The organism is Micromonospora sp. NPDC005194 (assembly GCF_040608335.1).
Classification (GTDB): domain Bacteria; phylum Actinomycetota; class Actinomycetes; order Mycobacteriales; family Micromonosporaceae; genus Micromonospora.
In genome coordinates this window covers 1-56,021 of the sequence record NZ_JBEXIA010000001.1, presented here as the reverse complement: position 1 = coordinate 56,021, position 56,021 = coordinate 1, and the positions used below count along the sequence as shown (strand labels likewise).

Here is a 56,021-nt window from a genome sequence, read left to right as displayed (position 1 = left end):
TCATGGGATTCCTTGTTGCCCGCGGCGGGCGATGTTCACACCTAGCGCTGCGGCTGTACGGCATCCAGGCGGGCGCGCAGCGCGTCCAACTCGGCCCAGAGCACGCCGGGCAGCTTGTCACCGAACTTCTCGAACCACTCGGTGATCAGGGGCAGCTCGTTGCGCCACTCCTCCGGGTCGACCTTCAGCGCGATCCGGACGTCCTCCGGGGTCATGTCCAGGCCCTCGACGTCGAGCGCGTCGGCGGTCGGCACCATGCCCACCGGGGTCTCCACCGCGTCGGCCGTGCCCTCGATCCGCTCGACGACCCACTTGAGCACCCGGGAGTTCTCCCCGAAGCCCGGCCAGAGGAACGAGCCGTCCGGGTCCTTGCGGAACCAGTTGACGTAGTAGATCTTCGGCAGCTTCGCCTCGTCCCCGTCGGCGCCCTTGCCCATCTCGATCCAGTGCCGGAAGTAGTCACCGGCGTGGTAGCCGATGAACGGCAGCATCGCCATCGGATCCCGCCGAACCACGCCGACGGCGCCGGACGCGGCGGCGGTCGTCTCCGAGGAGAGCGTGGCGCCCATGTAGACGCCGTGCACCCAGTCGCGGGCCTCGGTCACCAGCGGGACGGTGTCCTTGCGGCGTCCGCCGAAGAGGATCGCGTCGATCGGCACGCCGTTCGGGTCGAAGTACTCGTCGGCGAGGATCGGGCACTGGGTGATCGGGGTGCAGAACCGGCTGTTCGCGTGCGAGGACAGGCCGTCGCTCTCCGGCGTCCAGTCGTTGCCCTTCCAGTCGATCAGGTGCGCGGGCGGCTCACCCATGCCCTCCCACCAGACGTCACCGTCGTCGGTGAGGCCGACGTTGGTGAAGACGGAGTTGCCCCGGTCCAGGGTGCGCATGGCGTTGGCGTTGGTCTTCCAGTCGGTGCCGGGCGCGACGCCGAAGAGGCCGTACTCCGGGTTGACCGCGTAGAGCCGGCCATCCGGGCCGAACCGCATCCAGGCGATGTCGTCGCCGATCGTCTCGACCTTCCAACCCGGGATGGTCGGCTCCACCATGGCCAGGTTGGTCTTGCCGCACGCGGACGGGAAGGCGCCGGCGATGTGGTGGACCCTGCCCTCGGGGGAGGTGATCTTGAGGATGAGCATGTGCTCGGCGAGCCAGCCCTCGTCCCGGCCCATCACGCTGGCGATCCGCAGCGAGTAGCACTTCTTGCCGAGCAGCGAGTTGCCGCCGTAGCCGGAGCCGAAGGACCAGATCTCCCGGGTCTCCGGGAAATGCGAGATGTACTTGGTCTCGTTGCACGGCCACGCCACGTCCTGCTGACCGGGGGCGAGCGGCGCGCCGATCGAGTGCAACGCGTGCACGAAGTCCGCGTCGTCCCCCATCGCGTCGAGGACCTTCGCGCCCATCCGGGTCATGATGCGCATGGACGCGACCACGTACGGGCTGTCGGTGATCTCGACGCCGAACATCGGGCTCTCGGCCTCGACCGGGCCCATCACGAAGGGGATGACGTACATGGTGCGCCCGCGCATCGAGCCGCGGTACAACTCGTTCATCGTCCGCTTCATCTCGGCCGGCGCCATCCAGTTGTTGGTGGGGCCGGCGTCCGCCTCGTCGACAGAGCAGATGTAGGTGCGCTCCTCGACCCGGGCGACGTCCGTCGGGTCGGTGCGCGCGTAGAACGAGTTCGGCTTCTTCTCCGGGTTCAGCCGGATGAGGGTGCCGGCCTCGACCAGCTCATCGGTGAGGCGCCGCCACTCCTCGTCCGACCCGTCCACCCACACGACCCGGTCGGGGGTGGTCAGTTCCGCGACCTCACGGACCCAGGCAAGCAGTTTCGGATGGGACGTCGGGGCCTGATCGATACCCCGCACTACAGCCGGAGCAACCATGACACATCTCCTTGTGGTCGACGCTGACCGATCTATGGGATGCACGAGTGTCAGCGACGCCATGCGCCGCCTTCGTGGAAACCTGGGATTGGCCTCAGCGTAAACCGGGCAGCCTTCCGAGTCAGTGGGACTGGTTGTGAAGAACTGCACAAGGTACGGCCACGCTGCGGCATCACGATCTGATACCCGCTTTCCTGCGCAGTTTCACGCAAATCTTGTCGTGCACCCCCGGTCGACGCGCTTGGCGGTCGGGCCGCCAACCCGCCCGGCCGACCGGTGCGGGGATTCCCGTTCCGGGGCGCGTCAGTCCTCCCCTCTGGTCACGCTGCGTTCAACTGCGGCGTACCGGGCGAAAGGGCCGGCACGAGCGACGATGTCCGGTCGCCGTTGCTACCCCGCCGACTGGCCGACAGCCGGTAGGCTCGCCCCGTGGCCGCCACGATGACCGGGGAGCAACCGGGTCCCCGGCAGACCCGACCGGGTCTGGTCCGCGGACTGCTCGACCGTTTCGGTCACCTCGTGCGCGAGCTGAGCAAGTTCGCCACCGTGGGCGGGATCGCCTTCCTCATCGACTTCGCGCTCTTCAACTACCTGACCACCGCGCGCGGCATGGAGCAGCTGACGGCGAAGACGATCTCGACCGTGCTCGCGGCGACCTTCGCCTTCCTCGGCAACCGGTTCTGGACCTGGCGGCACCGCCAGCGCAGCAACCCCGCGCGGGAGTACGCGCTGTTTTTCTTCTTCAACGCCGTCGGCCTCGGCATCGCGGTGGCCTGCCTCGCGATCAGCCGGTACGGGCTCGGCAGCATCTGGCCGGGCGTGTTCCAGACGCAACTGGCCGACAACATCGCCAGCTTCGTCGTCGGCACGGGCCTCGGGACACTGTTCCGATTCTGGTCCTACCGGCGGTTCGTCTTCGTCGAAGCGGGAACTCCGACCGTTCCGCAGGCGGAGCACGACCGAGACCACGGTGCGTGACCTGCCGCCCACCTCGTCCGGCCGGTGATCGCCGGCTTCACCGACTGCCCTAAGGTGTTTCGCATGCGTCTTGTCCGTCTGCTGCCTGAGCGTTGGCAGAAGTTCATCCACGAGGCGCTCAAATTCGGCATCGTCGGCGGCATCAACACCGTCATCAATTACGCGGTGTTCAATGTCCTTGCACTTACCGTTTTCGTCAACGGTCAGTTGAAGGCGACCGTGATCGCGACCGTCGTCGCAACGATCACGTCGTATCTGATGAATCGCCACTGGACGTACCGGGATCGCCCGAAATCGGCGCTTCGTCGGGAGTACGTCCTGTTCTTCCTGCTCAACGGGGCCGGCCTGCTCATCGAACTGGGTGCCGTGGCCGCAGCCAAGTACGGGCTCGGCGTGCACGGTCTGCTGGCGCTGAACGTGGCGAAGACCGCCGGTGTTCTGCTGGCCACGCTCTTCCGGTTCTGGTCGTACCGGACCTTCGTCTTCCAGCCTGTCTCGCCGACCGAGGACGAGACGAAGGCCGAGCCCACCTGGCACGACATCCCCCGCGACGAGTGGGACACCATGGCCGAGATGGACCCGGTCGCCGAGCTGGCCGAATCCGTCTCCGAGCTGGAAGAGGCGGAGTCCAGCGATCGCCCCGACGCGACGCCCGGCCCGACCGGCGCGGCTCCCGCCCAGCAACGGCCCACACCGATGACCGCCGGCCTCCCCGCTGACCTGGACGCGGAACTCGCCGCGGAGCTGCACGCCGGCACCCGTCGCGCGCCCCGCCGGTGACGCCTCCCGCCATCCGCTCCGGCACCGGGGCGCCCGCCGAGCTGTTCTTCGAGGATCTCGTCCCGGGGCTCACCGTCGATCTCGGGACGGTCACCGTGGACGGCGACGAGATGCTGGCCTTCGCTCGTCGCTTCGACCCGCAGTGGTACCACGTCGACCCACAGCTGGCCGAGGCCAGTCGGCACGGCGGTGTGATCGCCAGCGGCTTCTACACGGTCAGCCTGTTCATGCGGGCGTACGTCGATCACCTGCTGTCCCGCGCGGCGGCGGACGCCTCCCCCGGTCTGGAGGAGCTGCGGTGGCTCGCCCCGGTACGCGCCGGGGACCGTCTCGCCGTCCGGGTCGACGTGATGGGCGCCCGCCCGTCGGACGCCCGCCCCGGGCTCGGCACCGTCATCCTCACCGGCACCATGCTCCGCCTCGGCCCGGACAACCGGCCCGATCAGGAGGTGCTGCGGACCCGCTTCCGTGGCTGGTTCGCGCTACGCCCGGTCGAGACGAACCCCGAGGCCACACCAGGCGAGAGCGGCCCGCCGGAAAACGGACCAGCCGAGGCCGGAGCGGCGGAGGCCGGACCGTCGGAGAACGGGCCAGCCGAGGCCGCGTCGTCGAAGGGCGGGCCGTCCGAGGCCGGACGGCCGTCGGCGGCCGCAGGGCCCGTGGTCGAACAACGCGCCTGACCGCCCCGGCGCTCGGGCCGGGACGGTCAGCGCTGAGCGGGATCAGGTCGTGGTGTCGCGCAGCGGCTTGCCCTCACGCATGTCGGCGAGGATGTCGCGCATCTCCCCGTCGCCCAGCGAGTGCTTGTCGTGCTGTGCCTCGACCAGCTCGTAGAGGGTGGTCTGCACCCGGCTGACACCCGGCACGTCGGCGAGCACCGACTGGCCGCGTTCACCAGCTGACTCGATCGTGAGGGTGCCGCAGCCGAGCAGCCGCTCGAAGAAGTGCTGGTTCATCGAGTGGTCGTTGATCCGGGTGAGCGGAAGGTCCCGCCGGTCCCGGGAGAAGACACCCTGCTGCAACAGCACGCGCTCGTTGGTGAACAGGTAGTGGGTGGTACGCCAGACCAGGAACGGCCACAGACCGAGCCAGAGGACCGCGACCAGGGCGATCACCCCGATCACGGCCAGCGCGATCGAACCACCGCTGCTCTCGGGCAGCAGGAGCACGCCGACCACCACCGCGGCGATGGCCAGCACCAGCACCGCGATCGGCCGGATCAGCGCCTTCCAGTGCGGGTGCAGGTGCAGCACGACGTGCTCGTCCTTCGTGAGCACGTCTTCGGGAAACGCCACGACAACCTCCAACGCCTTTTACTCGACGCGCCGACCGTAAACCCCCCAAGCCCCGCCACAACATCCGCCACGCGGCCCCACTCCGCCTTCCGCGATCTTGCACTTTCGGTCGCCGTCACGCGGCCTGAGACCGTCACGCCACGACAGAGACCGCACGATCGCGGGGGCGGAGGGCGCGGGGCGGGTTAGCGCAGGTGGAGCACGTCTCCTGCGGCGACGACGCGGGTTCCGGTGGGGGTGGTGAGCTGGAGCTGGCCGTCGTTGTCCACACCGGTGGCGGTGCCGGTCAGGTCGTCGCCGCCGGGAAGCAGGACGCGTACCTCGCGGCCGATCGTCGCGCAGGCCGCCAGGTAGGCGTCGCGCAGGCCGCTGGCCACGGCGTCCCCACCGGCGGCACGCCAGCGGTCGTACCAGTCGGCCAGTGCCCGCAGCAGAGCCCGCAGCAGCGGATCCCGGTCGGTGGCCGCCGCACCGGCCAGTTGCAGCGAGGTGGCCGGCAGCCCGGTCGGGTTCACCGGCAACTCGTCGGCGCGCAGGGTCACGTTGAGGCCGACGCCGAGGACGATGGCCGGCGGTTGGGCCGAGGAGCGCCCCGGCACCGCCTCGGCCAGCACGCCGGCGCACTTGGCGTCGCCGATGAGCAGGTCGTTGGGCCACTTGAGGGCGGCCTCCAACTCGGCCAACCGGGCCACCGCCTCGACCAGCGCGACGCCGGCGAGCAGCGGAAGCCACCCGTACCCGGTGGACGGCACCGCGGCCCAGCCGCGGTCCGGCACGGCCTCGCCGGGCCGCAGCAGCACGCTGGTGGCGATTCCGGCGCGCGGCGGTGACTGCCAGACCCGGCCGCGCCGGCCGCGCCCGGCGGTCTGCCGCTCCGCGACCACCACCAGGCCCTCCGGCTCGCCCGCCGCGGCGGCCTCGGCCACGTCCGCGTTGGTGGAGCCGGTCTCGGCGTACAGCTCCAGGCGGGCCCACGGCCCGTTCGGCGCGACCAGCGCGCGCCGCAGCCGGGCCGCCGACAGCGGCGGTCGGTCCAGATCGGTGTACGGGGAGCCCGGCATCCCGTCAGCCTACGGCGGTGGCCACGGGAGGTATTGAGGCGTACTGCACAGCAGCACCGACCTGAACCATCGTTATATTCCCTGGGTGACTACCGAGACCGGGACCAACATCCACAGCACCGCGGGCAAGCTGGCGGACCTGGAGCGCCGGGTCGACGAGGCGGTGCACGCCGGGTCGGCGCGTGCGGTCGAGAAGCAGCACGCCCGGGGCAAGAAGACCGCCCGCGAGCGGATCGAGATGCTGCTCGACGAGGGCTCCTTCGTCGAGCTGGACGAACTGGCCCGGCACCGGTCCACGGCCTTCGGGCTGGAGCGCAACCGCCCGTACGGCGATGGCGTGGTGACCGGCTACGGCACGGTGGACGGCCGGCAGGTGTGCGTCTTCGCCCAGGACTTCACGGTCTTCGGCGGCTCCCTCGGCGAGGTCTTCGGCGAGAAGATCGTCAAGGTGATGGACCTCGCCATGAAGATCGGCTGCCCGGTCGTCGGCATCAACGACTCCGGCGGCGCCCGCATCCAGGAGGGCGTGGTGTCGCTCGGCCTGTACGGGGAGATCTTCTTCCGCAACGTCCGCGCGTCCGGGGTCATCCCGCAGATCTCGCTGGTGATGGGGCCCTGCGCCGGCGGTGCGGTCTACTCCCCGGCCGTCACCGACTTCACCGTGATGGTCGACCAGACCTCGCACATGTTCATCACCGGCCCCGACGTGATCAAGACGGTGACCGGCGAGGACGTCGGCATGGAGGAGCTGGGCGGAGCCCGCACGCACAACACCCGCAGCGGCAACGCGCACTACCTCGCCACCGACGAGGACGACGCGGTCGACTACGTCAAGGCCCTGCTGTCGTACCTGCCGTCGAACAACCTCGACGAGCCGGTCGTCTTCGAGGCCCCCGCCGACCTGACGATCACCGACGAGGACCGCGAGCTGGACACGCTCGTCCCGGACTCGGCGAACCAGCCGTACGACATCCACACCGTCATCGAGCACGTCCTGGACGACGGGGAGTTCCTGGAGGTCCAGCCGCTCTACGCGCAGAACATCGTGGTCGGCTACGGGCGGGTGGAGGGACGCCCGGTCGGGGTGGTGGCCAACCAGCCCATGCACTTCGCCGGCACCCTGGACATCGCCGCCAGCGAGAAGGCCGCCCGGTTCGTGCGCACCTGCGACGCGTTCAACATCCCGGTGCTGACCTTCGTGGACGTTCCCGGCTTCCTGCCCGGCACCGGCCAGGAGTGGGACGGCATCATCCGCCGGGGCGCCAAGCTCATCTACGCGTACGCCGAGGCGACCGTCCCGAAGGTCACCGTGATCACCCGCAAGGCGTACGGCGGGGCGTACGACGTAATGGGTTCCAAGCACCTCGGCGCGGACCTGAACTTCGCCTGGCCGACCGCGCAGATCGCCGTGATGGGCGCGCAGGGCGCGGTCAACATCCTCTACCGCTCGGAGCTGGCTGGCGCCGAGGACCCGGCGGCGGTCCGGGCCGAGAAGATCGCCGAGTACGAGGACACCCTGGCCAACCCGTACGTGGCCGCCGAGCGCGGGTACGTCGACTCGGTGATCCCGCCGCACGAGACGCGCACCCAGATCGTCCGGGCGCTACGGGTCCTGCGCACGAAGCGCGAGACCCTGCCGCCGAAGAAGCACGGCAACATCCCGCTCTGAGGCGCGACGCCCTGCTCGCTTGGTCCGCGCAACTTCGGGGAAAGTGCCTCCCGGCCCCGGGAGGCAGCGACATCCCTGATGTTGTGCGGGTCAAGAAGGGTCAGCAGGCCGGGTTCGCGGCGGCACACATTCGCCGGGCGGCCGTGCGGCCCAGCGCCTCAAGATCCGCGTCGCGTAGGCCCAGGTCCGGATTGGGCTCCAGTACCGTGATCAGGTCGCCTACCCGGACCACGACGGTCATCCCGAACGGCCTGGAGCGCTGCAGCGTCCTTCCGGAGGCCGGGCCACGGGGAGCGAACGGCACGTGGCGCACCAGAATCGACTCGTCACCTGCGAAGTTGCTCGCCGCCGTCTCCCAGGCGTGCTTGCTCTCGTTCGGCGTCGTCTCGCCCGCCACCACGATGGACTCGGCGAGATGCCACTCGGGGCAGGCGTCGAGCAGCGCCCTCAGATGAGTGAAGACTCGCGCGCCCACCAGCGGATCGAGGCGGTAGACGTCTTGGCTGAGTTCGACCCGCACCGGCGCGGCGCCGTCCTTCGTCGGCGACAACAGGGTCTGCGACCGCGAGTAACGGGAGTACGCGGGAACCCCAGGCACGCCCCGGTCGTCGCCGCACCTCTGCAGCGTCGGGTCCAACCGGACGGCCTCACCGAGGCCGGCTTCGCCGAGCTGCACGGCGCTCTTCACCGGCACCTCGGTGACAGTCAGCAGGGAGTCAAGTGGGATCTCCGCCCGGGCGGGGCTCTGCGTCGCCGCAGGCAAGGCAGCAGTCGGCGGAGCCGACGTGCGTTCCGTCATGGCGTACGCCGGGCCGGTCACCGCCGCGAGCACCGCGACCGCCGCCAACGCGACAGTGCGACGCCTACGCCTGCGGGCGGTCGCCCGGATCTCCTCGGGCTCCGGCCACCTGACGTCACGTAGGTCCCGGTGGACCCGTTCGACGAATGCCAGGTCGTCGTCACGCATCGGTTGCCTCCTCCAGATCAGAGACGGCGAGCAGACCGGCGAGCGCGGTACGCCCCCGGGAGAGTCGGGCCTTGACCGTGCCCACCGGGGCGGCGGTCTCCCGCGCCACCTCGGCGACCGGCATGCCCATCAGGTAGTACAGGGCGATGGCGGTGCGCTGCTCCTCGGGCAGTCGACGCAGCGCGGCGACCACCTCGACCGTGTCGGTGCCCGGCCCGGGCACGGTCTCGGTCGCCCCGTGGCGCAGGTACGCGCGGGCGCGACTGCGCAGGCTGCGCCAGCGGCTGACCGCGATACGGCTGGCCACCACCCGCACCCACGCCTCCGGGTCGTCGTACCCGCTGATCGTCGACCAGCGCTGCCACGCCCGGATGTACGCCTCCTGCACCGCGTCCTGGGCCTCGACCCGGTCGCCGGTGAGGGCGTAGACGAAACCGAGCAGCCGTTGTCGACTCCCCCGGTAGAACTCGTCGAACCCGTCGACGTCCGGCACCCGCTACCTCCCCGTGTCGGTCGCAGGGAACACGCGCCGGGCACGGCCGTCGGTTGCCCGGGTCAGGCGATCATCTTCTCCAGCTCGGCGAGCGGGAACGCGCCGGCCGCGATCCGCTCCCGGGCGGCACGCCGTACCGCCCGCTGCACGGCCACGTTGGCCGGCGTCGGTACGCCGTGCAGCCGGCCGAGCAGCGCGATCTCTCCGTTGAGGTGGTCGACCTCGGTCGAGCCGGCGCCCCGGGCGAGGCTCTGCCAGGTGGATCCACCGGAGCGGCCCGCGCCGTCGACCGGGCGCTGCTGGACCAGGTCGCCGCGTTCGGCCTTCTCCTCGTCCGGGGAGGTGTGCGGGATGCGCGCGGCGGCGAGCGCGGCGACGCCCTCGGCGCGTACCCGCTCGGCCAACGCGTCCGGGATGTCCTGCCCGAGCAACGCCTGGAGGCCGTTGCCGAGGTTGCTGAGCAGCTTGCCGTACTTCCAGCGCAGCACGTCCTCGCGCACCGGCGCGACGAAGCCGGCGGCGGTCAGGTCGGCGGCGATCGCCCGGTCGGCGTCGTCGGCGCCGCCCGGGTACCGGCCGATGTGGAGCATCCCGGGGTGCGGGTGCCCGTTGGCCACCACCACGCCCGGGTCGAGGTGGGTGGCCGGCAGCCAGACGCAGATCGGGTGCACGTCGGCGAAGAGCCGCAGGGCGGCCCGCTCGTTCGCCACCCCGTTCTGCGCGGTGACCAGTGGCAGCCGCTCGCCGGCCGTGCCGCCACCGGCGACCGGCGCGTCCACCCACGTCGCCAGCGCGGCCTCGGTGTCCTGCGACTTGACGGTGAGCACCAGCACCGTGTCGGCCGGCAACGGTCGGTCGCCCGGGCCGTCGACGGCAGCCAGCCGGGCGGTCACGTCGCCGTCGGGCTGCCGCAGCGTCAGACCGCGCTCCCGGATCGCGTCCAGGTGCGCGCCGCGCGCCACCACTGTCACGTCCCGGTCGGCCTGTGCCAGCCGTACGCCGATGGTCCCGCCGACCGCGCCCGCCCCGATGATCACGTATCGCATGGCCTCATTCTGCCCCGGCAGGGTCAGAGCGTCAGGCCGGCGTCGGTGAGGATGGAGCCGGTGAGCAGAAGCGCGCCGGCGACCAGGGCGGCCAGGTTGACCAGGGCGAAGAGGACCACCCAGAAGAACGCCGGGAACGGGGTCAGCCCGGCGAGCTGGTCGGCGTCGGAGGCGGGCATCCGGCCGCGGGAGCGCAGCCGTTGCAGCTCCACCACCGGCCGCACCCCGCCCAGCAGCAGGAACCACACCCCGGTGTACGCGAACGCGGCCTGCACCTGCGGCGTGGCGTACCACGAGACGGCGAGCACCAGCGCCCCGGTGACCAGCAGCGACACCACGCCGAAGGCGTTGCGGATCATGACCAGCATGGCGAGCAGCAGCGCCACCGCCACCCAGAGCAGCAGCGTGATCCGGTTGCCGCCGAGCAGCCAGGCGCCAGCCAACCCGACCAGCGGCGGGGCGACATAGCCGGCGAGCAGCGTGAGGATCATGCCCGGCCCGGTGGGCCGACCGGCGGAGAGCGTCAGGCCGGAGGTGTCCGAGTGCAGCCGGATGCCGCGCAGCTTGCGGCCGGTGAGCAGGGCGACCAGCGCGTGCCCGCCCTCGTGCGCGATGGTGATGGCGTTGCGGGCGATCCGCCAGGGCAGCCGGGTGGACACCACCACCAGCGCGACTGCGGCGGTTATCAGCACCAGCAGCGGGGGCGGGTCCGGCTGAGCGCCGAACAGCGTGTCCCACTTCTCGCCCAGCCCGTCGATCGACATCATGGGGCGCGAGCCTACCGGCGGCGTTCCGTGTCGTTCCCGAGGCACCGGCCCGTATCCTGGGAGACTGATCGGGTGGCGAGTCGAGCGGGAGGTGAAAGCGGGTGAGCGCAGCGCCCCTGGAGCCGCACATCGGCCTGTGGACCGAGGCCGACTACTTCGCCTTGGGCGAGACGCCTGACCGCATCGAGCTGCTCGACGGGAGCCTGATCGTGAGCCCTGCCCCGAGCAAGCGGCATCAGTTGGTGTCGTGGGAACTCGTCTACAGCCTGCGCCGAGCGGTGCGGGCACAGGACCTCCTCGTCTTCGAGGCGGTCAACGTGCGGCTCGGGGTCGATCGGATCGCCATACCGGACGCCATCGTCGCCAATACCGACGACGAGGGCACGGTGGTGGAGGCGGCCGAGGTGGTGCTGGTCTGCGAGATCGTCTCGCCCGGCAACGCCGCCGCCGACCGGCTGGTCAAGATGCAGCTCTACGCCATCGCGCGAATCCCCTGGTATCTGCTGGTCGAGCAGGACGGCGACGGTCACTCGCTTCGGCTCTACCGGCTGGACGGCGAGCACTACGTCGAGGACCAGGTGGCCAAGGCCGGCGAGACCTTGAGCGTCGTCGAGCCGTTCCGCTGGCAGCTCGACCCGGCCACCCTGCGCTGAGCGTCTCCGCACCGCAATCCTCGGGAGCCACCGACAGCCGTCGATGAAAGTTTTCTCGACAACTCTTGTGATCTAGGGCAGTAAGCTCCAAAGATGGTCGTCAATAGACCGGCGTTCCTGGAGGCACTCATGGCCCGTACCCGATCATCGCTGCGCCGCGCGCTCGCGGCCGGCCTCACCGTCCTCGCCGCCGCGGCGGCGACCCTGGTCGCGACCTCCGGCCCGGCGGCGGCAGCCACCACCGCCGGCGTCGACGTGTCCAACTACCAGGGCAGCATCAACTGGACCAGCGTCCGCAACGCGGGCATCGAGTTCGCCTTCATCAAAGCAACCGAGGGCACCAGCTACAAGGACCCGAGCTTCAACGCGAACTACGTCAACGCGTACAACGCCGGCGTGATCCGCGGGGCGTACCACTTCGCCCGGCCCAACATCTCCGCCGGCTCGACCCAGGCCAACTACCTGGCGTCCAACGGGGGCGCCTGGTCGGCCGACAGCCGCACCCTCCCGGCCGCGCTCGACATCGAGGCCAACCCGTACAGCGGGGGCTACTGCTACGGGTTGAGCACCACCGGGATGCGCAACTGGGTGCAGGACTTCCTGAACACCTACCGGTCCCGCACCGGCCGGTACGCGGTCATCTACACCACCACCAGCTGGTGGAACCAGTGCACGGGCAGCTGGACCGGCCCGTGGGCCAACCACCCGCTCTGGCTGGCCCGCTGGTCGAGCACGCCGGGCGCCCTGCCGGCCGGTGCGCCGGTGTGGAGCTTCTGGCAGTACACCAGCAGCGGCGCCGTCTCCGGGATCAGCGGCAACGTGGACCGCAACTACTGGAACGGTGACCGGAGCCGACTGATCGCGCTGGCCAACAACACCTGATCGGGCGGTTGGCGGCAGCGGGATCGACGGTCACCTCACGGTCGACAATCGGTCCGGCTGCCGCCACGCCACCGCGTACGGGTCAGGCCCGCCGACGGCTCATCGCCGGCACCATCACCGGAGCGTCCTCGCGGACGACCGCGTCCCGCCGGCTGAGCCGCCGGACGCCCACCGCACCAACGGCGATGGCGACGACGCCGAACAGCGCGACGAGTACCGGAAGCCCAACGCTGATCAGCAGCAGTGCCACATCGCCGAGTGCGACGAGCATCCACAGTGCCAGCCGGGGCTGGGCGTTCCTGTATCGGTAACCCATGTCGCACCTCCCTCCGTCGTTGGAGATCAGATACCCCGAACGACGCAAGAACATGCGAGAGAGGTTCGTGCAGGTGCGGAACGCGGGTCAGTTGACCCGGTCGGGCTTGAAGCCCTTGACGATCTGGTCGAAGTTGGCGAGGTTGGCCTGCCAGTCCTTTTCCGCGATCTCCCACCGGATGGCGTAGCCCCGGTTGCTGGCGGTCACGAAGCCCCGGTTGCGCACGTGGATGCGGGTGTTGTTCCGGGTCTCCAACCACTCCCAGTCGGCGCAGGTCCGATACCAGTCGCAGGCCTTGATGCTGCCCACCAACTGGTAGTTGCTGACCAGACCCCGACGGTACGGTTCCTGGCCCTTCCAGTCGACGACCGCGTCCTTCTTCGGGCTGGGGGTCCACTGGACCAGCATCTTGCCAGGCCCGCCGGACTGGTTGAAAACGACCGTATCCGAGTTGGTCTGACGGCCGCTCCAGCCGGGTGGAAGCGGGATGGACAAGGTCGGCCCCTTGTACAGCTTCCAGCCGGCCGGCAGCGCGTTCGGGTCGGCCGACGGCGTGGCCGAGGGCGTCGCACTCGGTGCGCCCGGGGTGGGTGGAGGCGCTGCCGGAGCGGAGGATTGCGCCGGGGCCGACGACGCGGCCGCCCCGGTCGTCGCGTCGGCCTGCGGGCTCTCGGTGTCGTCGCCCTTGGTCAGCATCGGCACGATCACCACGAGGCCGACCAGCAGCAGGGCCACCAGCGCACCGATCAGGACGTTCCGGCGGGTGTTGTTCGGCTTCGTACCGTCGAACACCGGCACCGCCGCGCGCCCGGCCGGACTCACCGGCGGCATGACCGACGTCGGGGCCGACGGTTTGCGCTGCTCCGGCGCCACCGGCGGCCCGTCGACGGCCGTCGGCTCGTCGTCGGCGTCCGCCGTACCGTCGTCGGGATTGTCGTCGGCGGCCGCCACCGTCGCGGTCGGGTCGGCGGCCGGCGTGGCCGGGCGGTCGATCGTCGCGGTCGGCTCGGCCGGCACCGCCGCCGTCGGGTCGGCGTCGGCCGGTACGACCTCCGTCGGCGAGGCGTCGACCGCTGCTGGCCCGGCCGCGGCCGCGGCGACCGGCGGCGGGGTACGCGGCGCAGGCGGCGACACCGGGCGGGCGGCGCTCTCCTCGGCGGGGCGCGGCGCCGGCACGAGCGGCGGGCGCGGCTCGCGTGGACCGTTCGGCCCCGGCCGGCGTACGCCATCGAGCAGTGAGATCCCCCGCGCCCGCTTGCCTCCGGCGCGGCGCAGCAGCCGCTCGGCCACCTCGGCGGTGATCCGCTCGTTCGGGTCCTTCTGGAGCAGCCCGTTGAGCACCGCCTTGAGCGGCCCGGCGTTCTTCGGCGGCGGCATCGGCTCGGTGGCCAGCGCGGCAAGCGTGGCGATCGCGGACGGCCGCGCGTACGGCGACTTGCCCTCGACCGCCGCGTAGAGCGTCGCGCCCAACGACCACAGGTCGGCCTCCGGCCCCGCGGTGCCCTCCCGGGCCCGCTCCGGCGAGATGTACGCGGGCGAACCGAGCACCATGCCGGTGCGGGTGACGTTCGGGTCGCCGGGGATCGTGGCGAGACCGAAATCGGTCAACACGACCCGGCCGTCGTCGCCCAGCAGCACGTTGCCCGGCTTGACGTCGCGGTGCATGACGCCCGCCTTGTGGGCCGCGTTGAGGGCACCCAGCACGCCGAGACCGATCTCGATGGTCCGGGCCACCGACACCGGCCCGTCCTCGGCGAGGGTGTCCTGCAGAGACCTCGACGCCACGTACTCCATGACGATCCACGGGTCGCCATCGGTGCGCAGGACGTCGAAGATGCGTACCACGTTGACGTTGTTGAGCCGGGCGATGGCCCGCGCCTCGCGCAGCGAACGCTCCCGCATCTCGCGGCGTTCTTCGTCGGTGAGGCCGGGGGGCGGCACCAACTCCTTGATGGCGACGTCGCGGTGCAACACCTCGTCGCGCGCCTTCCACACCCGACCCATGCCGCCCTGGCCGAGCGGCGACAGAAGCCGGTATCGGTCAGCGACGAGTTGGGGGAGCGCGTTCGACATCGCTGAGACGGTACCCGGACCCGCCGACGCTCACACCGCCGGCACGCCACTGTTCGCTTCGGATGACTTCGGGCCGCGTACCCTGGCGGCATGTCTGCCGAAGAGCCGCTGTTCCGGGTCGTTCGCGGCGTGCCCACCGCCGAGGAGTTGGCCGCTCTGGTCGGTGCGGTCATCGTGCGGTCCCGCCCGGCCGCCGCCCCCGCGCCACAGACCGCGTCCGCGTGGGCCCGCAGCGGCCGGCCGGCCCGCCCCGACACCTGGCGTGCCTCCGGCCTTCCCCGCCTTCCCCGCCTTCCTCGCTGACCCGGGCCGTCCCGATGGGGGCTGCCAGGATGGCGTCCAGCCGTTAATCTCACTCAGGGAAACGGTGCCGTGACGGATAGGGAGGATCGATGATCCCCGAAGAGGACCAGCCGGCGCCCTGGCTGCACAGCTACGGCGGCATCGAGGCCGACATCCGCCAGCTCCGCGAGTTCGCCGACCGGCTCGCCGCCGAGGTCGAACGCAACTACGCGCCCCACCTGTCGTACATCGCCGACGACATGTCCGCGAAGGTGCCCAACCCCTGCGACGCGTTCATCGAGCTGGTCACCTTCCTGCACGCCCACCACGAGACGCAGCAGGCCACCGCCGACATGGTGTACGCCGTTCGGGGCGCAACCGGCCACCTCGCCGCCGTCGCCGACCGGGTCGCCACCCAGTACGCCGACAGCGACGCCTTCTCCGCCGCCCGCGCCGTGGACGTTCAGCGGGCCCTCGCCGACCCCGGCACCGTCCTGCCCGGCGGCCGGACGCCGACGCTGACCGACCCCACCGGTCCCGAGAGCCAGAGGCCGGTGGTCCTGCCATGATCGAACGAGGTGGCGGCCGCACCTCCGGCCAGACCGACTGGCACCTGATGGACGTCAACAGCATGTGGGCGTGCCTCCAGGACCACGACACCACCAACCACTGGAAACAGGTCGCTGGGTGGCGCAAGGTCTGCGACCTGGCCCAGATCCACCTCGGCCGGCTCCAGGAGTACCGGCGCGGGCTCGCCGAAGCGTGGCCCCCGGAAACCAGCGCCGCCTCCGGCACGTACCTCGCCCAACTCGACGACCTGATCGCCAAGGTGCGGCACACACACGACGCGGCCGCCGCGAACTACACCGCGCTGTCCGCCGCCACCCAGGCCATCGGCACCACCCGCGCCGAGCTTCGCAAAATCCACGAGGAGTACGCGACCAAGCTCCAGCAGAAGCAGGCGTACGACGCCACAGCCGCCGACCCCAAAGCGATCATGGGTAGTCGGGTTGTCGAGTCACCGGTGACGGACAGCGACTTGGAACGGCTGAACGTGCAGGCGCGGGCCATGATGTTCAACCTCAGCGGCGAACTCCAACAAGCCCAAGCCACCCTCCAAAAACCCCCGCCGCCGCCTCGCCGAGCAGGCCACCAGCCAAACGACGCAGATGCTTACGGCACCAGCACCCAAGGCCCGGCCATCCCTCCCATCGTCGCCGTACCGATGACGCCAACGAACCCTCCGAGGTTGCAGGTGGGGAACGGGCCTTCCTCCGGGCATACGCCTGTTCAGACTCCGTCAGGAGTGGGGCCGGTACTAGGTGGAACGAGTTCGGCTCTGACCCCGGCCACAGCGAGCCCGAACTCGCCCGTAGCCGGCACTCCTCCATTAGCGCCACCCGCAACGTCTCCGGGCCTGGCATCCGGCTTCCCAGTCGGGCCTGTCAGTGACCCGACGTCACGTCGCTTTGGAGCCACGAAACCGCAGATCGGAACTGGGAACCTTCCGAAGGGCCCGACACCACCGACTGCCAGCCGACCCATGTCACCGGGCCTCATTGGGGGCATGTCAGGGATGGGCGTCAACCAGCCTGGCCCCACCCAAAATTCGCCTCGCCGAGTAAACCCAATCGGCGGTGTCATCGGTGGCGGAGGAGCGGGCACAGCGCCGAGCGGGGGTGCGGGTTCTCGACCTGGAGCCGGGCGCGGGCCGTCGGCAACGCTGGGCATTTCCCCGGTGGGCGGCGCGCCTGGACTGACAACTCCCCCGGGCATTCAGTCGACCGCTCTTCGGCCGAATTCTCGAAGGGGGGCAGACAACGACAATGCGCCTCCTTGGGATCCCGATCATCCATGGGAGACCGATAAGGGCGTAGCGCCGGTGGTCCGTCCACCGAGCGATGAAGGACCTATTGACCCAGGGCCAGCAATCGGCTTTAGTCGATAATGTCAAGTTTTGCCAAGTCCATGGCAGCCGCGTTGATCCTGCAACTGTCACTCGCGGGATTCACCCTAGCGTTATCTCCACGTTCCACGCACGCCGACCCGATGCCCGCTGACGTCGAACGAATCCGGAACGATCAATGGCATCTCGCATTCTTAAAGGTCACCGAAGCGCAGTTAATTAGCAAGGGCGAAGGGGTCGTTGTCGCCGTGCCCGACACCGGCGTCGACCCCCATCCCGACCTCAGCGGAAACTTGCTGACGGGAGCCGACATTGTCGCTGGCGGCTCAGGAGATGGTCACAAAGATTCGAACAGCCACGGCACGAGCATGGCAGGACTGATCGCAGCGCATGGCAGGACTGCAGGAAAAGGCGCCCTGGGCATTGCCCCCCGATCTAAAATCCTCCCTATCATGGCCTCCGCGTCGGACAATTTCGGAGAAGCCGATGACCTTGCTGCGGCTATCGAATTTGCGACATCCAAGAGAGCTCAAGTCATCAATATATCCAGCGGAGGGGCATCAACGCCGCGACTCATCAGGGCAGTAGAAGCCGCCCTCGCCGCGAACATAATTGTGGTGGCAGCAGTGGGAAATACGCCTTACCAGCCTGGTTCATACCCAGCGACCGAAGAAGGCGTAATTGCTGTTGGTGGCGTGGACCGCGACGGACAGCATGCTGCCGTTTCGGTGACCGGCCCAGAGATCGACGTGGTCGCACCCGCGGTCGATATCTACAGCACCAGCTACGGCGGAAAGTACTCGAAGGGCACGGGTACTTCGAGCGCGACGGCGATTGTGGCTGGGGCGGCGGCGTTGATCAGGTCGAAGTATCCCTACCTGCCGGCCCAGGAGGTAGCCCATCGGCTTACGGCCACGGCCATCGACAAGGGTCCGCCAGGCCGGGACGACGAGTACGGGTACGGCGTGATCGATCTTGTGGCAGCGCTGACGGCAGACGTACCCCCGTTGGGGTTTGAGTCGGTGAGCGCTCCGGCCGCGACTGGCTCGACCGCGGCGGCCGGCGATCGGCCTGGTGAGGGCGGTGATGGCGCGACAGCTCGCGGCCTGGCCACTCTCGCCGTGATCGTGGCCGTCGGGGTCGGATGGGCGCTGGTGGCGCGGCGTCGGCGGCGCGGTGATGATCCGCCGCCCAGAATCAGTCGCTGATCGAGCCGGGGCGCGTTGATCGACTCGGGATCCTTGATATCGGGGTGTCCGGGCGAGCGGGATACCCCGATATCCATGAAGTCGAGTCGATCACGGTGGTGCCGACAGGCTGATCGACTTCATATCGGCGATGTGGGGCTTTTGTTGCTGGTTGATAGGCCGATATCGGTGATGTGGAGTGGATCAAGAGCGCGGGCCGTGTGGGCATGAAGAGCACGGCGTCGAGCGCGGCGCGGCCGGGTGGACCGGTGTGGTGGGTGGTGAGCCGGTAACGTCGGGCTGGTGTCTGATTCTCTGCCACTCCGCCTCGTGCTCGCCTCGGCCAGCCCTGCCCGTCGTAAGTCTCTCCAGGCCGCCGGCATTGAGCCGGACGTGCTGGTCAGCGGGGTGGACGAATCCCTGGTGGTGACCGATCGGGCCGAGGACCTGTGTCTGGAGTTGGCTCGGCTCAAGGCAGAGGCAGTGCTGAGCCGGCTGAGTCCGGCCGCCACGGCAACCGCGCCAGCCGGCACCAGCACGGAAGCAGGCACCAGTCAGCGGACCCTGATCATCGGCTGTGACTCGGTGCTCGCGTTCGACGGGGAGATCCTCGGCAAGCCGGCGGATCCGGCGGACGCCACCGCGCGTTGGCTGCGGATGCGGGGGCGCAGCGGTGTCCTGCACAGCGGGCACTGTCTGATCGACGGTGTCAGCGGGCGGCGCGCGGAGGCGGTTGCCTCGACGACCGTCCATTTTGCGGACATCAGCGACGACGAGATCGCCGCCTACGTCGCCACCGGTGAGCCGCTGGCGGTGGCCGGCGCGTTCACGATCGACGGGTTGGGCGGGCCATTCGTGGAACGGATCGAGGGCGACCCGGGGACCGTGGTCGGATTGTCGATGCCGCTGCTGCGTCGGCTCCTCGCCGAACTGGGGCTGCAGATCACGGACCTGTGGACAAAGGTCGCGCCGGGCGGCCAATCGGTCGAGCCGCTGGGTAACGTCCGCTCATGACCACGAAGTCGATCCCGCTCACCGACGAGTTGCACGCCTACCTGGTCGCGCACGGCGCCCCACCGGACGAGATCATCCAGGATCTGGCCGAGGAGACCCGGTCGGTGCTGCCCGAGCACGCCTCCATGCAGGTGGCGCCGGAGCAGGCCGCGTTCCTGACGTTCCTGACCCGGCTGCTGGACGTACGGCAGGCCGTCGAGGTTGGCACGTTCACCGGCCTGTCGGCGCTGGCCATCGCCCGGGGGTTGCCCGAGGGCGGGAGGCTGACCTGCTTCGACATCTCCGAGGAGTTCACCGGCATCGCCCGGCGTTACTGGGCCCGCGCCGGCGTGCAGGACCGCATCGACCTGCGGATCGGCCCGGCCGGCGAGACGCTGCGGGAGTTGCCGCACGAGCGTCACCTGGACTTCGCGTTCATCGACGCGGACAAGACCGGGTACCCGGTCTACTGGGCCGAGCTGGTGCCCCGGATGCGGCCGGGCGGGGTGATCGCCGTCGACAACGTGCTGCGCGGCGGGCGGGTGATCGCCCCACGGGACGCCAACGACCGGGCGATCGCCGCCTTCAACGACGAGGTGCTCGCCGACGTACGGGTCGACCCGGTGATGCTGCCGATCGCGGATGGCCTCACCCTCGCCCGGGTGCGCTGACCGCCCCCACCGCTGACCGCCGCCACCGCTCAGCGCCGCCACCGCAGAACGCCCCCACCGCTCAGCGCCGCCACCGCAGAACGCCGCCACCGCTGAACGCCGCCACTGCTGAACGCCGACGAAACGCCGGCAGCCCACCGAACGCGCAGCGCCGACAGCACGAATTCGGGGTGCCCCCTCAGGAGGGGGCACCCCGAAGCCAGCGTCAGCGGACGCTGCGGGCGAACTGGCGGGCGGCCCAGAAGACCCCCAGCGCGGCGAGGACCGCCGTGATGGTGAGGCCCTGCCAGACCTTGTCGCTGGCCAGGTCGCCGGCGAACAGCGCGCGCGTGCCGTCGACCGCCCAGGAGAACGGGTTCCAGTCGGCGATGCCCTGCAACCAGCCCGGTGCGAAGGTCAGCGGCAGCAGGATGCCGGAGAGCAGCAGCACCGGCTGCGCCACGGTGTTCATCAGTGGGGCCAGCGCGTCCTCGCTCTTGACCTTGAGTGCGACGCCGTACGAGACGGCCGAGGTCATGAGCGCGATGAGGGCGAGCATGAGGTACGCCAGCAGCAGGTCACCGATGAACACCCGCAGGTCGAACAGGAGCGCCAGCAGGGTGATGATGACCGCCTGCACGATGAGCGAGACCACGTCGCGCAGCGAGCGGCCGAGCAGCAGGGCGAGCCGGCTGATCGGGGTGACCCGGGACCGTTCGATGACGCCGGCGCGCAGCTCGGCGATCAGGCCGAAGCCCTGGAACAGGCCGCCGAAGATGGCCAGCAGCACCAGCAGACCCGGCACGAAGATCTTGTAGGCGGCGGCCTGGGTGGGCGCGTTCAGGGCCGGCTTGAGCAGCGGGGCGAAGAGCAGCAGGTACATCACCGGCTGGAACACGCCGACGAAGACCCAGACCGGGTTGCGCAGCAGGAGCTGGATCTGCCGTTGGAAGATCAGCCACGTGTCGCGGGCGAATTTCATCGGTCGTCTCTCCGGTGGTCAGGACTCGCGCAGCGAGCGGCCGGTCTTGGTCAGGAAGACGTCGTCCAGGCTGGGCCGGTGCAGCTCGATCGAGCGCAGTTCCAGCCCGGCGTGGTCGAGTCGGCGCAGCACCTGGGGAATGGCGGTGGCGCCCTCGTCGACGTAGAGCCGCAGGCCGCCCTCGTCGGCGGTCTCCAGCTTGTTGACGTACGGCTCGCCGTCGAGCGCCTGGGCGGCCTGCGGGGTGGCGGCCAGGTCGAGACCGACGAGCACGACGTCGCCGGAGATCTCCCGCTTGAGTTCGGCCGGGGTGCCCTCGGCGACGACTTCGCCGTTGTCCATGATCGCGATGCGGTCGCAGAGCGCGTCGGCCTCGTCCAGGTAGTGCGTGGTGATGAAGACCGTCATTCCGTCGCTGCGCAGTCGCCGGATCTCGTCCCACATGTGGGCGCGGCTCTGCGGGTCGAGGCCGGTGGTCGGCTCGTCCAGGAAGACGATCTTCGGCTCGTGGATGATGCCGAGCGCGATCTCGACCCGCCGGCGCTGGCCGCCGGAGTAGGTCTTGCACTTGCGGTCGGCGTACTCGGTGAGCTGGAAGGCGTCCAGCGCGCGGGCGGCGCGCTGCTGCGCGTCGGCCTTGCCGATGCCGTACATCCGGGCGTGCAGGACCAGTTCCTCACGGGCGGTGGACTCGTCCCACGTGCTGCCGCCCTGCGGGACGTACCCGATCCGGCGGCGGACCTCGGCCGGATCCTTGCGCAGGTCGGCCCCGGCGATGGTGGCCTCGCCGCCGTCGGGCTCGATCAGCGTGGCGAGCATCCGCAGCGTGGTGGTCTTGCCGGCGCCGTTGGGGCCGAGGAAGCCGAAGATCTCGCCCTCGGCGACCTGGAGGTTGACGCCCCGCACGGCGTCCACCGTCTTCGTCTCTCGACCCGCGCGGGAGCGGAACGACTTCCGCAGCCCCCTGGTCTCGATCATTTCTGCTCCTGGTCGGTCGGGCCGGCCGTGCCGGCCGTCGAGTGGGACGACGCCGGACGGCGCACTCCCCCGCTGTGCCGCCAGCAGGCTAACGCGATATAACTCTTTTAGTCAACGTTGATTATTCCGCCTCGGTCGGCGGCCTCGACTCCTGGCGCTCTTTCCACCCCGACCAGCCCTCGACGTTCTCCAGCTCAGCAGGCAGGTACGACACTCCAGAGTCGATCCGCTCCGCGATCCGGTCGCACCACCCCATCTCCGCCTCCGCCCGCACCGCCCACAGCTCGAACATCCACCCCACGTGCACCGGCTTGCGGTTTCGCACCCAGTCCGACTCCAGGGAGGCACGCATCGACTCGACACCGGCGCGCAGCAGATTGGCCCGGTTGCGCAGGGCCGCGGCGGCCTCCGCGCGCGGCATGGCGGGCAGGAAGGAGAAGGCCACCGCGAAGGGGTCGGACGGCTCGCTGAGGTTCCACCAGAAGTTGCGCAGCAGCGTCTCGAACTCGTCCTCGCCCTTGGGGGTCACCTCGTAGGTGGTCCGGGCCGGACGGGCGCCGACCTGCTCGGTGGCGACGGCACGGAGCAGCCCTTCCTCGGTGAGCTTGCGCAGCGCGTGGTAGATCGAGCCGGGCTGCACGTTCGCCCACTTGTCGGCGCTCCAGCTCAGCAGCTCGCGGCGCACGTCGTAGCCGTGCACGGGCTGCATCCACCGCACCAGGCCGAGAATCATCATCCGAGTCGCAGACACCACACAAGCGTAATAGCCAAGTTTGACTAAGGTCAGTGCCACATCCCACACTGAGCGATCGTTAGGGCCATCACGGGTGGCCGATACACTCCCGGTCAGTAACTTCCCGGGAGGAGCCACGAGGTGCGCAAGGTACTCATCGCCAACCGCGGCGAGATCGCCGTCCGGGTCATCCGCGCCTGCCGCGACGCCGGCCTCGGCAGCGTCGCCGTGTACGCGGACTCCGACCGGGACGCCCTGCACGCCACGCTCGCGGACGAGGCGTACGCGCTCGGCGGGGACAGCGCGACCGACACGTACCTGCGCATCGACAAGCTGCTCGACGTCGCCGCCCGGGCCGGCGCCGACGCCGTACACCCGGGTTACGGCTTCCTCAGTGAGAACGCCGACTTCGCCCAGGCGGTCATCGACGCGGGGTTGACCTGGATCGGCCCCACCCCGCAGGCGATTCGCGACCTGGGCGACAAGGTGACCGCCCGGCACATCGCCCAGCGCGCCGGCGCTCCGCTGGTCCCCGGCACGCCGGACCCGGTGGGCAGCCCGGACGAGGTGATGGCGTTCGCCGTCGACCACGGGCTGCCGGTCGCCATCAAGGCCGCGTTCGGCGGTGGTGGACGCGGCCTCAAGGTCGCCCGGACCATGGAGGAGATCCCCCAGCTCTTCGAGTCGGCCACCCGCGAGGCGGTCGCGGCGTTCGGCCGGGGCGAGTGCTTCGTCGAGCGCTACCTGGACCAGCCCCGGCACGTCGAGGCGCAGGTCCTCGCCGACCAGCACGGCAACGTGATCGTGGTGGGCACCCGGGACTGCTCGTTGCAGCGGCGGCACCAGAAGCTCGTGGAGGAGGCCCCCGCGCCGTTCCTCACCGACGCCCAGCGTGCCCAGATCCACGACAGCGCCAAGGCGATCTGCCGGGAGGCCGGCTACCACGGCGCCGGCACTGTGGAGTACCTGGTCGGCAAGGACGGCACGATCTCCTTCCTGGAGGTCAACACCCGACTTCAGGTCGAGCACCCGGTCACCGAGGAGACCGCCGGCATCGACCTGGTCCGGGAGCAGTTCCGGATCGCCGACGGCGAGAAGCTGCGGATCACCGAGGACCCGACGCCGCGCGGGCACGCCATCGAGTTCCGGATCAACGGCGAGGACCCGGGCCGCAACTTCCTGCCCGCGCCGGGCACCGTCACCACGCTGCGCCTGCCCAGCGGCCCGGGCGTCCGGGTGGACGCCGGCATCTCAGCCGGCGACGTGATCGGCGGCAACTTCGACTCGCTGCTCGCCAAGGTCATCATCGTCGGTGAGACGCGGACCGAAGCGTTGGAACGCGCCCGCCGCGCGCTGGACGAGATGGTCCTCGACGGGATGGCCACCGCGCTGCCGTTCCACCGCCTGGTCGTGCGGGACGAGGCGTTCACCGCCGAACCGTTCACCGTGCACACCCGGTGGATCGAGACCGAGTTCCACAACACCGTGCCGCCGTTCGCCGCCGCCGCCAGCGCCGCCGAGGCGCCGGCCGAACGCGACACCGTCGTGGTCGAGGTCGGCGGCAAGCGCCTCGAGGTCAGCCTCCCCGCCGGCTTCGGCGGGAGTACGACCACCGCGGCACCCGCCTCCCGTAAGCCGACCCGGCGCGGAGGCGGGGCCAAGGCGGGCGCCCCGGTCGGTGGCGACGCGCTCACCTCTCCCATGCAGGGCACCATCGTCAAGATCGCGGTCGCCGAGGGCGACACGGTGGCCGAAGGCGACCTGGTGGTGGTGCTCGAGGCGATGAAGATGGAGCAGCCGTTGCACGCCCACAAGGCGGGTACGGTCAGCGGGCTCACCGCCGAGGTCGGTGCCGTGATCACCGCCGGCGCCGCCATCTGCACCATCGCCTGAGGGGCGAGCGCGAGACCCCTGTTGCTGGCGAGGCAGCCGCGGGGCTGGCTCGGCGCGGAGTCGGTTACGCGGTCTGCGGCAGCGGCGTGCGCACGTTCCGGACGGCGTATCGATGGAGAGTGACGCCCTCGTCGAAGCGCGCCTGCTCCAGCAGGTCCAGCTCCAGCGGCTCGTCGTGGCTGTCGAACAGTGGGCGGCCGGTACCGAGGATGACGGGGTGCGTGAAGAGCAGCAGCTCGTCGAGCAGCCCTGCCCGGAGCAGCGCCGTAGCCAGTGTGGCGCCACCGACGCCGATGTCACCGTCGGTGCGCCGCCGTAGCTCCGCGAGCTCGCCGACGGCATCGTCGCCGCCGATGATCTCGGTGTTGTGCTCGGCGCTGGTACGCGTGCGGGAGACCAGCACCTTGGGCTTCGAGGTCCAGATCTCGCCGTACTCGCGCAGGTAGCCGGGCGACGAGTCGTCGTCGCGCGCTGCCGGCCAGAATCCCTCCATCGTCTCGTAGATCGTGCGCCCCTGGACCATGAGCGACAGCGCCCGCGCCCGCGCGTTGAACTCGTGGTGCAGTGACTCCCCGATGCGCATCCAGGTGCCGCCGCCCTGCTCGCCATGAGCACGCTCGATCAACAGATCGGCGGACACGTTCATCCAGTACACGAATCGCCCCGACATGGACCCTCCCTCAGTGATAGCGATATGCAACTGCTTCGACCTACCCTAGGATGAGGTGATAGCAAGATGCAATCACTTGCGAGGAGGGCTTGATGGATTCGGCGCCACGCTCGGGTTGCCCGATCAATCAGGCGGTCGAGGTCCTGGGCGATCCGTGGGTGATGCTCGTTCTTCGGGACATCATGTTCGGCAATCGGCGGCACTTCCGCGAGCTGCTCGCTGGCAGTGAGGAGGGCATCGCGCCGAACATTCTCAGCAGCCGCCTGCGGCGCCTCACCGCCGCGGGCCTGCTCACCCGTGAGGACGCCCGACGGGGGCAGCGGGCCGCCTACTCACTCACCGAGGCGGGCATTCAGACAGTGCCGATCATGGCAGCGCTCGGCTCGTGGGGGCTGGCCCATCGCGGTGGCGACCGTCGCCTGCGGGTGCGCGCCGAACTGCTCCGCGACGGCGGCCCGGAACTGCTCACCCGCTTCATGGACGACCTACGCGAGGTGCACCTCGGCGTCCCCCGGCCCGACCCGCACGCCCGACGAGCGGTCGACGAGCTTCGCTCGGCCTACGAGGCAGCCACCCGCGACTGACCCGATCCGCCGGGACCGCCCGCTTCGCGACGGACCGGCCCACGACGGACCGGCCCACGACGGACCGGCCCACGACGGTGCCGGGCCCACGGCGGTGCCGGCGTAAGCGGCGGGCCGGGCCCACGACGGCGCCGGCGTACCCGACGGACCGCAGCCCACGGCGGCGCGGGCGCGCGCGACGGACCGCAGCCCACGGCGGTGCCGGCGCGCGCGACGGCCGACACCGTCGGCTGGTGACCCGCCGCACAGGACCGGGCGGTGGGGGTGGTTTGGGCCACCAGCGGCGGCGGGAGTGGGCGCGAGCAGGAATGATGTTCGGGTGCGCTTCCTTCACGGCGCGGTTCCCGCGCACGACCTGACCTATACCGACGTCTTCATGGCGCCGGCCCGCTCCGACCTCGGCTCCCGGCTGGACGTCGACCTGTCCACCGGTGACGGCACCGGCACCACCATCCCGCTGGTGGTGTCGAACATGACGGCGGTCGCCGGGCGGCGGATGGCCGAGACGGTGGCCCGGCGGGGCGCGATCGCCGTGATCCCGCAGGACATCCCGATCGAGGTCGTCGCGAACGTCGTCGCCTGGGTCAAGCAGCGGCACCTGGTCTACGACACACCCATCACCCTGGGCCCCACCGAGACCGTCGGGGACGCCATCCACCTCCTGCCGAAGCGGTCGCACGGCGCGGTGATCGTGGTCGACGAGGCCGGTCGGCCGATGGGCGTGGTCACCGAGGCGGACACCACGGGCGTGGACCGGTTCGCCCAGCTGCGGCACGTGATGTCCACCGAGCTGCACACCGTCCCGGCGGACGCGGACCCGCGTACCGGCTTCGATCTGCTCTCCGCCGGCCGGCGCCGGCTCGCCCCGGTGGTGGACGCCGACGGTCGGCTGGTCGGCGTGCTGACCCGGCAGGGCGCGCTGCGGGCCACCCTCTACACACCGGCGGTGGACGACCGGGGGCGACTGCGTATCGCCGCGGCGGTCGGGATCAACGGTGACGTGACCGGCAAGGCCGCCGCGCTGCTGGAGGCAGGTGTGGACACACTGGTCGTGGACACCGCGCACGGCCACCAGGAGCGGATGATCTCGGCGTTGCGGGCGGTGCGCAAGCTGGACCCGGGCGTTCCGGTGGCGGCCGGCAACGTGGTCACCGCCGAGGGGGTACGCGACCTGGTCGAGGCCGGCGCGGACATCATCAAGGTGGGTGTCGGGCCGGGCGCGATGTGCACCACCCGGATGATGACCGGCGTGGGCCGGCCGCAGTTCTCCGCCGTGCTGGACTGCTCGACGGCGGCCCGTCAGCTGGGCCGGCACGTCTGGGCCGACGGCGGGGTGCGACACCCTCGCGACGTGGCGCTCGCGCTCGCCGCCGGCGCGTCGAACGTGATGATCGGCTCCTGGTTCGCCGGCACCTACGAGTCCCCGGGTGACCTCTACACCGAACCGGACGGTCGGCGGTACAAGGAGAGCTTCGGGATGGCCTCGGCGCGGGCGGTAAGCGCCCGTACCGCCGACGACAGCCCGTACGACCGGGCCCGCAAGGCGGTGTTCGAGGAGGGCATCTCCTCGGCGCGGATGTATCTGGACCCGACCCGGCCCGGCGTCGAGGATCTGATCGACGAGATCATCGCCGGGGTACGCAGCGCCTTCACCTACGCCGGAGCGCGGGACCTGACGCAGTTCCACGAACGAGCGATCGTCGGCGTGCAGAGCGCCGCCGGCTTCACCGAAGGAATGCCCCTCCCCACAAGCTGGTAACCCCACACCCCACACCCCCACCCCACCCACGCCCCACCCCGTTGATCATGAAGTTATTGCCTCCCGCATCGGCGTGTCGGGGCAATAACTTCATGATCAACCGAGGGGGGCGGGGGCGGGGGCGGAGAGGCCGGCGGGGGCGGCGGCGGGGGCTGGGGTTAGGGGGTTAGGCGGCTCAGGACCTGGCGGGCCGCCTCGCTCGGGTTGTCGCCTACCCGGTCGGGGAGGGCGTTGGCCAGCCAGAGGGTTGCGAAGCCGTGGGCGATCGACCAGGCGGCGAGGGCGTCCCGGTCGGCGTCGCCTCCGGTTGGCAGTGCGGCGACTCCGGAACGCAGGGCGGCGCCGGCGCGCTCCCGGGCGGCGATCAGCTCCGCGTCGTCGGCCCGGTACAGCTCGGGCCGGAACATCACCTCGAAGTGCGCGCGGTGCCCGACGGCGAAGTCGACGTACGCGACTCCGGCGGCCAACAGGTCGTCTCCCGCCACGCTCAACGTCTGGGCCAGCAGGTCGAAGCCCTGAGCGGCGAGGGCGGTGAGCAGGCCGGCCTTGTCGCCGAAGTGGTGGGCGGGCGCGGCGTGCGAGACACCGGCCCGACGCGCGAGGTCGCGCAGGCTCAACGCGGCTGGCCCGACCTCCTCGATCGCGTCGAGCGCCGCCGCGAGCAGGGTGCGACGGAGGTCGCCGTGGTGGTAGCCGCGCGTCTCGGTCATGCCCGGATCCTATCTTGCCATTGACAAGATGCCACTCCGTCGCGCAATCTTGTCATCGACAAGATTGCGCCGAGGAGGATTCGATGGCACCCCTGATCGCGCTCGTGGTCGGCACCGCCCTGGCCCGACTGGCCGGCCTGGCCGGCGTCGCCGTACTCGACGGCTGGCATCCCGCGCTACGGGTCGGGCTGGCACTGCTGTTCCTGGTGACCGGCCTCGCGCACTTCGTCGGCCAGCGCCGGGCCGGCCTGATCGCGATGGTCCCGCCCGGCCTTCCCCGGCCGGATCTGCTGGTCACCGTCACCGGCGCACTGGAGCTGGTCGGCGCCGTCGGGCTGCTGATCCCGGCGACCGCCCGGCTGGCCGCGGCCGGGCTCGGCCTGCTCATGCTCGCGATGTTCCCGGCCAACGTCTCGGCCGCGCGCAGGAGGCTGACCCTCGCCGGACGCCCGGTCACCCCGCTCGGGCAGCGGACCGTCCTGCAACTCGTGTTCGTCGCCACGGCTGCGGCTATTTCGTTTGGCCCCTGACTATCAGGTGGCTAATCTACTCCCGTGGAACTCGTCACCCTTCAAGATGTGCCGCTCGGTCGGCTGCTGGTGGTGGCCGGGCACCTCGTCGGGCAACGGTGGAACCGCTACCTCGCCGAGGAGCACGGCCTCACCCAGGCCGGCATGATCACCCTGATGACGCTCGCCCGCCACGGCGAGCTGCCCCACCGCCAGGTGGCCGAGAAGGGATTCGTCCGCCCGGCCACCCTGACCGGCATCGTCGACACCCTCGAACGCGACGGCCTGGTCGAGCGGCAGCGCGACGACAGCGACCGGCGCAGCATCCGACTCGCCCTCACCCCCGCCGGCCGGGAGCGGGTCGCGGCCCTCGGCGCTCTCATGCACTCCGGACGCCCGCTCACCTCGGTCGACGCCGATCCGGCGAAGGCCCAGGTGATCCGGGAGTTCCTACTCGAAGTCATCGGCGGCGGCCACGACCCGCGGACCGGACGACCCACCGACGTGGAGGAACCGTCATGCTGATCCGACTGCTGCGCGGTCAACTGCGCCCGTACCAGAGACCGCTGCTGGCGGTGGTGCTGCTCCAGTTCGTGGGCACCATGGCCTCGCTCTACCTGCCCAGCCTCAACGCCGACATCATCGACAAGGGCGTGGCCCGGGGCGACACCGCCTACATCGTGCACACCGGCGGCTGGATGCTGCTGGTCAGCCTGGTCCAGATCGTCTGCTCGATCGCCGCCGTCTACCTCGGCGCCCGGACCGCGATGGGCTTCGGCCGGGACGTCCGCGCCCGGCTGTTCGCGCACGTCAACCTCTTCTCCGCCCGTGAGGTGGCCCGGTTCGGCGCACCGTCGCTGATCACCCGCAACACCAACGACGTGCAACAGGTGCAGATGCTCGTGCTGATGAGCTGCACCATGCTGGTCGCCGCGCCGATCATGAGCGTCGGCGGCGTCTTCATGGCGCTGCGTGAGGACATCGGGCTCTCCTGGCTGATGCTGGTCAGCGTGCCGGTGCTGGCCGTCGCGCTGAGCGCGATCATTCGGCGGATGGTGCCGGGCTTCCGGCTGATGCAGACCCGGATCGACACGGTCAACCGGGTGCTACGTGAGCAGATCACCGGCATCCGGGTGGTCCGCGCCTTCGTCCGCGAGCCGTACGAGACGGACCGCTTCGGTGTCGCCAACGCCGACCTGACCGCCACCGCCCTGCGCACCGGACGGCTGATGGCGTTGATCTTCCCGGTGGTCATGCTGGTGCTGAACGTGTCCAGCGTGGCGGTGCTCTGGTTCGGCGCGCAGCGGGTCGACTCGGGCGCGATCGAGATCGGCGCGCTCACCGCGTTCCTGCAGTACCTGATGCAGATCCTGATGGCCGTGATGATGGCCACGTTCATGCTGATGATGGTGCCCCGGGCCGCGGTCTGCGCCGAGCGGATCGTGGAGGTGCTGGACACCGACTCCTCGGTGGTCCCCGCCGCCGCGCCGGTCACCGAGCTGCCCACCCGGGCCGAGCTGGAGCTGCGCGGGGTGCGCTTCCAGTACCCGGGCGCGGTCGAGCCGGTGCTGCGCGACATCTCCTTCACGGCCACCGCGGGCACCACCACCGCGATCATCGGCAGCACCGGCGCGGGCAAGACGACACTGCTGTCGCTCGTACCCCGCCTGGTCGACGTCACCGGCGGCGCGGTGCTGGTCGACGGGGTGGACGTCCGCGAATTGGAACCGGACGAGCTGTGGCGACGCATCGGCCTGGTGCCGCAGCGGCCGTACCTGTTCACCGGCACGGTCGCCAGCAACCTGCGCTACGGCAACCCGGACGCCACCGACGAGGAACTGTGGGCGGCGCTGGAGATCGCGCAGGCCCGCGACTTCGTGGCCCAGATGCCCGGCGGCCTGGACGCGCCGATCGCCCAGGGCGGCAGCACCGTCTCCGGTGGACAGCGGCAACGCCTGGCCATCGCCCGGGCCCTGGTCCGGCAGCCGGAGATCTACCTCTTCGACGACTCGTTCTCGGCGCTCGACCTCGGCACCGACGCGCGGCTGCGGGCGGCACTGCGCCCGGTCACCGCGCAGTCGGCAGTGGTGATCGTGGCCCAGCGGGTGTCCACGATCGTCGACGCCGACCAGATCATCGTGCTCGAGAACGGAGGGGTCGTCGGAGTGGGACGACATGCGGAGTTGGTGCAGACCTGCCCGACGTACGCCGAGATCGTGGCTTCCCAGCAGACGGCGGAGGTGGCGGCATGAGCGAGCCCGACGAGTCGCGGACCGCGACCGTACCCAGTCAGAAGCCGGGCGGTGACACGCAGCAACCCGGCGGCGGCGCGGCGACGCCGAAGCGGCTGCCGGCCGGCCGGCCGGCTGGCGGCCCGCCCTGGATGAGCGCGGGGATGCCCGCCGAGAAGTCGATGAACTTCGGGCCGTCGGCCCGACGGCTGCTCGGTCGGCTGCGCCCGCACCGCCTGCACCTGACCGCGATCATCACCCTCGCCGTGGTGAGCGTCGGGTTCAGCGTGGCCGGCCCGAAGATCCTCGGCCACGCCACCGACCTGATCTTCAGTGGGGTGATCGGTCGGCGACTGGCCCCGGGCACGACCACCGAACAGGCCGTCGCGGCGGCGCGGGCCAGCGGCAACGAGAGCTTCGCCGACATGCTGGCCCGGATGGACGTGGTGCCCGGAGTGGGCATCGACTTCGGCGCCCTGGGCCGGGTGCTGCTGTTGGCGCTCGGGCTCTATTTGGCGGCGAGCGTGCTGTCGTGGTGGCAGGGCTGGCTGCTCAACGGGGTGGTGCAGCGCACCGTGCTGCGGCTGCGCGCCGAGGTGGAGGAGAAGCTCAACCGGCTGCCGCTGCCCTACTTCGACCGGCAGCCCCGCGGTGAGCTGCTCAGCCGGGTCACCAACGACATCGACAACATCTCGACGAGCCTCCAGCAGACCTTGAGCCAGCTGCTCACCTCGCTGCTGACCGTCATCGGCGTGCTGGCCGTGATGTTCTGGATCTCCCCGCTGCTGGCCCTGGTGGCTCTGGTCGCCGTCCCGCTGTCGGTGCTGGTCACCCAGCGCATCGCCAAGCGCTCGCAGAAGCAGTTCATCGCCCAGTGGAAGCACACCGGCGAGCTGAACGGCCAGATCGAGGAGGCGTACACCGGTCACGAGCTGGTGAAGGTCTTCGGCCGGCAGCGCGAGGTGGAGGCCGCGTTCCACGCGAAGAACGAGGAGCTGTTCCGGGCCAGCTTCGGCGCCCAGTTCATCTCCGGGATCATCATGCCGTCGATGATGTTCATCGGGAACCTGAGCTACGTGGCCATCGCCGTGGTCGGCGGACTGCGGGTGGCCTCCGGGACGATGAGCCTGGGCGACGTGCAGGCGTTCATCCAGTACTCCCGCCAGTTCACCCAACCGCTGACCCAGCTCGCCTCGATGGCGAACCTGCTCCAGTCCGGGGTGGCGTCGGCCGAGCGGGTCTTCGCGGTGCTCGACGCCGACGAGCAGAGCCCCGACCCGGCCCAGCCGACCCAGGTCGTCGACCCGCACGGCCGGGTCGAGTTCGAGCACGTCTCCTTCCGGTACACGCCGGACAAGCCGCTGATCGACGACCTGTCGCTGGTCGCCGAGCCCGGGCACACGGTGGCCATCGTCGGCCCGACCGGCGCCGGCAAGACCACCCTGGTCAACCTGATCATGCGGTTCTACGAGCTGGACGCCGGCCGGATCACCCTCGACGGGGTGGACATCACCACGATGCGCCGCGACGACCTGCGCGGACGGATCGGCATGGTGCTGCAGGACACCTGGCTCTTCGGCGGCACCATCCGCGACAACATCGCGTACGGCCGGCCGGACGCGACCGAGGAGGAGATCATCGCCGCGGCCCGGGCCACCTTCGTGGACCGGTTCGTGCGCAGCCTTCCGGACGGCTACGACACGGTCATCGACGAGGAGGGCAGCAATGTCAGCGCCGGCGAGAAGCAGCTCATCACCATCGCCCGGGCGTTCCTCGCCGAGCCGTCCCTGCTGATCCTGGACGAGGCGACCAGCTCGGTGGACACCCGCACCGAGGTGCTGCTCCAGCGGGCGATGGCGGCGCTGCGCTCGGACCGGACCAGCTTCGTCATCGCGCACCGGCTCTCCACCATCCGCGACGCCGACCTGATCCTGATGATGGAGAACGGCCGCATCGTCGAGCAGGGCACCCACGAGCAGTTGCTCGCCGCCCACGGCGCGTACCACCGGCTCTACCGCTCGCAGTTCACCGGCGCCGCGGTCGACGAGGAACCAGCCGCGCCCGCCGGGGCCCAGCCGGCGTCGGTCTGAGGGCGGACCGCCGTGCGCGCCACACGATCGACGGTCCACCTCAGCCCGGTGGGCGGCTCAGTCCGCCGGGAGCAGGTCGGCGGCGCGGGCGGCGACCTGCCGGCCGATCAGGGCGAGCACGGCGGCGGCGGGCATCGGGGCCAGGGCGCGGCCGTCGCGCAGGCGCAGTGCGAGCGCGCCGTCGGCCGCCTCCCGGGCACCCAGCACCCCGAGGTACGGGACGCGGCGGCGGGTCGCGTCCCGTACCCGGGCGCCCAGCGAGCCGGCGGTGTCGACCTCGACCCGCAGGCCGGCCTCGACGGCCCGCCGGGCCAGTTCCGCCGCCGCGTCGGCCTGCCCGTCGTCCACCGGCAGCAACACCAACTGGACGGGCGCGTACCAGGCCGGGAACGCGCCCTCGTGCACCTCGATGAGGTACGCGAACAGCCGCTCCATGCTGCCGACCAGGCTGCGGTGCAGCAGGACCGGCCGACGCCTGCTGCCGTCGGAATCGGTGTACGACAGGTCGAACTTCTCCGGTTTGTCGAAGTCCACCTGGATGGTGGAGATGGTCGACTCGCGGCCGGCCGCGTCGACGATCTGAATGTCGATCTTCGGGCCGTAGAAGGCGGCCTCCCCGGGGGCCTCGACGTACTCCACCCCGGCCAACGCGCCGCGGAGCAGGTCCTGGGCGCGGGCCCACTGGGCGTCGTCGCCGACGTACTTCCCGCCCGGCCCGCGCAGCGACAGCCGGAACCCCGCCGGGCGGACGCCGAGCGCGGCGTGCGCGGCGCGCATCAGCCGGAGGATCTCGACGACCTCCGCGCCGACCTGGTCCGGGGCGCAGAAGGTGTGCGCGTCGTTGAGCGAGATGGCACGTACCCGGGACAGCCCGCCGAGCACGCCGGAGCGCTCCGAGCGGTACATCCCGCCCAGCTCCGCGATCCGCAGCGGCAACTCCCGGTAGGAGCGGCCCCGGGAGCGGAACACCAGCGCGTGGTGCGGGCAGAGCGCCGGGCGGAGCACGAACTCGTCGTCGGCGCTCAGCCGCATCGGCGGGAACATGTCGTCGGCGAAGTAGCCCAGGTGGCCGGAGAGTTCGAAGAGTTCGCGCTTGCCCAGCGGCGGCGAGTAGACGTGCTGGTGGCCGGAGCGACGCTCCAGGTCCCGGACGTACTCCTCGACGGCGTGCCGGGCGGCGGCGCCGGCCGGCAGCCAGATGGGCAGGCCGGCGCCGGCCAGCGGATCGGAGACGAACAGCTCCAGCTCACGGCCGAGCTTGCGGTGGTCGATCATGTCGGGCTCCTGGATCGGGGACGACCCGGAGGCGACCTGGACACCGAACGCCGCGCGGCCCTCGGGGGCGGATCGCCCCGGGGCCTGGTCGACGGTGGTTACGTCAGAGCGGCACGCCGGGGACACCCGGCGTCGTCGTCATCACTACCGCGCTGCGCATATGGCGACGCTATCGCTCGGGCGGTCGAGGACGCACCCGGATTTGCGGCGGTGGGAGAGGGGACGGGCCGCCGGCGCGGGACCCGCCGGCGGCCCTGGGCGACCCGAATCGTCAGGAACGGGGGACCCGACGTGCTGGGCCGCGCCGCCCACGGTACGCCGAGGGACGCCGATCCGCCGACCGCCTCGGGCCGCCGTGGGACAGCCGCCGAGCCGTCACCCGAGGGCGGTTCGCCTCGTTGGAACGGGGTGGCCCCGTGGTGTCGACGGTCACGACGGGACGGGGCTGTCCACGGTGACGCCGGACACGCCGTCAGGCTCGAGACACCCAATCGGCCGCATCCGGCGAGGTGGCAGGCGTGCCCGAACTACTGACTGACGTCGCGTCGCCGACGTGGGCGTACCTGGTGCTGCTCGGCCTGCTGATCGCGGACGCCTTCGTGCCGGTGATCCCCACCCAGATCGTCATGATCACCAGCGGCGCGCTGACCGTGTACGGCGGCCTCAGCCTGCCGGTCACCATCGCCGTCGGCGCGCTGGGCGTGTTCGCCGGAGACCTCGCCTGCTACCTGCTCGGCCGTGGCGCACCGGACCGGCGGGTGCCCCGGCACGCCGAACCCAGCCGGGCCCGCCGGATGGCGAGCCGGGTCACGCAGGGATTACGCCAACCCGGCCCGCTGGTCATCCTGCTCTGCCGGTTCGTGCCCGGTGGGCGCATGGCGGCTTGCTTCTCGGCCGGCCGCAGCCGGTATCCGTACCGGCTGTTCGCGCTCTACGAGGCGATCGCCGCGCTGGGCTGGGCCACCTACGGGGCGCTGGTCGGGCACCTGGGCGGCACCGCGCTGACCGAGTCGGCCTGGCGGCTGGCCATCATCGCCACCGCCGCGGCGGCCGGCTTCGCCGCAGCCGGATGGGCGATGACCCTGGTCAGCGCCCGCCACGCCCGCACCGCCGCCGAAGTCCCGCTCGACTGAGTGTCGCGAGACTGGTCGAGTATAAGCTGGACTTATATTGACGCCATGTGGGAGGTCAAACTTCATCCCGAGGTCGAGAAGTGGTTTCTCCACCTCTGCGAGACGGAACCTGCCAGCGCCGACCTCGTCAGCGAGGCCATCGACCTCCTCGCCGAACACGGCCCCGCTCTTGGACGCCCCCTGGTCGACCGCCTCAAAGGCAGCATCTTCCACCACATGAAGGAGTTGAGACCAGGCTCGGCCGGTTCCACCGAGATCCGCATGATCTTCGCTTTTGATCCGATTCGGGAAGCAGTCTTCCTGGTCGCTGGCGACAAGTCAGGCCAGTGGCAGAGTTGGTACAAGGCGGCGGTCCCGTTGGCGGATGACCGATTCCAGGAGCACCTCTCGAGGCTGAAGGACACACAGAGATGACCGACGGAGTGGACTGGCGGGACGTCCGGGCCAGGGCTCGAGAACTTGATCCGTCCTGGGAACATCCGGACCGGGTCGCCCGCCGGGCTCAGCACCGTGAACATATGTTGGCACTGGTGAGCGGCGCGCAACTGGCGGAGATCCGCAAGCACCTGGGGATGACCCAGGCTCAACTGGCCGAGGCCGCAGGGTTGACCCAGGCCAGGATCAGCCAGATCGAGAACGGCGAGCACACCAGCCTGGACACCCTTCGTGCATACGTCACTGGCCTGGGCGGCCACCTCGACGTCGTCGCCCGGATCGGGAATATCCAACTGAACGTCGCCTAGGTCCGATCCACCGAGGCCGGCCCGCAGTGGTAGCGCGAGACGCTCGGCGGGTAGATCTTGGACAGGCCGCGGGGGCCTCTAGGGGTGGGGTTTGGGGGCCAAGTCAGTGACGGTCCCGGATCTGGCTGGGGTGTTCGCGGCGACAGGCTGAGGCATGCCTGGAACCCGGAACACCGGTGTGGTGGCCCTCAGCGGGATCGCCGTGGCGGCGCTGCTCACCGTCATCGGTCACCTCGAAGTCAACGACGACCTCAACCCGTGGGCGTTGACCATCAGCGACTTCGCGGTCTCCGACCGGGGCGGCGTCATCGACGTCGCCATGGTCGTGCTGGCGCTCGCCACCGTGGCAGTGATGTACGGGCTGCGCCGCACCGGCCCGCCGCCCGGTCGAGCGGTCGAGCTGCTACTCGGCGCCTGGGTGGCGGGGCTGCTGCTGGCCGCCGTGGTGCCGACGAACGAGCCGGGCACCGCCATGACCACCGCCGCCTACCTCCACCGGTACGCGTCGGTGGTCGCCTTCCTGGCGCTGCCGGTCGGCGGCTGGCTGCTGGCCCGCCGGCCCGACCTGGACGCCGCCGCCCGGACGCTGCGCGCCCTGACCCTGCTCAGCCTGACCCTGGCGGCGGCGATGGTCTGGTCCGCCTACCCCGGTGACCGCGTGCTGGTCGGCCTGGCCGAACGCCTGCTCATCGTCACCGAGGTCGCCGTCCTCGGCACCGTCGCCGTGATCCAGACCCGGCGAATCACTCCAGCTCGTGGAGCATGAGCTGGCGGGCTGCCTCGGTGATCGAGCCGGACAGGCTCGGGTAGATGGTGATCGTCTGCGCCAACTCGTTGACCGTCAGGTTGTTCTCCACGGCCATGGTGATCGGCAGGATCAGCTCGCTGGCCTTCGGGGCGACCACCACGCCGCCCACCACCTGGCCGCTCGCCGGCCGGCAGAACAGCTTCACGAAGCCGTCGGAGAGGTCGTCCATCTTGGCCCGCGCGTTGCCGGACAGCGGCAGCATCACCTGCCGGGCCGGCACCTTGCCCGCGTCCACCTCGTCCTGAGAGACGCCCACGGTGGCCAGCTCCGGGTCGGTGAAGACGTTCGCCGCGACGGTCCGCAACCGCAGCGGACGGACGGCCTCGCCGAGGGCGTGCCACATCGCGATCCGGCCCTGCATGGCGGCCACGCTCGCCAGCAGCAGCACGCCGGTGCAGTCACCCGCCGCGTAGATGCCGGGCACGTTCGTCCGGGAGACCCGGTCGACCGTGACGTAGCCGCCCCGGCCCAGCTCCACGCCGTACTCGGCCAGGCCCAGGTTCGCGGTGTTGGGGATCGAGCCGACCGCGATCAGCGCGTGCGAGCCGGTGACCTTGCGACCGTCGGACAGCTCCACCTCCACCCCGTCGGCGGTACGCCGGACCGCGTCGGCGCGGGAGTTGTTGAGGATGTTCATGCCCCGGTTGCGGAACACCCGCTCGATGGCCGACGCCGCGTCGGCGTCCTCGTGCGGCATCACCCGGTCCCGGCTGGAGACCAGGGTGACCTCGACCCCCATCGCCAGGTACGCGCTGGCGAACTCGGCGCCGGTCACGCCGGAGCCGACCACGATCAGGTGCTCGGGCAGCTCCGGCAGGTCGTACACCTGACGCCAGGTCAGGATGCGCTCGCCGTCGGGCACGGCGGTGGGCAACTGGCGGGGTGTCGAGCCGGTGGCCACCAGCACGGTGGACGCGGCGATCGAGTACTCCTCGCCGCCGTCGGCGGGGGTGACGACGACCCGGTGGGTGTGCCCGAGGGCATCCTCGCCCAGTCGGGCGGTGCCGGCCACGAAGGTGACCCCGGCCTTGAGCAGCTTGGCGTGGATGTCGGCGGACTGCGCCAGCGCCAGACGCTTGACCCGGTCGTGTACGGCCTGCGCGTCGACGGTGACCGCCTCCAGGCCGTCCGAGTGCACCCCGAACTCCTCGGTGTCCCGGTAACCGGTGACCACCTGAGAGCTGGCGATGAACGTCTTCGACGGTACGCAGTCGGAGAGCACGCAGGCCCCGCCCGCGCCGTCGGCCTCGACCACGGTGACATCGGCGTCCAGTTGGGCGGCGACCAACGCCGCCTCGTACCCGGCCGGCCCACCGCCGATGATCACGATCCGGCTCACAGCGTTCGCCCTTCGTTGATGCTCACAGTGACTTTCTTTTCCCGAACGCGTCCGACACGCACGGTCGTATTCTCCCCCACCGGCCCGCCGGGCTATCGTCATCGCCGTGCGTCATCACGCCGCCTACGGCTCAAACCTCGACCCGGCCCGGATGCGGGCCTACTGCCCGCACTCGCCCATGGTGGGCACCGGCTGGCTGGAGGGGTGGCGGCTGACCTTCGCCGGAGCGGACGTGATCGGCTGGGAGGGCGCGGTGAGCACCGTCGTCGAGTCCCCCGGCGACCGGGTGTTCGTGGCGATCTACGACATCCACCCGTACGACGCCGCCCAGCTCGACGAGATCGAGGGGGTGACCGCCGGCACGTACCGCAAGCTGCACGTGCGGATCTCGACCCTCGACGGCGACGTGACCGCGTGGGTCTACGTGTTCGACGGGTACGAGGGCGGATTGCCGACCTCCTGGTACCTGTCCGAGATCGCGAACGCCGCCGAGAAGGCGGGTGCGCCGGACGACTACGTCACCGAGCTGCGGTCCCGTCCCACCGCCACCGCGTCCCCGTAGCGCGTATCCCACGCCCCCAGTCTGCAACCGTCGCCGACCCGAGTGCCCGTCGGGCCCGGCCGGCGTCGTCAATCACACACCGGCGGCGGGGACGACCCGTTCGTACATGTCGGTCCACAGGGTTTCCCGCAGGCCCACCGACTCGTACAGCGACAGCGGGGTGGTCGGGTTGGTGAGGTCCACCCCCAGACCGGCCGACTCCCGCCCCTTCTGGGCGTAGCGGGCGAACGCGCGGCGCAACAGCGCCGCACCCACACCCCGCCGACGGTACGCGGGCAGCACCGACAAACTCTTCACCCAGCCCTGCTGCTGGTCGAGCGCCTGGTCGGAGGACTGCAACGCGCCGGCGAGCACCCCGTCGACCTCGGCGACGAACCACTCGTCCCAGGCGGTCACGTCACCGATCCGGGCCCGCCACCGCTCGTACGACAGCGGCTCGTGATCCGGGGTGTCGCCGAACGCGACGTCGTGGATCCGGTGGAACTCCCGCAGCTCGGCCTCGTCGTCTGGGCGGACCGGCCGCACCGTGACCCCGGGCGGCGACGGCTCGGTCGGCAGGTCGGCCAGCGGGCGGCGCATCCGGACGTACCGCTTGGCCACGGTGAACCCGGCGGCGCGCAGATCCCGGGCCCAGTCGCGTTCCGGGGCGAACACCGCGCACCGGACGGTGAGCGCCGGCAGTCGCCGCTCGGCGGCGCGCTCGGCGACCCGGTCGAGCTGCCGGGCCAGCAGTGGCGCGCGGAGGGTGGCGGCCCGCTCCGGGTCGACGTAGACCTCCACGAACTCCCGGCCGACCCCGGTCGGGTTTTCCACCGTCGCCCAGGCGACCACGGTGCCGTCCGGGTCGAGCGCCAGCCAGGAGTCCCGGGTCGGGTCGAAGTGGGGGGCCGTCAGCGACTGCTCGACGTCCTCGGCGTCGAAGTCGGGGTGGCCGATGGCGAAGGTGTCGGCCGCGTGCACCACCGCGAGGATCGCCGGCACGTCGTCGAGGGTGGGGCGGCGTGTGGTCCAGCCAGCGGGAAGAGTCACGGCAGAAGATCCTGGCAGCTGCCGGCCGACGACGCCGCCCATTTTCGCCCCGGGACGCTCAGCCGGCGAGGCCGGCGCGGGTGCGGTGCAGCAGCTCCACCAGCTCGGCGCCGTCGGCGGGGCCGAGCGCCGCGAACGCCGGTGCGGCCAGCCGGTTGGTCACCGCCTCCGCCCAGAGCCGCCGACGCACCAACGGCCCGACCGGCGGGTACGGCGGCGGCCAACCGCACGCCACCGCGCCGGCCTCCCCCTCCGGCCCGGCCAGCACCGCCTCCAGCGGGGTCATGCCGGCGGCGCGCACCGCCAGCAGGTAGGCGCCGGTGAAGTGTTCCCGCAGCAGTCGCAGCCCGGCGGCGCTGCGGGCGCCCGGGGAGAGATCCGGCAGCGGCATGGCCCGCCACGCGGCGAAGAGCGGCATGCCGCTGGCGTCCGCCGCGGCCACCGCCCGCTCGACGAGGCCGGCCAGGCGCTCGGCCTCCGGCAGCACCGCCAGCTGCTGCGTCCCCCACCGGCAGCACTCGACGAAACTCGCGGCGGCCACCTCGGCCGGCCTCAGGACCCGCGCGGCGGCGTCCCAGCCGTCGGCGACGGCGTCCGGTGCGACGAAGCCGATGGCCGCGGCGGCCGTCTCCGCCCGTACGTCACCGAGTGCGCCGGCCCGACCGGTGATGTAGAAGGCCCAGCCGGAGATGCCGAGCTGCCGGGCCCGGCGCAGCGTGCTCGGGCACCTGCTGAACCCGTCACCGAGATCGAGGATGACGGGTTTGCTGGCGGCGGCGATCTGCTCCGGCGTCATCGAGGCGCCGCCTGCGGGGGTCGCGGCACGGCGGCGGCGCTCCGGTCGGGGACGGCCGGCCCCGGACGGCCCGCCCGCTCGTCGTCGTCCATCGATGGTCAGTCTGCCGCGCCACCGCCCGCGTCCGCATCCCCCTCTTCGGCCGCCAGTGCCTCGACGGCGGCCTCGACCTCGCCCGAGCGCCGCCGGGCCACCGTCACCGCCCGCTCGGCCGCCCGCCGGACCAGCTTGGCCCGGCTGAGGTCCTGCTCGGCGACCGCCCGCCGTCGCTCCAGCTCGGCCAGCTCGGTCTCGATCCCGTCGAGTACGGCGGCGCCGTCGCGCTCCTGCCCGGTCGCCTCGGTCAACTCGTCCTCGGCCCGCTGCTGGTCGGCCCGGGCGCGGTCCAACTCGCGGTCCAGTGCCCGGCGGCGTCGGGCTCGCTCGGCCCGAGCCGCCCGCTGCGCCGCACGCTCGGCCTGCGCGGCCCGCTCCCCGGCCCGGTCGGGGGCCGGCTCGCGACCCTCGCGCTGGGCGCCCGGCCGGCGGGCAGGGCGCTGGGCCTCCGGCTCCTCCTCGTCGCCGGTGACCAGCCGCAGCTGCGGTCGGGGCACCTCACCGAAGCCGGCGTAGCTGGCCGAGCGGAGCAGGCGCCCGGTCCGGACCTGCTCGGCGACCTCGGCGTCGGAGAGCGCCGCGTTCAGGGTCGCCTCCACCTCGGCCAGTGGGAGTCGGCCGGCCGGAGGGGCCTCCGGCTCCGCCGCGGCGAGCTTGCGGACCTCGGCGACCAGGGCCCCGACCACCGCCCGGCGTTGGGCGGACAGCTCCCGCAGTCGGGGCCCGCGCAGCTCCCGCTGGGCGGCTCGCAGGGCGTCGGCGAGGTGGACCAGGTCGGCGACCAGCTCGGGGCGTCGGATGGCGAGCAGGTTCACCAGCCAGGCGGCGACCGTGGGGCGACGCAGCCGGGCCAGCTCCCGGGCGGTGGTCGGGTCGCCGGCCCGGCGAGCCTCGGCCACCGCGGCGTCCCGGGCGGCCACGAACCGGTCCGGTGGAGTGCGGTAGAGCTGCTGCACCAGCTCCGCGGAGGGGCCCGGCATCGGTCAGACGTCCACCCGGCTACCGGGCTCCAGGCGCTGGTAGTCGGTGCCGGACAGCGCGGCGTACTGCCGGTCGAGCACGGCCAGCCCGTTGTCGTTGAGCAACGCGTCGTGCAGCGCGTACGCGCGCCGCGGCGCGACCGCGCGGATGAAGTCGACCACCTCGGAGAACTTCGACCAGGGGGCGTGGATCGGCGCGAACAGCGTGTCGACGGGCGTCTCGTCGGGCACCACCAGGGAGTCTCCGGGGTGGTAGACCACGTCATTGATCAGGTAGCCGAGGTTGTCCACCACCGGGATGTCGGGGTGGATCACGGCGTGCCGCCCGCCGTACGCGCGGATGGCGACCCCGGCGGCGGTGAACGACTCACCGGGGCTGACCGGGCGCAACGCCTCGGCCGCGTCGCCCAGGGCCTCGGCGAGCGAGGCGGGGCCGTGGATCGCGAACGGCTGCCGGTCCAGTTGCAGGCGCAGCGCGGCGAGGTCGAGGTGGTCGGGGTGTTGGTGGGTGATCAGCACCGCGTCCACACCGTCCAACGCCGTCGCGGGGTCGCTGAACACCCCGGGGTCGACGACGAGCACTCCCCCGTCGTGTTCCACCCGGAGGCAGGAGTGGGCGTACTTGGTGAGCCGCATCGTGACTCCTCGGCTGTCGAATCGTGATGTCCTCAGCGCAGTCTGCCGGAACCAGCCGGCGGGCGCGTCGCGTCCGAGCTATCGCCACTGAAGCTGACGACGATGGGAGCGGGGATGGACGGACGAGAAGGACGACGCCGCGGCGCACTACTGGCGGCGGTCACACTTGCGGCGGCGCTGGCCCTGGCGGGATGCGGCGCCGGCGACAGCGGCTCGGCGGACTCGGCGGGTTCGGCGGCCGAGGCGCCCGCCGCGGCGGGCGGGGCGGCCGACAAGGACAGCGGCGCGGACGCGGCGGGGGCGGCCGGCGCCGGCGCCGGTGCTCCGGACCTGCGGGTCGACCAGCGGGCGATCATCTACACCGGATCGATGCGGGTGCAGGTCGCCAATGTGGACGACGCTGCCCGTGAGGTCAGCGCCGTGGTCACCCGGGCCGGTGGTTTCATCGGCGGCGACCAGCGGCGCAGCGCCGAGGCCGACGCCGTGGCGGAGTTGCAGCTGCGAGTTCCGGCGGCGAAGTTCGCCGGGGTCGTGGAGGAGGTCGCGAAGCTCGGCCGGCAGCAGAGCCGGGAGATCAACACCCAGGACGTCACCGAGGAGACCGTCGACCTGGAGGCCCGGATCATCACTCAGCGGGCGCGCGTGGACAGCGCACGGCGGCTGCTCGCCCGCGCCAACTCGATCGCCGACCTGGTGTCGTTGGAGAACGAGTTGGGTCGCCGGGAGGCGGACCTGGCCTCGCTGGAGGCCAAGAAGCGGCGGCTGGCCGACCTGACCGCGTTGTCCACGATCACGGTGTCACTGGCCGGGCCGGCGGCGAAGACCAGCGAGGAGAAGGCCGAGACCGGCTTCCTGGTCGGGCTCAAGGGGGGCTGGGAGGCGTTCGTCTCCTCGATGACGATCCTGCTCACCGTCCTGGGCGCGCTGCTGCCGTGGCTGGTGGCGTTCGGCGTACCGCTGGCGGTCCTGCTGCTGGTGCTGAGCCGGCGACGGAAGACGCCAGCGCTCGTCGCTGGAGTCAGCGCGCCGCCGCCAGTGCCCGCAGCGCGGTCTGCACCATGACGCGTACGCCGGCCGGGATGGCCCGCTCGTCCACGTCGAAGGACGCGCGGTGCAGGTCGACGTTGGGCCCGGTACGGCCCACACCGAGGCGGGCGAGAGCGCCGGGGACGTACTCCAGATACCAGGAGAAGTCCTCGCCGCCCATGCTCTGGGGTGTCTCGGCGATCCCCTCCGGCCCGAGCGCGGCGCCGGTGGCGGCGGTCAGCACCTGGATCGCCCGGGAGTCGTTGCTCACCGGCGGCCGGCCGCGCAGGTACTCCAGGTCGACGGTGGCGCCGGTCGGGGCGATCACGTCCCGCACCACCTGAGCCACGATCTTGGGAGCCTGCTCCCAGGTGTCGCGGTCCATGACGCGCAGCGTGCCCGAGGCGGACGCCTCGGAGGGGATGACGTTGTAACGGGTGCCGGCCGAGGCGTGGCCGAACACCAGCAGCAGCCCGCTGTTGGCCGGCACCCGGCGGCTGACCAGGGCCGGCACCTCGGTGATCAGCCGGCCGAGGGCGTCGACCAGGTCGACGGTCAGGTGCGGGCGCGCGGTGTGCCCACCCGGCCCGGAGAGCCGGACGGTGACGTTGTCGGCGGCCGCCGTGATCGGGCCGACCCGCAGGCCGACCTGGCCCACCGGCAGGTTCGGGTCGCAGTGCAGCGCGAAGATCTGCACGACGTCGTCCAGGCCGCCGGCCTCGATGACCTCCAGCGAACCGCAGGGCAGGATCTCCTCGGCCGGCTGGAAGATGAGCCGGACCCGGCCGTCCAGCTCGCCGAGATCGGCGAGCTGGGCCAGCAGCATGCCGACGCCGAGCAGGATCGAGGTGTGCACGTCGTGGCCGCAGGCGTGGCAGACGCCCTCGACGGTGGAGCGGTACGGCACGTCCTTGGGGTCGTCGAGTGGCAGGGCGTCGATGTCGGCGCGCAGCGCGATGATCGGGCCGTCGGGACGGCCGTTGACGTCGCAGATCACGCCGTTGCCCTTGGGCAGCAGCCGAGGGTGCAGGCCGGCCAGGGAGAGCTCCCGGGCGATGAGGGCCGCCGTCTCGAACTCCGTGCCGGACAACTCGGGGTGCGAGTGGAGGTGACGGCGCGTGGCGATGAGCCCCGGTACCCGAAGGGCGAGGAGATGGTCCAGGTCGCGGGGCAGGGGCTGGGACCCGGGCGGAGTCTCCGGCCAGGACGACGCCAGCTGGCCGCCCGTGGGCAGCGTCAACGCACTCGTCACGTCGAATTCTCGATCACTAGAGATGGATGGATCATCGGGGACAGCAGACAGCCTAGACCTCCGGCGGTGACGCTGCGCAACCTCGTTACGGTGATGATCGGACCGCGTAGCGTCACGTATGCCCTGCTGAGGGCGCACGTCAAGGTGCGGGATCGCAGGTAGATCGCGTTCGAACGCCGTCATCTGCCCCCTCACCTCCTACAACGCGTAACCAGACCGGGCGGCCACGAATCGCGCTACGGCCCCTGGACCCGCTCTGCGAATTGTCGCATTAGTCGGGGTGATGAACTGACACTCCGACAATAAGACGACCACGCTCCGCAACGGGCCGGACAAGGACGCTCACATACGTCCGCCCATCCCGACCGCACACCGTGTGCGTTGCGGCACGCATGCCGTCGGCGTACCCCCAAAGCCGGGCGGACACACCCGGGGGCGTTCCGGTCAGAACCGGTCGGTCAGAACCGGTCGGTGGGCCGGTACAGCCCCCACACCTCGCGCAGCGTCCCGCAGACCTCGCCCACCGTGGCCCGGGCCCGCAGCGCCTCCTTCATCGGGTACAGCACGTTGTCCGAGCCCTCGGCGGCGGCCCGCAGCTCGGCGAGGGCACGCGTCACCGCGTCGGCGTCCCGCTCGGCGCGCAGCCGGGCCAACTTCTCGGCCTGCGCGGCCTCGATCGTCGGGTCGACCCGCAGCGGCTCGTACGGCTCCTCCTCGTCGATCGTGAACCGGTTGAGCCCCACCACCACCCGCTCGCTGGAGTCGATCTCCTGGGCGATCCGGTACGCGGACTGCTCGATCTCCCGCTTCTGGAACCCGGCCTCGATCGCGTCGACGGCCGAGCCGTGGTCGGCCACCCGCTCCATCAGCTCCACGGCGGCGGCCTCGAGCTCGGCGGTCATCGCCTCCACCACGTACGAGCCGGCGAACGGGTCGACGGTGGCGGTCAGGTCCGTCTCGTACGCCAGCACCTGCTGGGTGCGCAGCGCGAGCCGGGCGGCCTTCTCGGTGGGCAGCGCGATCGCCTCGTCGAAGCTGTTGGTGTGCAGCGACTGGGTGCCGCCGAGCACCGCGGCCAGGCCCTGCACCGCGACGCGGACCAGGTTCACCTCCGGCTGCTGGGCGGTGAGCTGCACACCGGCGGTCTGGGTGTGGAAGCGCAGCATCATCGACTTCGGATCCTTGGCGCCGAAGTCGTCACGCATCAGCCGGGCCCAGATCCGCCGGGCGGCGCGGAACTTCGCCACCTCCTCCAGCAGCGTCGTACGGGCCACGAAGAAGAACGACAGCCGGGGCGCGAAGTCGTCCACCGCGAGCCCGGCGGCCAGCGCGGCCCGGACGTACTCCATGCCGTTGGCCAGCGTGAACGCGATCTCCTGCGCGGGCGTCGCGCCGGCCTCGGCCATGTGGTAGCCGGAGATGGAGATCGTGTTCCACTTCGGCACCTCCTTGCGGCAGTACGCGAAGGTGTCGGCCACCAGGCGCAGCGACGGCTTCGGCGGGAAGATGTACGTCCCGCGGGCGATGTACTCCTTGAGGATGTCGTTCTGAATGGTGCCGTTGAGCGCCGAGCCCGGCACCCCGTTCTCCTCGGCGACGATTTGGTAGAGCAGCAGCAGCACCGAGCCGGGAGCGTTGATCGTCATCGAGGTGGACACCTTGTCCAGTGGGATGTCGGCGAAGAGCAGCCGCATGTCCTCGATGGAGTCGATGGCCACCCCGACCTTGCCGACCTCGCCGTGCGCGATCGGGTCGTCGGAGTCGTACCCCATCTGGGTCGGCAGGTCGAAGGCGACCGAGAGACCCATGGTGCCGGCCCGCAACAACTGGTGGTAACGAGCGTTGGACTCGGTGGCGGTGCCGAAGCCGGCGTACTGGCGCATGGTCCACGGGCGGGAGGTGTACATCGTGGGGTAGACCCCTCGGGTGTACGGGAACTCGCCCGGGCCGCCCAGCCGGGAGTCCAGGTCCTCCGGAAGGTCGGCCGCCGTGTAGACGCCCTTGATCGGGAAACCGGACTCGCTTGACCGCCGTTCGCTCATCCCCGGATGGTAGGACGCGCCGGCTCATGGTCGGGTGAGGGATACCGCACAGTGCGTCCCGACACCTCGACGGGAGGTGAACGGTTGGGCACGATCTGTGGACTTCGGTAAACGTCCGCCGCGTCGGCTTTCGCATCGGGCGTCGGAACCAGCAAGATAGGGGGGTTGTGTCCCAGCCCCCCTCGATTTCCCCCGGTGGCTTTTCTGTGACTCAGATCCCGACGTGGAGCGGCGGACAGGTAAGTCCCGCCAGCGGACGAGCAGCGCCCGGCACCACCATCGGTGGCCGGTACTCGCTGCGGTCCGCGGTGGGCAACGGCGGCATGGGCACGGTGTGGCGTGCCACAGACACCCTGCTGCGCCGCGACGTGGCGGTGAAGGAGGTCGTCCTTCCCCCGGGCCTGGCGCCCAGCGACCGCGACGCCATGTACGAGCGGACGCTGCGCGAGGCCCGCGCCGCCGCCGCCATCCAGCACCCCGCCGTGGTGCAGGTGTACGACGTGGTCACCGAGGCCGGTCGGCCCTGGATCGTCATGGAGCTGCTGGACGCCCGCAGCCTCGCCGACATGGTCATCGAGGACGGTCCGGTCGCGCCCCGCGCGGTCGCCAAGATCGGCATCGCGCTGCTCGGCGCGCTGGAGGTCGCGCACGCCATCGGCGTGCTGCACCGCGACGTCAAGCCGGCCAACGTGCTGATCTGCTCCGACGGGCGCTGCGTGCTGACCGACTTCGGTGTCGCCCGGATGCCCACCGACGTGCAGCTCACCACCCCCGGCATGGTGCTCGGCTCACCGCACTTCATCTCGCCCGAGCGGGCCATGGGCCAGGAGTTCGGCCCGCCGAGCGACCTCTTCTCGCTGGGTGTGACGCTCTACACGGCCGTCGAGGGGCGTCCGCCGTTCGACAAGGGCGACCCGATCGAGACCATGCACGCCGTCGTCGAGGACCCGCCGGCCCCGCCGCAGCGCAGCGGCGCCCTGACCCGGGTGCTGATGGGTCTGCTGGAGAAGGACCCGGCCCGCCGACTGGACGTGCACACCTCCCGGGCCATGCTCCGCGAACTGCTCGCCGGCCCGCTGGGCAGCACCGCCACCGCCGTGCACTCGGTCACCGACCCGTACGCCGTGGTGCCCGTGCAGCAGCGCCCGGCCCCCGTCCACCAGCCGGCCCAGCCGGAGCCGAAGCCGGAGGACCAGATCGGCGGCCGGGCCATGCTGGCCCCGGGCGAGTCGCTGACCAACCGACTGGCCGCGCTGCGCCGGGGCGAACGTCCGCAACCGGCAAGCGCAGCCGCCACCGCTGCCGCCGCGCTGGACGAGACCAGCGCCGACGCGCTCGCCGGTCCGCTGCACACGCCGACCGGCGCGATGCCCACCGCCGGCCGTCCCGCCGCCGGGCGCACCTATGGCGGCAGCGCGGACGCCACCCAGCGGGTGGATGCCGGCGCCCACCCCGATGCCACCCAGCGGGTCACCTACGGCAACCGGCCCGACGCGACACAGCCGGTCGGCTACGGCGCGCCCGAGGCCACCCAGCGCATCGGCGGCAGCACCTACGGCGGCGGCAACCAGTGGTCGGTGCCGGGCACCGGCCAGCCCTGGACGACGCCGTCCACCGCTTCCGGCGGCGGCGCCCTGGACAAGGTCCGCGCCACCGGGGGCCAGCTCGTCACCACAGTGAAGGGCTGGCCGCGCAAGGTGCAGCTCGCCGCGGCCGGCGGCCTGGCCGTGGTACTGCTGATCAGCATCGTGGCGCTCTCCAGCGGCGACGACCCCGCCCCGAGCGCCCCGCAGGCGCAGCCCACCCCGTCCGCGCCCGCAGCCTCGGGCGTCGAGATGCAGGAGCACACGGCCCGCGGCATCCAGGTCATGGTGCCCAAGGGCTGGAAGAAGGCCACCGGCGGCTCGTACACCGACTACATCGACCCGGAGGACAGCGGCCGCAAGGTGCGCATCATCACCGAGAAGTGGTCCAGCAGCTCCACCCGGTGGGCCGAGACGGCCGAGAACGGCCTGAAGACCCGGAGCACCTCCTGCGTGAAGCCGTACGCGCAGGTCGCGTCGACGGAGACCAAGCTGGCCGACAAGCCGGCCGCCGAATTCGAGTACACCTGCGGCACGGGCGACGCCATGCGGCACGGCATCTGGCGCGGCGTGGCGCAGGACGGCAAGGCGTACTCGTTCTACCTCACCGCGAACGACGCCAAGTTCGCCGAGAGCAAGCCGATCTTCGACGAGATGGTGCGCACGTTCCAGCTCACCGGCGACGGCTGAGCCGAGGGAACCGACAGCGGTGATCCGCCGCCGTGCTATCAAGGGGCATGGCGGCGGACACCACTGACATCAACGACATTCGCGAGCAAGCCCGACGTTGGCTGGCCGACGACCCCGACCCCGCCAGCCGGGACGAGCTGACGGCGGTGCTCGACCGGCTGCCGGCGAGCGCACCGGAGCTGGCCGACCGGTTCGCCGGTCCCCTGACCTTCGGCACCGCCGGCCTGCGCGGCCCGCTGCGCGCCGGCCCGAACGGCATGAACCTCGCCGTGGTCACCCAGGCCGCCGCCGGGCTGGTCGGCTGGCTCGCCGCCCAGGGCGGCACCGGCCCCCTGGTAATCGGGTACGACGCCCGGCACGGCTCCCGCCAGTTCGCCGAGCGCACCGCCCAGGTGGCCACCGGCGCCGGCCGACCGGCGCTGCTGCTGCCCCGCCCGCTGCCCACCCCGGTGCTGGCGTACGCGGTGCGCCAGCTCGGCGCGGTCGCCGGTGTCATGGTCACGGCCAGCCACAACCCGCCACAGGACAACGGCTACAAGGTCTACCTCGGTGCGGAGCTGGGCGGTGAGCTGGGCGCCGGGGCGCAGATCGTGCCGCCGGCCGACGCCGGCATCGAGGCCGCGATCCGGGCGGTCGGTCCGCTGACCCAGGTGCCGCTGGGCCGGCCCGGCGAGGTGCTCGGGGACGACCTCGTCGCCGCGTACGTCGAGCGGGCCACCGCCGTGATCGACCCGGACGGGCCGCGGGACCTGTCGGTGGCGTACACCCCGCTGCACGGGGTGGGTGCGGCGGTGCTCACGGCGGCGTTCGTCCGGGCCGGTTTCCCGATCCCCGGCGTGGTGCCCGACCAGGCCGAGCCGGACCCGGAGTTCCCCACCGTGTCGTTCCCCAACCCGGAGGAGCCGGGGGCGGTGGACCGGCTGATCGCGCTGGCCGACGCCACCGGCGCGGACCTCGCCATCGCCAACGACCCGGACGCGGACCGCTGCGCGGTGGTCGTCCGGGAAGGCGAAGACGGGCAGGGCTGGCGGATGCTGCGCGGCGACGAGGTGGGCGTGCTGCTCGCCGACCACCTGATGCGACGCGGAGTGACCGGGCTCTACGCCACCACCATCGTCTCGTCGTCCCTGCTGCGGGCGATGTGCGCGGCCCGGGGCCTGCCCTACGACGAGACGCTCACCGGGTTCAAGTGGATCGTCCGGGCCGGCGGCGGGAGCGCGCCGCTGGTCTTCGGCTACGAGGAGGCCCTCGGCTACTGCGTCGCCCCGGAGCACGTCCGGGACAAGGACGGCATCACCGCCGCGCTGACCGTGGCCGAGTTGGCCGCCGGCCTCAAGGCGCAGGGTCGTACGCTGACCGACCGGCTGGACGAGCTGGCCGCCGAGTTCGGCGTGCACCACACCGACCAGCTCTCCGCACGGGTGGACGACCTGCGGGAGATCGCCGACGCGATGGCCCGGATCCGGGCGGCCACCCCGACCACGCTGCTGGGACAGCCGGTCGACAGCGTCCGGGACCTGCTGCCCGAGGCGGACGTGGTGATCCTTCGCACCGCACGGGCCCGGGTGGTGATCCGGCCCTCCGGCACCGAGCCGAAGCTCAAGGCGTACCTCGAGGTGGTGGAGCCGGTCGTGGACGGTGACGTCCCCACCGCCCGCCGCCGGGCGGCGCAGGCAGTGGCCGCCGTGCGCGGCGAGATCGCCACAGCTCTGGGGCTCTGACCGACGGGCCACGCCGGGGCCGACCACCCGGCCGCCCGCCCCCTGCCTGTTTCCTTTGCTCTGCTTCAACCCACGCTACGAAAACCGGCCCGGACTGTTGCCTCCGGTGAAGCAGAGCAAAGGACACGCAGCAGGAGGGCCAGGCCGACGCCCGGTCGCACCTCGGGGAACCTCCGCTCGCGGGTCAGCGGCGCGGGCCGAGGGCCTGGTCGACGGCGATGCCCAACGCGGCGACGACCAGGCCCACCGACGGGCGGACCACCGAGTCGTCGATGCTGACGTCACCGGAGAAGCCGGCGCCGGTGGCGATCTCCTGAAGCCGGCGGCGGGCGTCGGCGACGTCCTCGCCGCTCATGCCCAGCGCGGACTCCATCCGCAGCACCACGACCAGGGTGGCCAGCGCGGCGGTCCGCTCGTCCGGGGCCGCCGCGCCGGTCAGCGCCTCGGTCAGCCGCTGGCGGGTGTCCGCCTCGACGGAGGTGTCCACCACCGGATACCGGTGTACGTGGATGAAGCCCAACTCGGTCTCGTCGACGTCCTGCACGACGCCCTGGGCGCACAGGTCACCGAGGATGCGGTCGCGCAGGCCGTGCCGCAGGCGCTGCACCCACGAGGCCGGGGTGTGCGGGGTGTCGGCGGCGATCCGGCCGAGCACCTCGTCGGTGACCGGCTCGCCGGTGGGCGTCGGGTCGACGACGGTCAGGTTCCCGTCGGCGTACGCGATCCGGCCGGCCAGTGCCAGCTCGACCAGCACCGCGGCCGCCATGCCCAGGTCCAGGCTGATCCGCGGCATGGTCGCCTTGCCGGTCGAGTCGTCGTAGGCGAGGAGCAGCAGCTCCTCGGCGAGCGCAACACCAGTCATGGCCCGAGACGGTAGCGGGTCCGCGCACCACCGCGCGCGGACCCGCCGTTACCCGGCACGGACCGGGTGGAAGATCAGAACCGGGGCATGCCGCCGAACTGGCGGTCACCGGCGTCACCGAGCCCGGGAACGATGAACATGCGGTCGTTGAGGCCCTCGTCGATCGCGGCGGTCACCAGCCGCAACGGCAGGCCGGAGCGCTCCAGCCGCTCGATGCCGACCGGCGCGGCGAGCACGCAGAGCACGGTGATGTCGGTGCAGCCCCGATCGGCCAGCAGCCGGCAGCAGTGCTCCAGCGAGCCGCCGGTGGCCAGCATCGGGTCGAGCACCAGCACCGGCAGGCCGGTCAGGTCGCGCGGCAGGGACTCCATGTAGGCGCGCGGCTCGTAGGTCTCCTCGTCGCGGGCCAGGCCGACGAAGCCCATCGAGGACTCGGGCAGCAGGCCGAGCGCGGCGTCCGCCATGCCCAGGCCGGCCCGCAGCACCGGCACCAGCAGCGGCGGGTTCGCCAGCCGGGTGCCCTCGGTGGCGGTGACCGGCGTCTGCACCGGGTACCGCTCGACGGGGAAGGTGCGCGCCGCCTCGTACACCAGCATGGTGGTCAGTTCGTGCAGCGCCGCCCGGAACGTCGAGGAATCGGTGCGCGCGTCCCGCATGGCGGTCAACCTGGACTGGGCCAGCGGGTGGTCAATGACGTGTACGTCCACGATCGCTCAACCTACCGGGCCGTTCGGCGTGCTGGTGCGGGTGCGGTCGTACCGGCGACGCCGCTCACGTCGGGCCCACCGTGACCAAGATCACTCAGCGGTTCCGTGCGTAGACTTCTCGGCATGACGGCGACAACGACGTCGGCCCGGTCGGACCTCTCCGAGCTGGGACGATCCGAGACCGCTCTGCGGACCTTCCTGCACGGCCTGCCCGGCGTGGACCAGGTCGGCGCGGAGCAGCGGGCGGCACAGCTCGGCACCCGATCCATCAAGACCACCGCCAAGGCCCAGGCGATCGACCTGGCGATCCGGATGGTCGACCTGACCACCCTGGAGGGGGCGGACACCCCCGGCAAGGTGCGCGCGCTGGCCGCGAAGGCGCTGCGCCCGGACCCGGCCGACCCGTCCTGCCCGCACGTCGGCGCCGTCTGCGTCTACCCCGCGATGGTCCCGTACGTGGCCGAGGTGCTGCGCGGGTCGGGCGTGCACCTGGCCAGCGTGGCGACCGCGTTCCCGTCGGGTCAGGCGCCGCTGGAGATCAAGCTGGCCGACACCCGGGCCGCCGTCGCGGCCGGCGCCGACGAGATCGACATGGTGATCAACCGGGGCGCGTTCCTGGCCGGGCGCTACAAGGAGGTCTACGACGAGATCGTCGCCACCAAGGAGGCGTCCGGGGACGCCCACCTCAAGGTGATCCTGGAGACCGGCGAGCTGGCCACCTACGACAACGTGCGCCGGGCCTCCTGGCTGGCCATGCTGGCCGGCGGCGACTTCATCAAGACCTCCACCGGCAAGGTCCCCGTCGCGGCGACGCTGCCGGTGACGCTGGTGATGCTGGAGGCGGTTCGCGACTTCCGCGCGGCGACCGGGCGGCAGGTCGGCGTGAAGCCGGCCGGTGGCATCAAGACCACCAAGGACGCCATCAAGTACCTGGTGATGGTCAACGAGACCGTCGGCGCGGACTGGCTCGACCCGGACTGGTTCCGCTTCGGCGCGTCCAGCCTGCTCAACGACCTGCTCATGCAGCGCACCAAGCTGACGACCGGGGTCTACTCCGGTCCCGACTACTTCACCCTGGACTGATAGCCGATGTTCGAATATGCCCCCGCCCCCGAGTCCCGCTCGGTGGTGGACCTCAAGCCCTCGTACGGGCTGTTCATCGACGGTAAGTTCGTCGACCCGACCGACGGCGGCAGCTTCAAGTCGATCAACCCCGCCTCCGAGGAGGTGCTGGCCGAGATCGCCGAGGCCGGCGCCCAGGACGTGGAGCGCGCGGTCCGCGCCGCCCGTCAGGCGTACGACAAGGTCTGGGGTCCGATGCCGGGCCGCGACCGGGCGAAGTACCTGTACCGGATCGCGCGGCTCATCCAGGAACGCTCCCGCGAGCTGGCCGTCCTGGAGTCGCTGGACAACGGCAAGCCGATCCGCGAATCCCGCGATGTCGACCTGCCGCTGGTCGCCGCGCACTTCTTCTACTACGCCGGCTGGGCCGACAAGCTGGGCCATGCCGGCTTCGGGCCCGACCCGCAGCCGATCGGCGTGGCCGCGCAGGTCATCCCGTGGAACTTCCCGCTGCTCATGCTCGCGTGGAAGATCGCCCCGGCGCTCGCCGCGGGCAACACGGTGGTGCTGAAGCCCGCCGAGACCACCCCGCTGACCGCGCTGCTGTTCGCCGAGATCTGCCAGCAGGCCGACCTGCCGGCCGGCGTGGTCAACATCGTCACCGGCGCCGGCGACACCGGCCGCGCCCTGGTCGAGCACCCCGGCGTGGACAAGGTCGCCTTCACCGGCTCCACCGAGGTCGGCCGGGCCATCGCCCGGTCCGTCGCCGGCACCCGCAAGAAGCTCACCCTGGAGCTGGGCGGCAAGGCCGCCAACATCGTCTTCGACGACGCGCCGATCGACCAGGCCGTCGAGGGCATCGTCAACGGCATCTTCTTCAACCAGGGGCACGTCTGCTGCGCCGGCTCCCGCCTGCTCGTCCAGGAGAACGTGGCCGACCTTGTGCTGGAGTCGCTGAAGCGGCGGATGGCTCAGCTCCGCGTCGGCGACCCGCTGGACAAGAACACCGACGTCGGCGCGATCAACTCCGCCGCCCAGTTGGAGCGGATCCGCGAGCTGTCCGACGCCGGCTCCGCCGAGGGCGCCGAGCGCTGGTCACCGCCGTGTGACCTGCCCGACCGGGGCTTCTGGTTCGCGCCCACCATCTTCACCGGCGTCACCCAGGCCCACCGCATCGCCCGCGAGGAGATCTTCGGCCCAGTGCTGTCGGTGCTCACCTTCCGCACGCCGGCCGAGGCCGTCGAGAAGGCCAACAACACTCCGTACGGGCTGTCGGCGGGCATCTGGACCGACAAGGGCTCGCGCATCCTGTGGATGGCCGACCGGCTGCGCGCCGGCGTCGTCTGGGCCAACACGTTCAACAAGTTCGACCCCACCTCGCCGTTCGGCGGTTACAAGGAGTCGGGCTACGGTCGCGAGGGCGGCCGGCACGGGCTGGAGGGGTACCTGAATGTCTGAGCGGGTCGCGGTACGCAAGACGTACAAGCTCTTCATCGGCGGGAAGTTCCCGCGCAGCGAGTCGGGACGGTCGTATCTCGTGCAGTCCTCGAATGTGTCACTGGCCTCCCGCAAGGACGCCCGGGACGCGGTGGTCGCCGCCCGCGCCGCCGTCAAGGGCTGGGCCGGCGCGACCGCGTACAACCGGGGTCAGATCCTCTACCGGGCCGCCGAGATGCTGGAGGGCCGCCGCGAGCAGTTCGTCGCCCTGGGCATCCCCGGCGACGAGGTGGACGCCGCGGTGGACCGCTGGGTCTGGTACGCCGGCTGGGCCGACAAGCTCGCCCAGGTGTACGGCGGCGCCAACCCGGTCGCCGGCCCGTACTTCAACATCTCCGCGCCGGAGCCGACCGGCGTGGTCGCCGTGGTCGCCCCGGAGCGCCCGGCGCTGCTCGGCCTGGTCAGCGTGATCGCCCCGGCGATCGTCACCGGCAACACCGTGGTGGTGGCGGCCTCGCCGTCGGAGCCGCTGGCGGCGGTGACGCTGGCCGAGGTGCTGGCGACCTCCGACCTGCCCGGCGGGGTGGTCAACATCCTCACCGGCGCGATCACCGAGACCGCGCCGGCGCTGGCGGCGCACATGGACGTCAACGCGATCGACCTGACCGGGGTGACCGACGCGTCGCTCGCCACCGAGCTGGAGGTCAAGGCCGCGGAGAACCTCAAGCGGGTGCTCCGACCGGCCGAGGCGGACTGGTCCGCCGATCCGGGCGTGACCCGGATGACTGCGCTGCTGGAGACCAAGACGGTGTGGCACCCCAAGGGGGTGTGATCGTCTGTCCTCGGCCTTTGGGTTTCCGGGAGAGCCCGCGCGCTCGGGGTGGGTTTTCCGGGGGAGCCCGCCCACTCCGGGCGGTCAGGCTTGATCCCTGCGTGGGCGGGCTCCCCCGGAAAACCTGACTCGGGCCGGGTTCGTCGGGTGGGTCAGCTTGCGGGTTCTGCCCGACGTTGAGTCGCCGGTCAGCGGGGCGATCGGCGCGGCCAGCGGGGCCGGCGGCGCGATCGGCGGGGCAGGCGTCGCGACCGGCGCGATCGGGCACGGCCGGCGGCGCCGATCGGGCGCGGCCGGCGGGGCGATCGGCGCTATCTGGCGGGGCAGGCGGGGAGATAGGAGCGAGCGGGCGGGGGCGGCGGGGCGGCGGGGAGCGGCGCAACGGCC

General features: G+C 71.4%; 53 protein-coding genes and 1 pseudogene (1 of these 54 running past the window's edge). 29 read left to right on the top strand and 25 right to left on the bottom strand.

Features of this window, described 5'->3' with window-relative positions; genetic code table 11:
• Positions 1-4: the 5' portion of a hypothetical protein gene (locus tag ABZU53_RS00270; RefSeq protein ID WP_354854082.1), read on the bottom strand. Its footprint begins 857 nt before the window's first position; only the first 4 of its 861 coding nucleotides appear in the window; its start codon is at positions 2-4; its stop codon lies off the left edge, out of view.
• Positions 5-41: 37 nt separating this feature from the next.
• A complete protein-coding gene (locus ABZU53_RS00265) occupies positions 42-1,886 on the bottom strand; it encodes a phosphoenolpyruvate carboxykinase (GTP) (protein ID WP_355062925.1) in 1,845 nt (614 codons plus the stop codon).
• Between the two features lie 136 nt (positions 1,887-2,022).
• Between ABZU53_RS00265 and ABZU53_RS00260 the strand changes: the two are divergent.
• The 3 genes and pseudogenes from ABZU53_RS00260 (at position 2,023) to ABZU53_RS00250 (ending at position 4,324) form a co-directional block, all read left to right on the top strand.
• Positions 2,023-2,864, top strand: a pseudogene (locus ABZU53_RS00260) (GtrA family protein).
• Between the two features lie 63 nt (positions 2,865-2,927).
• On the top strand, positions 2,928-3,644 hold the full coding sequence (locus ABZU53_RS00255) for a GtrA family protein (RefSeq protein WP_355063213.1): 717 nt from the start codon (positions 2,928-2,930) through the stop codon (positions 3,642-3,644).
• Positions 3,641-4,324 (top strand): MaoC/PaaZ C-terminal domain-containing protein, encoded by a 684-nt coding sequence (locus ABZU53_RS00250; RefSeq protein WP_355062923.1) that lies wholly within the window; start codon positions 3,641-3,643, stop codon positions 4,322-4,324. Before ABZU53_RS00255 ends, ABZU53_RS00250 begins: the two co-directional genes overlap by 4 nt.
• 42 nt (positions 4,325-4,366) lie before the next feature.
• Here the strand turns inward: ABZU53_RS00250 and ABZU53_RS00245 are convergent, their stop codons facing one another.
• Positions 4,367-4,939 (bottom strand): PH domain-containing protein, encoded by a 573-nt coding sequence (locus tag ABZU53_RS00245; RefSeq protein WP_354854073.1) that lies wholly within the window; start codon positions 4,937-4,939, stop codon positions 4,367-4,369.
• A gap of 185 nt (positions 4,940-5,124) precedes the next feature.
• A complete protein-coding gene (locus ABZU53_RS00240; RefSeq protein ID WP_354854070.1) occupies positions 5,125-6,000 on the bottom strand; it encodes a biotin--[acetyl-CoA-carboxylase] ligase in 876 nt (291 codons plus the stop codon).
• Positions 6,001-6,085: 85 nt separating this feature from the next.
• Between ABZU53_RS00240 and ABZU53_RS00235 the strand changes: the two genes are divergently transcribed.
• On the top strand, positions 6,086-7,669 hold the full coding sequence (locus tag ABZU53_RS00235; RefSeq protein ID WP_234589112.1) for an acyl-CoA carboxylase subunit beta: 1,584 nt from the start codon (positions 6,086-6,088) through the stop codon (positions 7,667-7,669).
• A 100-nt stretch (positions 7,670-7,769) separates the two neighbouring features.
• Here the strand turns inward: ABZU53_RS00235 and ABZU53_RS00230 are convergent, their stop codons facing one another.
• The 4 genes from ABZU53_RS00230 to ABZU53_RS00215 form a co-directional block, all read right to left on the bottom strand.
• Positions 7,770-8,636, bottom strand: a complete 867-nt coding sequence (locus tag ABZU53_RS00230) for a hypothetical protein (RefSeq protein ID WP_354854067.1) — start codon at positions 8,634-8,636, stop codon at positions 7,770-7,772.
• Positions 8,629-9,129, bottom strand: a complete 501-nt coding sequence (locus tag ABZU53_RS00225) for a SigE family RNA polymerase sigma factor (protein ID WP_266248870.1) — start codon at positions 9,127-9,129, stop codon at positions 8,629-8,631. Before ABZU53_RS00225 ends, ABZU53_RS00230 begins: the two co-directional genes overlap by 8 nt.
• A 62-nt stretch (positions 9,130-9,191) precedes the next feature.
• On the bottom strand, positions 9,192-10,175 hold the full coding sequence (locus tag ABZU53_RS00220) for a 2-dehydropantoate 2-reductase N-terminal domain-containing protein (RefSeq protein ID WP_355062922.1): 984 nt from the start codon (positions 10,173-10,175) through the stop codon (positions 9,192-9,194).
• A 23-nt stretch (positions 10,176-10,198) separates the two neighbouring features.
• Positions 10,199-10,942, bottom strand: coding sequence for a M50 family metallopeptidase (locus ABZU53_RS00215; RefSeq protein WP_354854061.1), 744 nt, complete (start codon positions 10,940-10,942; stop codon positions 10,199-10,201).
• A 101-nt stretch (positions 10,943-11,043) separates the two neighbouring features.
• Between ABZU53_RS00215 and ABZU53_RS00210 the strand changes: the two genes are divergently transcribed.
• Both ABZU53_RS00210 and ABZU53_RS00205 read left to right on the top strand, forming a co-directional pair.
• A complete protein-coding gene (locus tag ABZU53_RS00210) occupies positions 11,044-11,595 on the top strand; it encodes a Uma2 family endonuclease (protein ID WP_355062920.1) in 552 nt (183 codons plus the stop codon).
• A 129-nt stretch (positions 11,596-11,724) separates the two neighbouring features.
• On the top strand, positions 11,725-12,477 hold the full coding sequence (locus ABZU53_RS00205) for a GH25 family lysozyme (RefSeq protein ID WP_355063211.1): 753 nt from the start codon (positions 11,725-11,727) through the stop codon (positions 12,475-12,477).
• An 82-nt stretch (positions 12,478-12,559) separates the two neighbouring features.
• On the opposite strand, the gene ABZU53_RS00200 is transcribed toward ABZU53_RS00205, so the two are convergent.
• The gene (locus ABZU53_RS00200; protein WP_355062918.1) at positions 12,560-12,793 is read right to left on the bottom strand and encodes a hypothetical protein; all 234 of its coding nucleotides are present in this window, start codon (positions 12,791-12,793) and stop codon (positions 12,560-12,562) included.
• Between the two features lie 87 nt (positions 12,794-12,880).
• Entirely contained in the window at positions 12,881-14,866 is a 1,986-nt protein-coding gene (locus ABZU53_RS00195; protein WP_355062917.1) for a protein kinase, read from the bottom strand.
• Between the two features lie 90 nt (positions 14,867-14,956).
• Between ABZU53_RS00195 and ABZU53_RS00190 the strand changes: the two genes are divergently transcribed.
• The 5 genes from ABZU53_RS00190 (at position 14,957) to ABZU53_RS00170 (ending at position 19,905) form a co-directional block, all read left to right on the top strand.
• Positions 14,957-15,169 carry an acyl-CoA carboxylase subunit epsilon gene (locus ABZU53_RS00190; RefSeq protein WP_355062915.1) on the top strand — a complete coding sequence of 71 codons (213 nt, stop codon included), beginning with the start codon at positions 14,957-14,959 and terminating at the stop codon, positions 15,167-15,169.
• Positions 15,170-15,258: 89 nt separating this feature from the next.
• The gene (locus ABZU53_RS00185) at positions 15,259-15,717 is read left to right on the top strand and encodes a hypothetical protein (RefSeq protein WP_354854047.1); all 459 of its coding nucleotides are present in this window, start codon (positions 15,259-15,261) and stop codon (positions 15,715-15,717) included.
• Positions 15,718-17,197: 1,480 nt separating this feature from the next.
• Positions 17,198-18,262 (top strand): S8 family serine peptidase, encoded by a 1,065-nt coding sequence (locus ABZU53_RS00180; protein ID WP_355063209.1) that lies wholly within the window; start codon positions 17,198-17,200, stop codon positions 18,260-18,262.
• Positions 18,263-18,544: 282 nt separating this feature from the next.
• A complete protein-coding gene (locus tag ABZU53_RS00175; RefSeq protein WP_355062913.1) occupies positions 18,545-19,255 on the top strand; it encodes a Maf family protein in 711 nt (236 codons plus the stop codon).
• Positions 19,252-19,905 carry an O-methyltransferase gene (locus tag ABZU53_RS00170; protein ID WP_355062911.1) on the top strand — a complete coding sequence of 218 codons (654 nt, stop codon included), beginning with the start codon at positions 19,252-19,254 and terminating at the stop codon, positions 19,903-19,905. The genes ABZU53_RS00175 and ABZU53_RS00170 overlap by 4 nt, the downstream gene beginning before the upstream one ends.
• 205 nt (positions 19,906-20,110) lie before the next feature.
• Here ABZU53_RS00170 and ABZU53_RS00165 read toward each other — a convergent pair whose 3' ends face one another.
• From ABZU53_RS00165 to ABZU53_RS00155, 3 genes are all read right to left on the bottom strand, one after another.
• Positions 20,111-20,866, bottom strand: coding sequence for an ABC transporter permease (locus ABZU53_RS00165; RefSeq protein ID WP_354854032.1), 756 nt, complete (start codon positions 20,864-20,866; stop codon positions 20,111-20,113).
• Between the two features lie 18 nt (positions 20,867-20,884).
• Positions 20,885-21,844: an ATP-binding cassette domain-containing protein gene (locus tag ABZU53_RS00160; RefSeq protein WP_355062909.1), complete on the bottom strand. Its 960-nt coding sequence runs from the start codon at positions 21,842-21,844 to the stop codon at positions 20,885-20,887.
• A gap of 121 nt (positions 21,845-21,965) precedes the next feature.
• On the bottom strand, positions 21,966-22,580 hold the full coding sequence (locus ABZU53_RS00155; RefSeq protein WP_354854300.1) for a PadR family transcriptional regulator: 615 nt from the start codon (positions 22,578-22,580) through the stop codon (positions 21,966-21,968).
• A 138-nt stretch (positions 22,581-22,718) separates the two neighbouring features.
• Here ABZU53_RS00155 and ABZU53_RS00150 point away from each other — a divergent pair, with 138 nt between their 5' ends.
• The gene (locus ABZU53_RS00150; RefSeq protein WP_355062907.1) at positions 22,719-24,470 is read left to right on the top strand and encodes a biotin carboxylase N-terminal domain-containing protein; all 1,752 of its coding nucleotides are present in this window, start codon (positions 22,719-22,721) and stop codon (positions 24,468-24,470) included.
• 64 nt (positions 24,471-24,534) lie between these two features.
• On the opposite strand, the gene ABZU53_RS00145 is transcribed toward ABZU53_RS00150, so the two are convergent.
• Positions 24,535-25,140: a dihydrofolate reductase family protein gene (locus ABZU53_RS00145; RefSeq protein ID WP_354854023.1), complete on the bottom strand. Its 606-nt coding sequence runs from the start codon at positions 25,138-25,140 to the stop codon at positions 24,535-24,537.
• Positions 25,141-25,232: 92 nt separating this feature from the next.
• On the opposite strand from ABZU53_RS00145, the gene ABZU53_RS00140 reads away from it, so the two are divergent.
• The gene (locus ABZU53_RS00140) at positions 25,233-25,724 is read left to right on the top strand and encodes a helix-turn-helix domain-containing protein (protein WP_354854020.1); all 492 of its coding nucleotides are present in this window, start codon (positions 25,233-25,235) and stop codon (positions 25,722-25,724) included.
• A 319-nt stretch (positions 25,725-26,043) separates the two neighbouring features.
• Positions 26,044-27,483, top strand: coding sequence for a GuaB1 family IMP dehydrogenase-related protein (locus ABZU53_RS00135; protein WP_354854018.1), 1,440 nt, complete (start codon positions 26,044-26,046; stop codon positions 27,481-27,483).
• Positions 27,484-27,641: 158 nt separating this feature from the next.
• Here ABZU53_RS00135 and ABZU53_RS00130 read toward each other — a convergent pair whose 3' ends face one another.
• The gene (locus ABZU53_RS00130) at positions 27,642-28,193 is read right to left on the bottom strand and encodes a TetR/AcrR family transcriptional regulator (protein WP_354854016.1); all 552 of its coding nucleotides are present in this window, start codon (positions 28,191-28,193) and stop codon (positions 27,642-27,644) included.
• Between the two features lie 83 nt (positions 28,194-28,276).
• Between ABZU53_RS00130 and ABZU53_RS00125 the strand changes: the two genes are divergently transcribed.
• From ABZU53_RS00125 to ABZU53_RS00110, 4 genes are all read left to right on the top strand, one after another.
• Positions 28,277-28,723 carry a DoxX family membrane protein gene (locus ABZU53_RS00125; RefSeq protein WP_355062905.1) on the top strand — a complete coding sequence of 149 codons (447 nt, stop codon included), beginning with the start codon at positions 28,277-28,279 and terminating at the stop codon, positions 28,721-28,723.
• Positions 28,724-28,747: 24 nt separating this feature from the next.
• The gene (locus tag ABZU53_RS00120) at positions 28,748-29,227 is read left to right on the top strand and encodes a MarR family transcriptional regulator (protein WP_355062903.1); all 480 of its coding nucleotides are present in this window, start codon (positions 28,748-28,750) and stop codon (positions 29,225-29,227) included.
• Complete coding sequence (locus tag ABZU53_RS00115) at positions 29,221-30,954, top strand: ABC transporter ATP-binding protein (protein WP_355062901.1); 1,734 nt, start codon at positions 29,221-29,223, stop codon at positions 30,952-30,954. The genes ABZU53_RS00120 and ABZU53_RS00115 overlap by 7 nt, the downstream gene beginning before the upstream one ends.
• A gap of 143 nt (positions 30,955-31,097) precedes the next feature.
• Positions 31,098-33,023: an ABC transporter ATP-binding protein gene (locus ABZU53_RS00110; protein ID WP_355063207.1), complete on the top strand. Its 1,926-nt coding sequence runs from the start codon at positions 31,098-31,100 to the stop codon at positions 33,021-33,023.
• A gap of 57 nt (positions 33,024-33,080) precedes the next feature.
• Here ABZU53_RS00110 and thrS read toward each other — a convergent pair whose 3' ends face one another.
• Positions 33,081-34,298 (bottom strand): threonine--tRNA ligase, encoded by a 1,218-nt coding sequence (thrS, locus tag ABZU53_RS00105; protein ID WP_355062899.1) that lies wholly within the window; start codon positions 34,296-34,298, stop codon positions 33,081-33,083.
• Positions 34,299-34,816: 518 nt separating this feature from the next.
• On the opposite strand from thrS, the gene ABZU53_RS00100 reads away from it, so the two are divergent.
• The 4 genes from ABZU53_RS00100 to ABZU53_RS00085 all read left to right on the top strand — a co-directional run bounded on the left by ABZU53_RS00100 (position 34,817) and on the right by ABZU53_RS00085 (position 36,940).
• Complete coding sequence (locus ABZU53_RS00100) at positions 34,817-35,431, top strand: DedA family protein (RefSeq protein WP_355062897.1); 615 nt, start codon at positions 34,817-34,819, stop codon at positions 35,429-35,431.
• Between the two features lie 45 nt (positions 35,432-35,476).
• On the top strand, positions 35,477-35,845 hold the full coding sequence (locus ABZU53_RS00095; RefSeq protein WP_354854000.1) for a type II toxin-antitoxin system RelE/ParE family toxin: 369 nt from the start codon (positions 35,477-35,479) through the stop codon (positions 35,843-35,845).
• A complete protein-coding gene (locus tag ABZU53_RS00090) occupies positions 35,842-36,174 on the top strand; it encodes a helix-turn-helix transcriptional regulator (RefSeq protein WP_354853998.1) in 333 nt (110 codons plus the stop codon). Before ABZU53_RS00095 ends, ABZU53_RS00090 begins: the two co-directional genes overlap by 4 nt.
• 154 nt (positions 36,175-36,328) lie before the next feature.
• The gene (locus ABZU53_RS00085) at positions 36,329-36,940 is read left to right on the top strand and encodes a DUF998 domain-containing protein (protein WP_355062896.1); all 612 of its coding nucleotides are present in this window, start codon (positions 36,329-36,331) and stop codon (positions 36,938-36,940) included.
• Here ABZU53_RS00085 and ABZU53_RS00080 read toward each other — a convergent pair.
• Entirely contained in the window at positions 36,918-38,321 is a 1,404-nt protein-coding gene (locus ABZU53_RS00080) for an NAD(P)H-quinone dehydrogenase (protein WP_354853992.1), read from the bottom strand. The two genes, ABZU53_RS00085 and ABZU53_RS00080, sit on opposite strands and share 23 nt — an antisense overlap.
• Before the next feature lie 106 nt (positions 38,322-38,427).
• On the opposite strand from ABZU53_RS00080, the gene ABZU53_RS00075 reads away from it, so the two are divergent.
• Complete coding sequence (locus tag ABZU53_RS00075) at positions 38,428-38,883, top strand: gamma-glutamylcyclotransferase (protein ID WP_354853990.1); 456 nt, start codon at positions 38,428-38,430, stop codon at positions 38,881-38,883.
• Between the two features lie 72 nt (positions 38,884-38,955).
• Here the strand turns inward: ABZU53_RS00075 and ABZU53_RS00070 are convergent, their stop codons facing one another.
• From ABZU53_RS00070 to ABZU53_RS00055, 4 genes are all read right to left on the bottom strand, one after another.
• Positions 38,956-39,912, bottom strand: a complete 957-nt coding sequence (locus ABZU53_RS00070) for a GNAT family N-acetyltransferase (protein WP_355062894.1) — start codon at positions 39,910-39,912, stop codon at positions 38,956-38,958.
• A 58-nt stretch (positions 39,913-39,970) separates the two neighbouring features.
• A complete protein-coding gene (locus ABZU53_RS00065; RefSeq protein ID WP_355062892.1) occupies positions 39,971-40,708 on the bottom strand; it encodes a hypothetical protein in 738 nt (245 codons plus the stop codon).
• Between the two features lie 98 nt (positions 40,709-40,806).
• Positions 40,807-41,784 carry a hypothetical protein gene (locus ABZU53_RS00060; RefSeq protein WP_354853981.1) on the bottom strand — a complete coding sequence of 326 codons (978 nt, stop codon included), beginning with the start codon at positions 41,782-41,784 and terminating at the stop codon, positions 40,807-40,809.
• Between the two features lie 3 nt (positions 41,785-41,787).
• Positions 41,788-42,420, bottom strand: a complete 633-nt coding sequence (locus tag ABZU53_RS00055) for an MBL fold metallo-hydrolase (protein ID WP_355062890.1) — start codon at positions 42,418-42,420, stop codon at positions 41,788-41,790.
• 93 nt (positions 42,421-42,513) lie between these two features.
• Between ABZU53_RS00055 and ABZU53_RS00050 the strand changes: the two genes are divergently transcribed.
• A complete protein-coding gene (locus tag ABZU53_RS00050; protein ID WP_355063205.1) occupies positions 42,514-43,482 on the top strand; it encodes a DUF4349 domain-containing protein in 969 nt (322 codons plus the stop codon).
• On the opposite strand, the gene ABZU53_RS00045 is transcribed toward ABZU53_RS00050, so the two are convergent.
• Both ABZU53_RS00045 and ABZU53_RS00040 read right to left on the bottom strand, forming a co-directional pair.
• Positions 43,439-44,698: an amidohydrolase gene (locus ABZU53_RS00045; protein ID WP_354853975.1), complete on the bottom strand. Its 1,260-nt coding sequence runs from the start codon at positions 44,696-44,698 to the stop codon at positions 43,439-43,441. The genes ABZU53_RS00050 and ABZU53_RS00045 overlap by 44 nt on opposite strands.
• Positions 44,699-45,156: 458 nt before the next feature.
• Positions 45,157-46,740, bottom strand: coding sequence for a methylmalonyl-CoA mutase family protein (locus ABZU53_RS00040; RefSeq protein ID WP_354853972.1), 1,584 nt, complete (start codon positions 46,738-46,740; stop codon positions 45,157-45,159).
• 206 nt (positions 46,741-46,946) lie between these two features.
• On the opposite strand from ABZU53_RS00040, the gene ABZU53_RS00035 reads away from it, so the two are divergent.
• A complete protein-coding gene (locus ABZU53_RS00035) occupies positions 46,947-49,013 on the top strand; it encodes a serine/threonine-protein kinase (RefSeq protein WP_354853969.1) in 2,067 nt (688 codons plus the stop codon).
• 47 nt (positions 49,014-49,060) lie between these two features.
• On the top strand, positions 49,061-50,734 hold the full coding sequence (locus tag ABZU53_RS00030) for a phospho-sugar mutase (protein ID WP_355062888.1): 1,674 nt from the start codon (positions 49,061-49,063) through the stop codon (positions 50,732-50,734).
• 184 nt (positions 50,735-50,918) lie between these two features.
• Here ABZU53_RS00030 and ABZU53_RS00025 read toward each other — a convergent pair whose 3' ends face one another.
• Positions 50,919-51,596, bottom strand: coding sequence for a GPP34 family phosphoprotein (locus ABZU53_RS00025; protein WP_354853964.1), 678 nt, complete (start codon positions 51,594-51,596; stop codon positions 50,919-50,921).
• A gap of 74 nt (positions 51,597-51,670) precedes the next feature.
• On the bottom strand, positions 51,671-52,303 hold the full coding sequence (upp, locus tag ABZU53_RS00020; RefSeq protein WP_354853962.1) for a uracil phosphoribosyltransferase: 633 nt from the start codon (positions 52,301-52,303) through the stop codon (positions 51,671-51,673).
• A gap of 123 nt (positions 52,304-52,426) precedes the next feature.
• Between upp and deoC the strand changes: the two genes are divergently transcribed.
• The 3 genes from deoC to ABZU53_RS00005 are packed head-to-tail and all read left to right on the top strand — an operon-like array spanning position 52,427 to position 55,634.
• The gene (deoC, locus tag ABZU53_RS00015) at positions 52,427-53,386 is read left to right on the top strand and encodes a deoxyribose-phosphate aldolase (protein ID WP_354853959.1); all 960 of its coding nucleotides are present in this window, start codon (positions 52,427-52,429) and stop codon (positions 53,384-53,386) included.
• 6 nt (positions 53,387-53,392) lie between these two features.
• Complete coding sequence (locus tag ABZU53_RS00010; protein WP_354853956.1) at positions 53,393-54,823, top strand: aldehyde dehydrogenase family protein; 1,431 nt, start codon at positions 53,393-53,395, stop codon at positions 54,821-54,823.
• Entirely contained in the window at positions 54,816-55,634 is an 819-nt protein-coding gene (locus ABZU53_RS00005) for an aldehyde dehydrogenase family protein (RefSeq protein ID WP_354853953.1), read from the top strand. Before ABZU53_RS00010 ends, ABZU53_RS00005 begins: the two co-directional genes overlap by 8 nt.
• The last annotated feature ends 387 nt before the right edge of the window (positions 55,635-56,021 follow it).

Excerpts from the sequence above, each read along its gene's own strand:
- ABZU53_RS00265 (WP_355062925.1), bottom strand. The coding sequence starts at position 1,886 with ATGGTTGCTCCGGCTGTAGTGCGGGGTATCGATCAGGCCCCGACGTCC.
- ABZU53_RS00255 (WP_355063213.1), top strand. The coding sequence starts at position 2,928 with ATGCGTCTTGTCCGTCTGCTGCCTGAGCGTTGGCAGAAGTTCATCCAC.
- ABZU53_RS00240 (WP_354854070.1), bottom strand. The coding sequence starts at position 6,000 with ATGCCGGGCTCCCCGTACACCGATCTGGACCGACCGCCGCTGTCGGCG.
- ABZU53_RS00230 (WP_354854067.1), bottom strand. The coding sequence starts at position 8,636 with ATGCGTGACGACGACCTGGCATTCGTCGAACGGGTCCACCGGGACCTA.
- ABZU53_RS00220 (WP_355062922.1), bottom strand. The coding sequence starts at position 10,175 with ATGCGATACGTGATCATCGGGGCGGGCGCGGTCGGCGGGACCATCGGC.
- ABZU53_RS00215 (WP_354854061.1), bottom strand. The coding sequence starts at position 10,942 with ATGATGTCGATCGACGGGCTGGGCGAGAAGTGGGACACGCTGTTCGGC.
- ABZU53_RS00205 (WP_355063211.1), top strand. The coding sequence starts at position 11,725 with ATGGCCCGTACCCGATCATCGCTGCGCCGCGCGCTCGCGGCCGGCCTC.
- ABZU53_RS00200 (WP_355062918.1), bottom strand. The coding sequence starts at position 12,793 with ATGGGTTACCGATACAGGAACGCCCAGCCCCGGCTGGCACTGTGGATG.
- ABZU53_RS00195 (WP_355062917.1), bottom strand. The coding sequence starts at position 14,866 with ATGTCGAACGCGCTCCCCCAACTCGTCGCTGACCGATACCGGCTTCTG.
- ABZU53_RS00190 (WP_355062915.1), top strand. The coding sequence starts at position 14,957 with ATGTCTGCCGAAGAGCCGCTGTTCCGGGTCGTTCGCGGCGTGCCCACC.
- ABZU53_RS00185 (WP_354854047.1), top strand. The coding sequence starts at position 15,259 with ATGATCCCCGAAGAGGACCAGCCGGCGCCCTGGCTGCACAGCTACGGC.
- ABZU53_RS00180 (WP_355063209.1), top strand. The coding sequence starts at position 17,198 with ATGCCCGCTGACGTCGAACGAATCCGGAACGATCAATGGCATCTCGCA.
- ABZU53_RS00170 (WP_355062911.1), top strand. The coding sequence starts at position 19,252 with ATGACCACGAAGTCGATCCCGCTCACCGACGAGTTGCACGCCTACCTG.
- ABZU53_RS00165 (WP_354854032.1), bottom strand. The coding sequence starts at position 20,866 with ATGAAATTCGCCCGCGACACGTGGCTGATCTTCCAACGGCAGATCCAG.
- ABZU53_RS00160 (WP_355062909.1), bottom strand. The coding sequence starts at position 21,844 with ATGATCGAGACCAGGGGGCTGCGGAAGTCGTTCCGCTCCCGCGCGGGT.
- ABZU53_RS00155 (WP_354854300.1), bottom strand. The coding sequence starts at position 22,580 with ATGATGATTCTCGGCCTGGTGCGGTGGATGCAGCCCGTGCACGGCTAC.
- ABZU53_RS00145 (WP_354854023.1), bottom strand. The coding sequence starts at position 25,140 with ATGTCGGGGCGATTCGTGTACTGGATGAACGTGTCCGCCGATCTGTTG.
- ABZU53_RS00140 (WP_354854020.1), top strand. The coding sequence starts at position 25,233 with ATGGATTCGGCGCCACGCTCGGGTTGCCCGATCAATCAGGCGGTCGAG.
- ABZU53_RS00130 (WP_354854016.1), bottom strand. The coding sequence starts at position 28,193 with ATGACCGAGACGCGCGGCTACCACCACGGCGACCTCCGTCGCACCCTG.
- ABZU53_RS00125 (WP_355062905.1), top strand. The coding sequence starts at position 28,277 with ATGGCACCCCTGATCGCGCTCGTGGTCGGCACCGCCCTGGCCCGACTG.
- ABZU53_RS00115 (WP_355062901.1), top strand. The coding sequence starts at position 29,221 with ATGCTGATCCGACTGCTGCGCGGTCAACTGCGCCCGTACCAGAGACCG.
- ABZU53_RS00110 (WP_355063207.1), top strand. The coding sequence starts at position 31,098 with ATGCCCGCCGAGAAGTCGATGAACTTCGGGCCGTCGGCCCGACGGCTG.
- thrS (WP_355062899.1), bottom strand. The coding sequence starts at position 34,298 with ATGATCGACCACCGCAAGCTCGGCCGTGAGCTGGAGCTGTTCGTCTCC.
- ABZU53_RS00095 (WP_354854000.1), top strand. The coding sequence starts at position 35,477 with ATGTGGGAGGTCAAACTTCATCCCGAGGTCGAGAAGTGGTTTCTCCAC.
- ABZU53_RS00090 (WP_354853998.1), top strand. The coding sequence starts at position 35,842 with ATGACCGACGGAGTGGACTGGCGGGACGTCCGGGCCAGGGCTCGAGAA.
- ABZU53_RS00085 (WP_355062896.1), top strand. The coding sequence starts at position 36,329 with ATGCCTGGAACCCGGAACACCGGTGTGGTGGCCCTCAGCGGGATCGCC.
- ABZU53_RS00065 (WP_355062892.1), bottom strand. The coding sequence starts at position 40,708 with ATGACGCCGGAGCAGATCGCCGCCGCCAGCAAACCCGTCATCCTCGAT.
- ABZU53_RS00060 (WP_354853981.1), bottom strand. The coding sequence starts at position 41,784 with ATGCCGGGCCCCTCCGCGGAGCTGGTGCAGCAGCTCTACCGCACTCCA.
- ABZU53_RS00055 (WP_355062890.1), bottom strand. The coding sequence starts at position 42,420 with ATGCGGCTCACCAAGTACGCCCACTCCTGCCTCCGGGTGGAACACGAC.
- ABZU53_RS00040 (WP_354853972.1), bottom strand. The coding sequence starts at position 46,740 with ATGAGCGAACGGCGGTCAAGCGAGTCCGGTTTCCCGATCAAGGGCGTC.
- ABZU53_RS00030 (WP_355062888.1), top strand. The coding sequence starts at position 49,061 with ATGGCGGCGGACACCACTGACATCAACGACATTCGCGAGCAAGCCCGA.
- ABZU53_RS00025 (WP_354853964.1), bottom strand. The coding sequence starts at position 51,596 with ATGACTGGTGTTGCGCTCGCCGAGGAGCTGCTGCTCCTCGCCTACGAC.
- deoC (WP_354853959.1), top strand. The coding sequence starts at position 52,427 with ATGACGGCGACAACGACGTCGGCCCGGTCGGACCTCTCCGAGCTGGGA.
- ABZU53_RS00010 (WP_354853956.1), top strand. The coding sequence starts at position 53,393 with ATGTTCGAATATGCCCCCGCCCCCGAGTCCCGCTCGGTGGTGGACCTC.
- ABZU53_RS00005 (WP_354853953.1), top strand. The coding sequence starts at position 54,816 with ATGTCTGAGCGGGTCGCGGTACGCAAGACGTACAAGCTCTTCATCGGC.